Source organism: Sphingobacterium haloxyli (assembly GCF_002980525.1).
GTDB classification, from domain to species: Bacteria; Bacteroidota; Bacteroidia; order Sphingobacteriales; family Sphingobacteriaceae; genus Sphingobacterium; species Sphingobacterium haloxyli.
The window spans coordinates 286,388-344,058 of sequence record NZ_PVBQ01000003.1 but is presented as its reverse complement, the minus strand read 5'-3'; the positions used below and the strand labels follow the sequence as shown (position 1 = coordinate 344,058).

Sequence of the window (57,671 nt, the reverse complement as noted above, 5' to 3'; positions counted from 1 at the left end):
AACATTTAATAACTCGATAACCGGCAATGATTTCCTCTTCTTCCGGGTTCCAAGCTATAAGTTGGTCGTAACTATATTCGCCTGTATCGTTCTCATCAATATCCAGAGGCAGCCCTGTCCCTCCCCCTGCTCCGCGAAAAGTGACCTCCCGCAAGCGGCCTATTTCACGCATAATATTAGGAGCAGAGTGATAGTTGATTAAATAAACCTCATTATTTCCATTATTGGTATAGCGTATAAAAGCATCCTGTGTTAATTCCGCTTTAATTAACGCTCTATCCACCGGTGGTATAATCTCCTGCATATATTATTTTTTGTCTCCCATTCTATATACTATCTCTCTCACGTGATGAGCCCATTCATGTTCACTCTTCGATTGATCAAATTCCTGGTAAGGAATTCGTTTTCCTATGCGAATGGTTACCGTATGGTTTCGTTGCGAAAACATCTCATCCGGCAAATATAACATCTCTATGTTTACTTTTAATCCTATTTTTTGCCTTAGTCTAGCTAAATTATAGAAAAAATTAGAATTTTTACCATCAATGTAAACAGGTACGATGTCTCGTTCGTACTTTTTTGCTTTTGAAATAAAGCTTTTCTTCCAGTCTAAATCTGCGATTTCTCCCTTTATCTTCCGTGAAACCAAGCCAGCCGGAAAGACTAACAGCGCATTATTGGATGCGTAAGCCTGCTCAATTGCCATAATCCCGCTCTTTGCTTGTCCCCCTATCTTGTTGACCGGAACGAAAAGAGGCTCAAGATTTCGGATATTCATCAATATGTCGTTTACTAGAAATTTTACATCTCGCCGATACTGACCTATCGCGTGCATAATAGCAATACCATCCAATCCCCCTAACGGGTGATTAGAGGCAAATATCACACTGTCGGTAACAGGGATGTTCTGCGCGTCATCTAATACTACTTTTACGCCCAAATCTGCAATTAACGCATCAACGAAATCTAATCCGTATAGATCCCCGAATCTGGTCATAATATCATTAATCTCATCTTCATGGATAACACGTTCCAAATAACTTATTAAGGGACTCGGGATCCATTTGGCCAACTTCGGGCTCTTTTTTCGAATTACTTCACGAATTTGAATAAACTTTACCTGCTCTTCTTCTCTGGCCATTTGCTTTTTAGTACGTCCGTGTTTGCATAATTGTTGGCGTAAAAATAATAAATTTAAATTTTAATGTTGTAAAAAGTTATTTACATGAAAAGTGCATATGGTAAAGGTAATATTGTTAATTTAGCATATAATTAAACAGGAATACAGAAAACGGTTTCAAGTTTCCTTTGTTTAATTTTAAAACAGTTCATCATGTATATAGGTGAAATTCTAGCAAAGAACTATTTTGACGTCCGGTCTGACGATAGCATTGGGTTTGCATTAGATAAAATGAACGAGCTTCATACTTCGCAGCTTCCTATTGTCGACGAACGAGATCTACTTGGAATCCTCACGGAAGACCACTTACTTTCTGCGCATGATGACACACAAATCCTAAGTAGCTTGGCAGTCTCCTTACGTTTTGTGTATTTATACGAATATCAGCATGTTTATAATGCGCTTCAGTATATGGACGCGCATCGATTAGAAATCCTTCCGGTTTTAGATAAAGATAACGGCTATAGGGGCGTCGTGACATTAATTGATCTATTATCCGCTATCAACGAGACATTAGGCAATAAAGACCTCGGGGCTATCATTGTGTTGGAGCTTGGAAAAAATGATGTATCGTTTTCGCATATTGCTCATATCTTTGAATCGGAAAATGTACATATACTCAATACCGCCCTCCGCGATATTCCGGACACTACCAAAATGGAAATGACGATTAAGGTCGACAAACAAAATATCTCGAGCGTAATTGCTTCTTTATGGCGCTTTGATTATGTTGTTAAAGCTACCTTCAACGATGGCAGCCAAGATTCAGACATCAAAGAACGCTATGATATTTTAATGAATTACCTAAATTTATAAAACTCACCTTAATTTAGCATCTTTGCGTAAAGTTTCGACAAAAAATCGCTTTCTATGCAACAAAAACCCATCGCTATATATGGTAGAGCTTTCAATTCATCCGTTGTTCCTTACGTTGAACAACTGTTTTCTTACCTAAAAGAAAAAGATATCACGGTCTATATTTACTCCGATTTCTATGACTTCTTAAGAGAACAATTGGATTGTCCGGATACTTTTTTGCGTTATTATAATCATCATGATCTACCGCAAGATATTTCGTTTTTGCTGAGCCTTGGTGGAGATGGAACGATGCTGTCCGCAGTATCACAGGTTAGGGACTCGGGTATTCCGATTGCCGGGATTAATTTTGGACGGCTCGGCTTTTTGGCTTCGATTCACAAAACAAGAATAATCCAGGCACTTGATGATATTCTCGCGGGACATTATACCTTGCAAACGCGGGATTTGTTAGCGGTGAACAGTGATCAGCAACAGATTTTCGGGGATGCTAATTTCGCGTTAAACGACATCACGGTTTTTCGTCACGATACCTCTTCCATGATTACAATCAATGTAACCTTGAACGGAGAACTTTTGAACGCTTACTGGGCAGACGGTATTATCATTGCCACACCTACGGGATCCACAGCTTACTCCCTAAGTTGCGGAGGCCCTATTATCATGCCAGGAAGCGGTAATTTTGTGATTACACCTGTCGCTCCCCATAATTTGAATGTGCGGCCAATTGTTATTTCCGCAGATAGCGAGCTAGAATTGGAGATTGAAAGTAGAACAGATAAGTATATTCTGAGCTGCGACTCTCAAAATGAAACCTTAACGACCACCACCAAATTGCATATTAAGCGCGCACCGTTCCGTGTAAATCTTATCCGTTTAGCATCTGATAGTTTTTTCGGCACGTTGCGTGAAAAGTTACTATGGGGATTGGATGTTAGAAACTATTAACAAGATATTTTAACACAATTTAATACTCCCTTATTGTTCTAAAACGTCTATCTTTACACCAGAAAATCCCCTATGGGGAAGTCCGTTAAAAAAATGAGTTTCAAACAAAAGATAAATCCTAAAGCGTTACCACAACACGTCGCTGTCATTATGGACGGCAACGGTAGATGGGCAAAAGGCTTTGGAAAATTGCGTATCTTCGGTCATCAGAATGGTGTGACCGCTGTTCGGGAAGCACTGGAAGGATGTATAGAGATCGGCGTACCCTATTTGACACTATATGCTTTTTCATCTGAAAACTGGAACAGGCCAAAGATGGAAATCACCGCATTGATGGAGTTACTGGTCGACACATTAGCAAAAGAAACCAAAACCTTTATAGAGAATGACATTCGCTTAAACGCCATCGGGAATATCAGTGATTTGCCCCGAAACTGCCAAGCTAAATTGGAAGACACCATAACGTTGACAAAAAACAATAGTAGATGTGTACTTACACTTGCATTGAGTTATGGTTCGCGGACAGAGATTATTGATGCCGCTAAATCTATCGCTAGGCAGGTAGCAGAAGGCAAGTTACAAGTGGACGATATTGATGAGAAAGTGTTCCAAAAAAATCTATACACCGTTGGGATACCTGATCCGGATCTCATGATCAGGACAAGCGGTGAACAGCGAATTAGCAATTATCTTCTTTATCAAATGGCGTATACAGAGTTTTGCTTTTTGCAGAAGATGTGGCCGGAATTCACACGTGAAGACCTTTTCGAGGCAATTTACAATTACCAGCAAAGAGAAAGAAGATTCGGCAAAACAAGCGAACAGCTATAACATTATATTTATTACCTTTGCACCGTCGATTCAAAGCCCGATTTAAAAGGCTGGTTATTAATTATTTCTTTTAACAAAAATTAACAAGAGATTGGTGTACTTTAGCACCGAGAAAATAGAATAAATGAAGCGCTTACTATATTTAATAACATTTACACTAGTTTTCGGAGGGCAACCATTATTCGCTCAAATCCCAGGAAACAATCCAATTAACCTAAACGATCCTGATGACATCAGCTATTTAGACCCTAAAAACTACATCATTGGCGGCGTACGTGTCTCCGGCACCGAGTACCTGGACAATGACGTCCTAGTTACTATTTCTAAACTTGTAGTAGGTCAATATATCGAAATCCCTAGCGAGGAAACAGCAAATGTTATAAAAACCTTGATGGCGCAGAATTTATTCGACGATGTACAGTTATATGCGGAAAGATTCGAAGGGGACAATGTCTATCTGGAAATCCGTGTCAGGGAACGTCCGCGACTTACACGTATTGAAATTGAAGGACTGAAAAAGGGAGAGAAAGAGGAAGTTCAAAAACGCCTAAACACCAGTTCGGGCAAGATTGTCAACGAGAATCTGTTAAAAACAACACGATCCACAATACAGAAATTTCTTCGGGAAAAATCGTTCCTGTATCCGGAAATAGAAATTACCACGAAAAAGGACAGTGCAGAAGCGAATAATGAAATTGTTATCGCCAATGTAACCAAAAACAAAAAAATTAAAGTTCACCGCGTGTATTTTGATGGCAATAAGGAATTTTCAGATCGTCAGTTACGAAAATACTTAAAAGGGGTAAAACCTCGCCGTTGGTACCGTATTTTTGGGCCAGGCAAATTTAAAGACGATAAATACAAAGAGGCAAAAGAAAACTTGGTTGCCAAGATGCAAGACAAAGGGTATCGAGATGCCCAGATTCTTGTTGATAGTATTTCGCGTTATGACAACAATGAAGTGGATGTGCATATTAACCTTCATGAAGGGCCCCGTTATTACATGGGCAACATTCAATGGTCCGGAAACTCTAAATACACAGATTCTCTTTTGAATTTGTTGTTGGGAATCGAAAAAGGGGATGTATATAGTGAGGAGAAACTGCACACCAAGTTGATGGGACCAACGCGCGCCAGCGATGACATCCTTTCTTTATATCAAAACGACGGCTACCTTACTTTCAACGTGCAGCCTATTATAAAACGTGTTTATAACGACACGGTGGATGTGGACATCGTGATAAGTGAAGGAAAACAATTCACGATTAACAATGTTATCGTCAAGGGAAATGATGTAACTAATGACCGCGTCGTATTGCGTTCCATCTATTCCAAACCCGGACAAAAATATTCTCGCGAGCTGATTATGCGCAGCATCCGCGAAATTTCTCAACTAGGTATGTTTGATGAACAAAAGATTCAACCTGACATTCCACAATCATCCATGAACTACGAAGAAGGAACAACGGATATTGTGTTCAATGTTGCCGAAAAGCCGTCTGACCAGGTTGAACTTTCAGGAGGATATGGTGCCGGACAAGTAATCGGTACCTTAGGTTTAACATTCAACAACTTCTCAACAAGCAACTTTTTCAAGAAGGATGCCTGGAAACCCCTACCTCGTGGAGACGGGCAAAAACTGAGTGTTCGCGGTCAAACGTCCGGAAAAAGATACCAGTCGTACAGTTTCTCCTTCTCTGAACCTTGGTTAGGTGGTAAGAAACCCATTTATTTTGGTTTGAGTGCTTATACATCCAGTTCTGCTATGTTTGGGTTTGATCCGTGGACTGGTAGGCAAGTAGTTGCCGACAGTGATCTTAGTCGTATCTGGATGACCGGGGTAACAGCTACGTTAGGTAAACGTTTGCAATGGCCGGATAATTATTTTCAGGTAAATACATCTTTATCTTTCCAACGTTACAAATTACAGAATTACGCAGGCTACTTTTTATACGATAACGGCACGTCGTACAACATGAATATCACGCAGGAAATCAGCCGAAATTCAGTGGATGCCCCCATCTACCCTACTTCCGGTTCACATTTCAAATTTTCCGTACAATTGACACCTCCGTACTCTGCGTGGAACAACATCAATTACCAGACAGATCCTGACCATATCAGATACAAATGGACAGAATACCATAAATGGAAATTTGACAGCCAGTGGTATACCAGAATTGTCGGTAAACTGGTTTTGAAAAGCCAGGCCCAGTTCGGCTATCTGGGGAATTATACAAACAGAACAGAAACATCTACTTTCGAACGGTTTAAACTTGGTGGTGACGGTATGATGGGCTTTGACTTTTTGCAAGGTTCCGAAATTATCGCTATGCGAGGTTATGCTAATGGTACCATCATACCCGAATCGACAGGATCACAAAACGACGGTACACGTAGAGCCATCAACTCCGGTAGCCCTATTTATGCGAAATATCAGTTAGAGCTTCGCCATCCTGTTATGCTGAATGAACAGGCTACAGTATTTGTTTTAGCTTTTGCAGAGGCAGGTAATACTTGGAATAAATTCGATGAGGTCAATCCATTTAAAATGCGCCGTTCGGCCGGGATAGGTGCACGGATCTTCTTACCTATTTTTGGTATGTTGGGGATAGATTACGGTCATGCCTTTGATCCGATTCCAGGCTTACAGTCTAGCCAATGGAAACAGAATTTTACATTCAGTATATTACAAAACATGGGCGGCTTTTAAACTTTTTGGAACTATAGTTGTCCTAAAATTTAGAGAAATAGGTAGTGTAAAAATTTATAAAATGAAAAAAGTAATATTTGTCATCAGTTTGATTGTAGCTTCAGTAACCCTAGCTTCTGCTCAGCATTTGGCTTATGTGGATTCTGAATATATCTTAAAACATATCCCTGAATATACCACGGCTCAAAAGCAATTGGATGATCTTTCTACGAAATGGCAAGCTGAGGTCGATAAGCAGTATGAGGAGATTGAAAAGCTCTATCAAGCCTATCAAAATGACCAAGTCCTGCTAAATGATGATATGCGTCGCCGAAGAGAGGATGAAATTGTAAATAAGGAAAAACAAGTTAAGGATTTTCAGCGTCAAAAATTTGGCTTTGAGGGTGATCTTTACAAAGAAAGAATCCGTTTGATTCAGCCTATCCAAGATCGCGTCTCAAAGGCTATACAGGAAATAGCAAAGAGCGAAAATTTGGATTTGATATTGGACAAGGGAAGTGAAGTCGCCATCTTATTTGCAAACCCCAACTTGGATAAAAGTAATGACATCATTACAAAATTAGGTTTAAAACCAAATCCAAGCTTGGCTAATTAATTTTTTTATTATACTTGTGGCAGCAAATTACAATTAATTATTAACGTTATATTTTATAAAAACAAAAAGTGTATTGGTTGATAAAAGAGAACCAATCAAAATGATTAAAATGAGAAGAATGAAAAATTTATTTAGAAGTGTAGCTTTAGTAGCGGTGGTATTTTTAGGCGTGCAGCATGTAAATGCTCAACAAAAGATTGGTCATATCAATGCTGATGAAATTTTTCAGTTGACTCCTGAATTTAAGACAGCAAATGATCAGTTGAGAACACTCAACGATACGAAAACACAAGAATTACAGGGCATGTATGCGGAGTTTCAAAAGAAACAAACGGAGGCTAACGAAAAGTACAGAAGCCGTAGTGAAGCAAACAAAGAAACCATTGATGCAGAACTTCAGACGTTGGGACAAGAACTTCAGGACATTGAGCAACGTATACAGGAAGTACAACGTGTTGCACAAGAAGATTTACAGAAGAAGCAACAAGAGCTTTTGACTCCTATCCAAACAAAAGTAATGAACGCAATCAATTCTGTAGCGAAAGAAAAAGGATATGCTTACGTACTGGATACTTCGGCCGGAAACGTAGTTTACTTTCAAGGCGGAGATGACATATCAATGGATGTACGTTCGAAACTAGGTATTAGCGCTGATGCTCAGCCCGTGACACCAGCCGTACCTGCTGCAGGACAGCCTCAGCAGTAAGCGTAGCGTAAGAAGTAAAAAGTAGTACATAAACAAAGAAAGGAGACCTGAGCAGGTCTCCTTTCTTTGTTTATATCCGATTAACAAAACATGGGATATAAAAGGAAAACAAAAAGGAGCCCAAAGGCTCCTTCTTAATATCTAACAAATTGATAACGGGTTAAAAACTCTATTTTACGGTATCAACTACAGCTTTAAAAGCGTCAGGATTGTTCATTGCTAAATCAGCTAATACCTTACGGTTTAAGCCGATGTTTTTAGCATTTAACTTACCAATCAACTGTGAATAAGAAATCCCATGTTGACGAGCACCTGCATTGATACGCTGAATCCATAAAGCTCTGAACTCGCGCTTTTTAGTTTTACGGTCGCGGTAAGCGTACTGTAAACCTTTTTCTACTGTGTTTTTAGCAATAGTATAAACTTTGCTTCTTGAACCGAAATAGCCTTTGGCCATTTTCATGATTCTTTTTCGTCTTCTTCTCGAAGCTACTGCGTTAACCGAACGTGGCATATTATTTTAAATTTAGTTTGGTATAAGGCGTTACGTATTCCAGCAATCTTACTACCCAATACCCGGTTAAAAAAATTATTACTATAAAATCGAAATAAAACTTATTTACCGATACCAAGCATACGTTTTACGTTGCCCATATCTGCATCAGAAACATAACTTGTTTGTGTCAAATTACGTTTTTGCTTCGTTTCTTTCTTTGTCAAGATGTGGCTTTTATAAGCACTTTTTCTTGCAATTTTACCTGTCCCAGTCAATTTAAAGCGTTTTTTCGCGCTGGAATTGGTTTTTACTTTTGGCATAATGAATTAAATTTTATATCAATTGTTAGATTCTCGTGTTTATTTTTTCGGAGCCGTCTTCGGAGCCAGTGTTAAGAACATCCGCTTGCCTTCTAATTTAGGCAACAATTCTACCTTTCCGTAGTCTTCCAAAGCTTGAGCAAAACGCAATAATAAAATCTCACCTTGTTCTTTAAAAACAATAGCACGTCCTTTAAAGTGCACATAAGCGCGGACTTTCTCACCGTTCTCTAAAAACTTTATCGCATGTTTTAACTTAAACTCGAAATCGTGATCATTCGTGTTCGGACCAAAACGAATTTCCTTTACAACTGTTTGTTTAGCATTCGCTTTTATCTCCTTTTGCTTCTTCTTCTGTTCGTATACAAACTTGCTATAATCAATGACCCGACAAACAGGAGGACTGGCATTTGGCGAAATCTCCACTAAGTCAAGTTCCAGCTCGTCTGCGATTTCTAATGCCTTACGAGTAGGATAGATGCCTTGCTCAACATTATCACCCACCAAACGCACCTCGGGCACTCTGATGAATTCGTTAATGCGATGTTCTGGTTCTTTCTTTCTCATTGGTGGTCTAAAACCACCTGATCTTTTTAATGCCAAATGTTTAAATATTAAACGGTTACTTCTTTAATTAATAATTCCTTAAATGTCTGTGGACTCATAGAGCCTAAATCTATAGACCCATGTTTACGAACAGAAACTGTGCCATTTTCGGCCTCTTTCTCCCCTACAATCAACATATAAGGGATTTTTTTCAATTCCGCATCACGAATCTTACGACCGACTTTCTCGTCACGGAAGTCAATCAGTCCGCAAATATCGGAATTATTTAGCGTATCTAAAAGACTTTTTGCAGTTTCTTCGTACTTCTCCGAAACTGGCAAAATTATAAATTGCTCTGGTGCAAGCCATAATGGAAACTGCCCTCCGCAATGCTCTATAAGCACCGCGACAAATCGCTCTAATGAGCCGAATGGCGCGCGATGTATCATAACAGGGCGATGCTTTTGGTTATCACTTCCTGTGTACTCCAGTTCAAAACGCTCTGGCAAGTTGTAATCCACCTGAATCGTGCCCAGTTGCCATTTCCGACCTAGTGCATCCTTCACCATGAAGTCCAGTTTTGGACCGTAAAATGCGGCTTCCCCATGCTCTATAACTGTACGGAGCCCCTTTTCACTCGCCGCTTCAATAATAGCTGCTTCCGCTAGGTCCCAATTATCATCTGTACCGATGTATTTCGTCTTATTCTCCGGATCGCGTAAGGAAACCTGCGCGGTATAATCATTAAACCCGAGTGCTCCGAAAACGTATAACACGAGATCAATCACTTTCTTGAACTCTTCTTTAACCTGATCGGGTCGGCAGAATAAGTGTGCGTCATCCTGCGTAAAGCCACGTACCCGTGTCAATCCGTGTAGTTCTCCTGATTGTTCGTAGCGGTACACCGTCCCGAATTCTGCAAATCGAACAGGCAATTCCTTATACGAACGCGGTTTGGTCTTATAAATCTCGCAGTGATGCGGACAGTTCATTGGTTTTAAGTAGAACTCCTCGCCTTCAATCGGCGTATGGATGGGCTGAAATGCGTCGGCTCCATATTTCTCGTAATGTCCCGAAGTTACATATAGTTGTTTATGACCGATATGCGGTGTCACTACCGGCTCATAGCCTGCTTTTATTTGCGCTCGTTGCAAAAAATCTTGTAATTTTTGACGTAAAGTAGCGCCTTTTGGTAGCCAAAGTGGTAACCCAGCCCCTACTTTTTCAGAAAAAGCGAAAAGCTCCAATTCCTTTCCAAGTTTCCGGTGATCACGCTTCTTAGCTTCCTCAATAAACTTCAAATATTCTGTCAGCTCAGATGCCTTGGGAAAACTGACACCATATATACGGGTGAGTTGCTTACGCGTTTCGTCTCCACGCCAATATGCTCCAGCCACGTTTGTCAACTTAATGGCTTTGATAACGCCTGTGTGCGGAATATGCGGGCCACGACAGAGATCCGTAAAATTGCCTTGTGTATAGAATGTAATTTTGCCGTCCTCCAGGTCCTTAATCAAATCCAGCTTATACTCATCGCCTTTTGCTGTGAAATAAGCTAACGCATCCGCTTTGGAAACCGATTTACGTTCAAATATTTCCTTTTGCTTTGCGAGCTCCAACATCTTGTCTTCTATCTGCTTGAAGTCATCGGAAGAAAATTCACGGTCTCCGAAATCGACGTCATAATAGAATCCCGTCTCGATTGCAGGACCTATACCAAATTTTATTCCCGGATACAGCGCCTCCAATGCTTCAGCCAATAAATGGGCAGACGAATGCCAAAATGTCGATTTTCCTTTATCGTCGTTCCAGGTCAACAATTTAACAGAAGCATCCTCTTCTATCGCTCTGGATGCATCCCATACTTCACCATTTACTTCGGCTCCTAATACATTTCTAGCTAAACCTTCAGAAATGGACTGGGCTATCTGCATAGCAGTAGTCCCCTTTTCATACTGACGGACCGACCCGTCAGGCAATGTAATGTTAATCATCTACGAATATGATTTTAATTTATTAAAAAAATTGAATTTTAACTGTTTACAGACCGCCAGCATACTACGCTGTAAATTATCTGTAAAGTCTCGAACGCAAAGATATTCAATATCTGCAAGAAACGGAAGCCGTTTTTTATCGGTGAGCCTATACACTATTCACGTTATAGGACACGCACATTACTAGGCGTCTACGCCTTTTTTTCGTACCTTTGTCCTCTCAAAGGAAAAAAGCAATGTCAAATCAAGTTCCGGAAGACGGCACACTGCTTCCACTTATGGAAGAATTTTACACTATACAAGGCGAAGGATACCATACCGGAAAGGCGGCATACTTCATTCGTTTGGGGGGGTGCGATGTAGGTTGCCATTGGTGTGACGTCAAAGAAAGTTGGGATGCCGAGCTACATCCGTTGACGTCGGCAGAAGCAATCATCGAGAATGCAAAGAAATTCCCTGCAAAAACAGTCGTTATTACGGGAGGAGAACCTCTACTCTACAATTTAGACTATCTCACAAGAGGACTAAAGGAAGCGGGTATACAAACTTTCATAGAAACATCGGGCGCTTATCCGTTATCTGGTTATTGGGATTGGATATGTCTGTCTCCTAAAAAATTTAAAGGTCCACGTCCAGATGTACTGAATGCCGCAGGTGAATTAAAGGTCATTGTTTTTAACAAAAGCGATTTTCAATGGGCAGAAGAACACGCCAGATTCGTCAGCAAAAACTGTAAGTTATATCTGCAGCCCGAATGGTCTAAAAGTGCTGAAATGACACCGTTGATTATCGAATATGTAAAAGATAATCCGCAATGGGAAATTTCTATGCAAACACACAAGTATTTGAATATACCGTAAACACTACTCACAGCTTCACCATTCCGCCTGTTTTGACGGATTCATCACAAGCAAAAGCAATCCTCAAACTATTGATGGCGTCTTCCATAGATTTAGACAAATCTAAATCCTCTTGTATAGCACGCAAAAAATGTAGCTGTTCTCGATCACATAGTTCTTGATGGTTAGGCTCATCTGTTAAGTCTATCCATTCATCGGGTCTAACGAACTTATTACTTTCGTCTATATCCGCATAATGTACACGTAACGATTCTGTTTGGGTGTGCGCTTCGACAGCATCAGATTGACCACTCGCACCAGCATTATTAGCGACAATAGATACAGCACCTTTAGGGCCAATTACATCTTTGATAAAAAACGCGGTTTCACTAATCATGGGGCCCCAACCGGCTTCATACCACCCTACAGAGCCGTCATCAAAATGAATCTGCAGCTGTCCGTAATTATAGTTATCTAACGGTATCTCGTTTGTTAAACGGGCACCAACAGCGGAAACCTGAACGGGACGCGCTTCGGTCATCTGACACATTACATCGATATAATGTACCCCACAATCCACAATAGGACTTAAACTCTTCATCAAATTCCGGTGCACGTTCCACATGTATCCTTGGCTTTGTTGATTTAAATTCATGCGAAACACCAAAGGGTTGCCCAATGTCTTGCCTATTTCTATAAATTTGATCCAAGATGGGTGATAGCGAAGAATATAACCAACTACTAACTTCTTACCCGAGTCCTTAGCCGCTTGAACCACTCGTTCAGCCCCTGCCAAACTATCTGCCAACGGCTTTTCAATAAAAACATGTGCTCCGGCCGCAAATGCCTTCAACGCGTATTCTTCATGTGTATCGGGGTATGTCGCAATACATACTGCATCCGGTTCTGTTTGATGCAAAGCGTCATCATAATGATCAAATGTCGGGTAAACCGTCTCGAGCATCGTGTTAATTCGATGTTTACTGTCTCCTCGAGACACCAGCCCTACAATCTCAAACCCTGCTAATTTATGATAGGCGGCAGCATGCGACGCCCCCATATTACCACAACCTACAACCAATATCCTTATTTGTTCCATCGCTACGTAAACTTATAATGACCCGGCCTCGGGATTGTTAACTCGTCTATTTTCATGTCCCAGTGATAGTCCTCCACAGGCGGTCCTAAAACTTCTTCCGAATGGATCACCTCATCGTGGGACAGCGTTCTGCCTGAGTATGCCGACAGTCTACCCCAAATTGCCATTAGCGTAGATTGTACCATGAAATCCCCATCATTGATGACCTGCTTTTCTTTAATCGCTTTAAAGAGTTCGTCATGTTGCGTTTGATACATATTGTTAAGGCGTTCGGTATTACGCCAAGGCTGGTCTCCAAAAATCTCGTAATTAGTATTAATTCCCACGTTTATATATCCCTTTGTTCCCATGGCTTCCACAGTATTACGTGGCGTTGTACCATTCTGCTGGCGACCAAAATGGAAACTGCGGAATCCATTTCCGTATTCGTACTCTACTGTAAAATGATCGTAAACATTTCCATATTTATTCCACGGTCGGCTTTGGCGTCCGCCAGTAGCTGTTACTTTTTGTGGAAGTTCGTTATTTAATATCCACGACATATAATCTATACTATGTATCGTCTGTTCGACAATCATATCCCCCGAATATCGTTGATAATAATACCAATTTCGTAATTGATAAGTCAAATCGTTCCATTCAGGTTGCCTTTCTTTATAGCTCAACTCGCCGCCGTGGCGAAAAGAGGAAATGGCTTTAATATCTCCAATAGCACCATCATGCACCCGGGAAATAATCTCTCTGTTTGGCAAAGAGTAACGGAAACAAAATCCGCTCACCAAGCATAATTTCTTTTCCTTGGCTAACTTGATAGCTGCCTCCACCTCGTGCAGCCCCGGTATATCCACAGCAACGGGTTTTTCGCAAAACACATGTTTTCCTTCTTTTACCGCTAATGCCAGATGTGCAGGTCTAAAATTCGGCGGCGTGCATAATAACACGACATCTACTTTTGATTTAATTAGTTTTTCATACGCATCAAAACCGAGAAAGGAAGTCCTTTCCGTTACAGCGATACGGTCACCATATTTTTGCTTTAAAGCAGAAAGTGTATTGGTCAGGTTGTCTTCGAAAATATCTGCCAATGCCGTTACACGCACATCGGGATCTGCTGCCAAGGCTTGAAACACTGCTCCTGTTCCTCTCCCCCCACATCCGATCAATCCAACACGTAAGGTCTTTTTCTTTGTTTCTGCGACAGCCCGAAATATAGGCGTGCTTACAGCTGACGAGCCCATAACGAGCCCACTATTCTTGATAAAATCTCTACGATTAATCATCTTATATGTTACGAGTTCAAAAAAGTCTAACCATCATGATTTGTTCTAACCGCACACGGGTATGAATAAATACGATAGCTTTATTGCTAATAAAAAACAAACCGAGTGTAGCGAGTTCATTTATTCCGATGAAATCATACACGCATAAATAATTTATTCTAATGAAAATATTTATATAAATTCACAGGCAATTTAACAATTACCACAAAATATGCAAAATGCTATCAGAGAAGTTACACCGCTCATCACCGATCATGCCGCTGTGCTGGGTTTGTTAATGATTGTTTTAGGCGTCGTATTTTACACCGCAAGTCTTAAAAGCAAATACTTTGTCAAGTTTTACACGATCATTCCGCCGTTACTGCTCTGCTATTTCGTCCCTGGGCTATTGAACTCCGCTCATATTATTGACGGTGAAAATTCTCCACTTGCCACTATTGGCAGTCGATTTTTTCTTCCTTCCTGTTTGATTCTTTTCACTCTAAATTTAGATCTAAAAGAAATGTGGAATTTGCGTAAGCGAGCAGGCGTGATGTTTTTCACAGGCACAATTGGTATTATTATCGGCGGACCGATCGCCGTTTGGATCACGTCGCTGTTTGCCCCCGAAATAGTAGGCGGTGTCGGTCCTGACGAAGTATGGCGCGGGCTAGGAACGTTGGCAGGATCTTGGATTGGCGGAAGCGCTAATCAAGTGGCTCTCAAAGAAATACTACAACCCTCTCCCAGCTTATTCTCTTCTGTTATCGCCGTAGACGTATTTGTAGCATACATATGGATGGCGTTTTTGCTATACGGAGCCACTAAGCAACAAAAATTTGATCGCTTTTTCAACGCAGAAGCAGCAGATGTAAAGGCCCTGACTAAAAGAATGGACGAACAACAAAAAACGAGTAGCCGTATACCCGAAGCTAAGGATTTCATCCTGATGCTATCACTTGCTTTAGGCGGAACAGGGATTGCCTCGCTAGTTGCGGACCCAGTAGCTTCGTATATGGCGAATAACTTTCCAGAACTGGAAAAGTTTTCGCTGACTAACAGTTTCTTTTGGATAGTTCTCGTTGCTACGCTGATTGGCATTGCACTTTCCTTTACACCAGCTCGTAAATTCGAGCATGCGGGCGCTTCAAAATTAGGAACAGCCTTACTTTATATGTTAATTGTGACGATCGGTATGCAAATGGACATTGCTGCTATTTTGAAAAACCCGGGGTTATTTATAGTGGGAATAATATGGCTCAGCATACATGCTTTACTGTTGTTATTAGTTGGGAAATTGATCAAAGCCCCATTTTTCTATTTTGCAGTGGGCAGTATGTCTAATATTGGAGGAGTAGCATCCGCCACCGTTACATCAGCAGCTTTCCACCCGTCATTAGTCTCCGCGGGAGTGATTCTCGCGGTATTTAGCTACGCGATTGGCACGTATGCTGCTTGGTTAACAGCGATATTAATGCAATTGGCATCTCCAATCAATGTCATGTAACGAGGTTTAATAAATTTAGGACAAAAAATGAAACAAAACATCTATTTCGAAGGGCAGGTGCTCTGGTCTCAACTAGATCCCAACATGCATCTAAGACATTCAGCATATGCCGACTTCTGCGCACAGGCGCGAAGCAATATGATGACCAAGGTGGGGCTTTCGCTGGAAGAATTTGCAAAATATCATATCGGCCCTATCTTATTTAGAGAAGAGCTGATATATCACCGTGAAATCGGGCTTGACGAACGCATAACCGTGAGGGTAGAAATGACAAAGCTTAACCTTAAAAATTTTCGATTCTCGTTTCGTCACGAAATCTACAAAGAAAATGGTGTAAAGGCTGCAACGATCGACGTAGACGGCGCTTGGTTAGACCTTCAGAAGCGAAAGCTGACGACCATTCCAAACGAGTGGCATTCGATTCTTGACACGATACCCAAAGCACATGATTATTCAGCGATCACTGAATGACAAAATCGGGGAAGCCTCTTATTTTAGGAGGTTCACCCTATACAAGTCTTTTCTTCTATCCTTCAGTATTTTTACTGTACCATATTCGTGTAAATCCCGTAGAGCATATAAATCCACATCTGCAATCAGAACCATTTCGGTGTTCGGGGTGGCTTCTGCCTTTATACCGTTATTAGGGAAAGCAAAATCTGATGGTGTAAATACAGCAGATTGCGAATATTGGATATCCATGTTATTCACGCGTGGCAAATTACCGACACAACCAGCTATTGCCACATAGCATTCGTTTTCAATAGCTCGCGCTTGCGCACACGCTCTTACGCGCAAATAACCGTTTTGCGTGTCGGTCATGTATGGCACAAAAAGTATCTGCATGCCCTGATCAGCCATGATACGACTAACTTCCGGAAATTCCACATCATAACATATCAAAAGGCCAACCTTTCCACAGTCTGTGTCAAATACATTGATTTCATTCCCTCCTACCATCCCGTAATACTTAAACTCGTTGGGCGTAATATGAATCTTTTTATGCACGTCCACCTTCCCATTTCGATGACATAGATAGGATGCGTTATAGAGCTTTTTATATTCCATGATAGGCATGGATCCGGCGATAATATTGACATTGTACGATACTGCAAATTCCTGCAGCTTTTCGACAATTTCACTGGTCAACTCCGAAAGCTTCTCCATAGCAGCACGCTCAGGGAGCTCATTGTAAGGGCTCATTAACGGTGTATTAAAAAACTCGGGAAACATAACAAAGTCTGATCCATAGTCGCTGACAGCATCTACGAAAAATTCAACCTGATCGTAAAAGTCATTTATATCTTTAAACAACCGCATCTGCCATTGTACCAGCCCTAATCTAGTTGTTTGTTTGGATGCAGACGAGAATTTTGCATCGGGGTCATAATATATATTATCCCATTGCAATAGCGTCGCAAATTCATTCGACTCTTTATCTTCGGGAAGATAATTCTTCAGGATTTTGGAAACATGAAAATCATTTGACAGTTGAAACGTCAGTGTAGGATCAAAAATCTCTTTCCGCTTTACTTTTTCGATATAGGTCCGTGGCGTTATTTTATCTGCATAGGCATGATAATTTGGTATCCGCCCTCCTGCAAGAATCCCTCGAAGATTCATTTGCTCACACAACTCTTTCCGCGCGTCATACAAGCGCCTCCCCAAGCGCAGAGACCGAAAGTCAGGATGAACAAATACCTCTATTCCATAAAGGATGTCCCCCTCATAATCATGGGTAGAGAACTTTCCATTATCTATGATTTCATAGTATTTCTTGTAAATATTCGTCTTTTTCGAATCAATTATCAATGAAAGCGCGCAGGCTACCACCCGTCCATCTACTTCCACGCATAATTGTCCTTCGGGAAAGATCTCTATTAAATCTACTATGTTTTCACGTGTCCATACATCTCCCGTATCTCCACCGTAGGCCTTTTCCATGGAGCGCTTTAAATCCTTGTAATCCTCGATGGTTAAGTTCCTAACCTGTATATCCATTTAGTGCTATATAAATATTCGTTACTTCAGCGCTAAGCTTCGCCCTTCGGACCAAAATTTAATGGCAGCCCCGGCTCGCTTGCTTTTATTGTTCCATTGGCCGTTTCAAATCGGTTAACATTGTCTTGTAACGCCCCTAATAACCGTTTGGCGTGCTCTGGCGTCAAAACAATTCTGGACTTGACCTTTGCCTTGGGCACTCCGGGCATGATGCGGATAAAATCCAATACAAATTCGGAGCTTGAGTGCGTTATAATAGCTAAATTGCTATAAATACCTTCCGCGATCTCCTCGCTTAATTCTATGCTAAGCTCGTTATTCTCTATTTCATCGTTATTATTATTTTTCATCTATTTAATTTGTTTTTCAAGTTTCATAAAATTTAGGCTTTTATTTCCAAACCGGCATGCAACTGCTATTCGCTAAACGACCTAAAGTCCTGCCCCTCTTCTATCTTGAGCAATACCTCATAAATAAGTCTTACAACATTATCCAAATCTTCTTTGTGTACCATCTCTACAGTTGTATGCATATAACGCAGAGGCAACGAGATTAGGGCTGAAGGCACACCGCCATTTGAATACGCGAAAGCATCGGTATCCGTTCCGGTGAACCGAGAGGATGCCTGACGTTGAAATGGAATATCATTTTCTTTAGCCACATTGATCAAAAGCCTATTTAGATTAATCTGTACTGCAGGCGCATAAGACAACACCGGACCTTGACCACAGGCTAAGTCGCCCTGCGTAATTTTATTAATCATTGGCGTTTGTGTATCATGTGTTACATCCGTCACGATGGCAAGATTAGGCTTAATGTAATGGGTAATCATCTCCGCCCCACGTAATCCGATTTCCTCCTGTACTGCATTGACGATATACAGACCGAAAGGCAATTTTTTCTTATTTTGTTTTAACAAGCGCGCTACTTCCGCAATCATAAATCCTCCCGCCCGATTGTCCAGCGCTCGCCCTACATAATAACGATCGTTAAGTACGGTAAACTCATCTTCATAAGTAACAACACACCCCACATGGATTCCTAGCTCCTCCACTTCTTCCTTAGAAGTAGCACCACAATCCAAAAAAATATTCTTTAAGGTAGGGGCATCTTCTTTCTCACCGGAACGTGTATGGATAGCTGGCCACCCAAAGACCGCTTTAACCATACCGTTATCTGTATGAATGTTTACGCGTTTCGAAGGCGCGATCTGATGGTCGGAACCACCATTCCGGATAACGTATATAAGGCCCTCTTTAGTGATATAATTAACAAACCAAGATATTTCATCTGCATGCGCCTCAATGACAACTTTGTAGGACGCCTCGGGATTGATGATCCCTACTGCTGTGCCATAATTATCAATATACGTTTTGTCGACGTAAGGTTTGAGATAATCCAACCATAAGCGCTGGCCCTCCCATTCAAAACCTGTTGGCGAAGGATTATTAATGTATTTTTCAAAAAATTTCAACGATTTATCTGTTACCACGGATATGTGTTTCTTTTTCTCTTTCGCTCTTTTATTTGCCATATTTCATTTTTGCTATTCGGATAACAACTAGTAGATCTTTTCTCCTTTTTTATGCTTTGTCCTTATTCTCTCAAAGTTAGGAATTTCGACCAAATAGTATAAGAAATTTAATGCAATATTGATTTTATAAAGGATAACCTTATATTTCCTCCATCATATAGCCCTTGATGGCCGAGGAGAGCGAAATAGATTTATTTTATATGCACATGCTTATATTGCATATAAAAATAAATTTATTTAGGTTTACTGCACAATTGAAGACTTATGCACGCGATTTTGAATGTTATCCATTGGAATATAGACCCTGTCATTTTTGAAATAGGTTCTTTTGGTCTGCGTTATTACGCATTATGCTTTTTAGCTGCCTTTGTGGTATCCTATATCCTCATGTTGAAAATTTTCAAAAAAGAAGGGAAAACACAAGAGCTATTGGATCAGTTAAGTATCTATATCTTTCTGGGAACGTTGATCGGCGCACGCTTAGGTCATTGCCTATTCTATGAGTTTGACTATTATAGTAAACATCCCCTAGAAATGATTCTTCCTTTCCGTATGGTTAATGGAAGCTTTGAACTTACTGGATTCCAGGGACTTGCTAGCCACGGAGGAGCTATTGGCATCCTAATAGCGTTATGGCTGTTTTCGCGAAAAACCAAAACAGAATTTACGTGGATTGCCGACAGACTAGTTGTCGTTGTCCCATTAGCAGGAGCCTTTGTGCGGCTAGGTAATTTCTTTAACTCCGAGATTATCGGACTTCCGACCTCCATGCCATGGGGGGTGGTCTTTGAAAAGGTAGATAGCGTCGCCCGCCATCCGGCACAATTATATGAAGCTATTGCCTACGTCATAATCTTTGTCATCTTATGGACGATGTATCAAAAGAATGCAAAACCAAAAGCAGGCTATCTATTTGGTATATTCTTAGTTTTGCTCTTCGGTGCTCGATTTGCCTTGGAATTTTTCAAAGAAAACCAAGAAGCTTTCGAAGAGGGTATGCAGTTCAACATGGGGCAACTGCTCAGCATCCCTTTCATGATCGCTGGGTTGTATCTTATTTTTCGAAAACCGAAAACTGAAAATCGGCCTAAACGGTGATCTCTAAGATCGTTACCGTTCTAACAAGCTTTCCAACCCCAATCTATAACTAGTTAGGCCGAAACCACAAATCACGCCGATACAGTTTGGGGCAAGATAAGAATGGTGACGGAAGGTCTCACGCCTATATACATTTGAAATATGAACTTCTACCACAGGAGTTGTAATACCCGCGATGGCATCGCCAATAGCCGCCGAAGTGTGCGTATACGCCCCTGCATTGAGCACAACGCCGTCATAAGAAAAGCCTACCTCGTGCAGTTTGTCAATAATCTCCCCCTCGTGATTACTTTGGAAATAGAACAGCTCAACCGTCGAAAATTGTTGCTTTAATTCTTCAAAAAAGGATTGAAAGTCCTGACTCCCGTAAATATTTTTCTCCCGTACACCTAATAAATTTAGATTAGGGCCATTTATGATTATAATTCTCATCAGCCGATTTTTTTAATAGCAATTTCTAACAGATTCCATTTATGCAATTTTACTAAATATCTCCATAAAAATTGCGAAACGAAGATCGAAGCCCCAAACTTATAACACCAGATTTCTCTGTGGCGGCTCCTTCTATCCTATTGTAGCGTTGCGTATAACCCACTTCAAAACGCAAGTTGTATTTTGGGTTAAGCACATAGGCCGCTTTTATATCGCCGTAATAAAGATCATTTTTCACCCCCTGCCCTATGTAATTCCCGTATCTATTAGGAAAATTAGCATACGATTGAAAAATATCCCCTCCCATGTTCGTAGCTGCGTCCGGATCCGTTCCAAAGCGACTATACATACCTTGTACAGAAAAATCAAAACGGTTCCACGAATAGTTGAGCATACCCAAAAGCTCTCGCATGTTAGCCCCTCTTGGATGGGCAAGAGGTTCCCCATGATTACTATAATTAGATATCGATACGTAATGTTGATAAGTATAAGGTCGAACCACGTTATATTCGGCTAGAAAATTAAGATTTCGGACCTTAAATATATCGAAACCTTTTAGCCCCAGTTGCGCACCCCATTTATTGTGTATGTATCCATCTCCAGCAAAAAATTCTTTCGCTGTGAACTCGCCTAACAGAAATTGTCCATAAGCTGTAATATTATCCAGCATTTTGTATTTGGCATTCAATCCTAGAAACATTTTATCTGGAGACGTCGAGTTATTAGATTCCACCGGACGTAGGAAAATGATAGGACTAACGTAATTAAAATCAAAGCCACGATGCCCTGCTTCGTTGCGATTTGCCCAAATGACCGCTTGAAAGAAACCAACCGACAAGCGATTTGTTGCGTTGTAATCCAGGTATTGAAAAGCCCCCCATTTTTTGCCATCACCAAATTGGCTACCCGAATTGAGCGAGTCGATACGCGGATTTCTCGGATCATTCATATATGCCCATATTGATGTATACTGTACATTTCCTATCTTACCCGTGAATCTCAGATGTGCATAATTTGAAGAGAAGTCTGATAATAACAGGGAGCGGTAACCATCTCCAATATGATTCTTGTCATACGCCAGCGTTGTTTGAAAATAATCGTTGAAGTCATACGTCAAACTTGCCGTAGCGTACGCCCAGTCTTTCTTATTATTTGACAAGTGTTTCGCGCTTCCTTGACCGGGAATTACATCAGCTCTGTTAATATAATCGGTTAAATAATTTGGAAACACGCCTTGGTTTTTAAAAACGTTCGCATAAAAAGTAAACTTCTCCTTAATATTTAATCCCATTTGAAGTCCCTGCGTGCTCAACCACGTCGTTCTTTTATCCGCGCCGATGGTTTCTTTTCCGATGACAAAATCAGGCAGAAAATCCAGATAAAAGCTATGATCGTCCTTATGAATCTCTACCAAATGCTCATTGAATATCTTTCGCATAAAAATATTATCCGAGTCTGCATGGTTCAAACTCTGGATAGAATCATATTTGGCCAATAAATCGCCCTTAAAAAGAAAAGGTTTAGTAGCCGTGTGCATACGTGTTTGCGGCGAATAAAGGAGATTGTCGTATTTTTGATAGTGTTGATATGAATAGGGTTGATATTTAACCTGGGCTTGCAACGCCGATATAATCGTACACGACGCTAACGACGTAAAAAAAAGAAGGTAATGAAACTTCATAAATGAAAATATATTGTACGTGTTCTTCCTAACAATTATTATTCCTAGTTTTCTTTTTCTGAATTGTTTTATCCATCCAGCCCCCTCATACGTCACCTCAAACAATATGCTGAACTTGGAACTCCTGAAGGATTAAAGGCGAAGGTAACAATATTATCATCAGAATTTACTCCTCATTTTTTCCACACCTTGGAAAACTTATAAAGAAAAACCATCTTTGCTTAACAATAAGGAACGGGTGAAGATAAAAATGACAGAAATAGCAAAGCACGGCCCCATCGGCATATTTGATTCAGGTTTTGGAGGGTTAACCATTTTCCGGGAAATTAAGGACACGTTGCCTTTATACGATTATATCTATCTAGGCGATAACGCGCGCGTTCCTTATGGCACACGGCCGTTCGAAGAGGTCTATGATTTCACAAAAGAGTGCGTATTTAAGTTATTTGAGTTAGGATGTAATCTTGTTATCTTAGCTTGCAACACCGCTTCTGCAAAAGCGTTGCGAACCATCCAACAAAACGACCTTCCCTTTGGAAAAAAGGTACTTGGCGTCATTCGTCCTACGACGGAAGCCATTCATCATTATACAAAGACCAATGAAGTGGGTGTCCTTGCCACACAAGGAACGGTATTATCCGAATCCTACAAAATAGAAATCACGAAGTTTCATCCCGAAATAAAAGTACATCAACACGCTTGTCCCTTTTGGGTACCGCTTGTTGAAAGGTATGAAATAACAGGAGCGAACGCCAATGAAATTGTCCAGAAAGATATTCAGCATATACTCGGACAAAGCGCTCAGATTGACACCCTAATCCTGGCTTGCACACATTACCCCTTGTTATTACCGCTTATCCAACAATACACACCATCCCATGTACAGGTATTATCGCAAGGCGAACTGATTGCGAAAAGCCTGGCAGATTATTTCAACCGTCATCCAGAGGTAGAGGAAATCTGCTCAAAAAACGGCCGGACACAATTTTTGACAACAGATGATCCCCTGAATTTTGAAGAAAAAGCAGCAATATTTTTTGGAGAAAAAGTAGATGCGCAATACATTTCCGTATCTTAAGATCTCATCTGCAACGCGACAGCATACAATTTCATTTGCTTTACCATAGATAGCAAACCATTCGCACGCGTGGGCGAAAGATGTTCTTTTAATCCAATCTCATCAATAAAATAAAGGTCGGCTTGTGCGATCTCTTGAGGAGTATGTCCAGAAAGCACTTTTACCATTAGGCTTACCAAACCCTTAGTAATAATGGCGTCGCTATCCGCAGTAAAATACACCTTTTCATCTCGCAATTCCGGATATAACCAGACCTTTGACTGGCACCCTTTGATAATATAATCGTCTTTTTTATATTCCTCTTTTATTAACGGAACTTCTTTTCCCAACTGGATGATGTATTCGTATTTCTCCATCCAATCTTGATAAAAAGAAAAATCGTCAATGAGTTCGTCTTGTATTTCGTTTATAGTCATTTTCCTGATTAACTTTGATGGGCATTAGCTAGGCGTCTATACCGGCGTCGACATTTCCATTTCTCAGTCTCTGCGTTTATAATAACATGTTCAATGCTCTTTTCAATCCGTCGATTAACGCATCTATTTCTTCTTTAGTATTATACATGGCCAGTGAAACCCGTACCGTCCCCGGAATGCCAAAAGCATCCATAACAGGTTGTGCACAGTGATGTCCAGTCCTTACCGCTATACCCAATTTGTCTAATATGACGCCAATGTCATAAGGATGCACACCATCCACCACAAAAGAAATAACGGAGGATTTACGTGTAGCTGTGCCGATAAAGCGTATTCCTTCTATTTCCGACAAGCGCGATGTGGCGTAGGCCAAAAGCTCCTCTTCATAAGCTTTAATCGCATCCAAGCCGATGTCCTGAATATAGTCTATAGCATCACCCAGACAAATTCCTGCCTCGATATTAGGTGTTCCCGCTTCAAACTTAAAAGGGAGTTCATTATAAGTTGTTTTTTCAAAAGTCACATCCTTAATCATATCACCACCACCTTGATAGGGAGGCATACTATTTAACAGGTCTTCTTTTCCATACAATACACCAATGCCCGTCGGGCCGTACATCTTGTGTCCTGAAAAAACAAAGAAATCCACATCAAGTGCCTGTACATCCACTGCCACATGTTGTATAGCTTGCGCGCCATCGACCAGTACCGGTACATCATGTGCATGTGCAACATCAATCATTTCCTTTACAGGATTCACCGTGCCTAAAGCATTGGATACATAAGTGAAAGAAACAAGTTTTGTGCGCTCCGAAAACAAGGATCTGTAAGCTTCTATATCCAACTCTCCATTATCGTTCATCGGGATAACACGTAACTTACACCCTTTTTCGTCGCAAAGCATTTGCCAAGGCACGATATTCGAATGATGTTCCATCGCGGAAATAATAATTTCATCCCCAGCGGTTATAAAAGCACGTCCATAGCATGAAGCAACGATATTAATAGCTTCTGTCGTTCCTTTAGTTATGATAATTTCGTGTTCATGTTTTGCATGAATGAACGCTTGTACTTTACGACGTGTTACCTCAAAAGCATCCGTGGAAATCTGGCTCAGATAATGCACGCCACGATGCACATTACTATTCATATCGGCATAATAACGTATGATAGCATCAATGACCTGCTTCGGTTTGTGCGTAGTTGCACCATTATCAAAATAAACCAACGGTTTACCGTTCACCTCTCTGCTTAAAATCGGGAAGTCTGCCCGAACCGTATCTATGTCAAAAGTTTTCAATTTTACACTCCTTAAATATTCTACAAAGTTAGTGTATTAAGCACGAAAACTCGTCAACGCGATGTATTCTTTTTATTTCGAGATGCAAATCCATATTAAAATGATTTTACATCACAACCATTTTTGTATCGATACACACCTTTAATTTATTCTCAATTGGTTATCTTTGTACTAGATATGCAAGAATTACCATTAAATATCCCCGAGGGCTCAAGAAGAGAGGTCATGGCATATTTAGAGCCGTTCATGTTGAATGAAATGAGCGAGTATCTAAAGCCCGTAGAAGAAATGTGGCAACCAGCTGATTTCTTACCCGATGCCTCGCGTGATACTTTTTTTGAAGAAGTGAGGGATTTACAAGAAAGTGCAAAAGAACTTCCTTACGATTTAGTCGCAGTACTTATTGGTGATACAATTACCGAAGAAGCGCTTCCTACCTATGAGTCGTGGCTGACTATGGCGGAAGATGTCGAAAAAAACGAACAAGGCGGATGGATGAAGTGGGTAAGAGCTTGGACCGCGGAAGAAAACCGTCACGGCGATTTATTAAATAAATACCTATATCTATCCGGACGCATTGATATGCGGCAATTTGAAATATCAACTCAATACCTGATAAAAGACGGCTTTGATATCGGTACCGGTCCTGACCCCTATCGCAATTTTATCTATACCTCATTCCAGGAGTTAGCAACTAATGTCTCTCACCGACGGGTAGCCGGCATTTCAAAAAAGTCAGGCGATAAACTATTGGCTAAAATGTGCGGCGTCATTGCCGCCGACGAGGCTCGGCACGCCAAGGCCTACATGTCATTTATATCACACGCCTTGCAGGTCGATCCAAGCGAGGTTATGATAGCTTTCGAGGATATGATGCGTAAAAAGATTGTCATGCCTGCCCATTTTTTACGTGAATCTGGCGAGCCACAGGGAGAAGCGTTTGCACATTTCTCTGATGCGGCACAACGCATAGAAGTATACACAGCTTTGGATTATGTCGATATTCTTCGAGACCTTAACCGTGAATGGGCTATTGACAAAGTATCCAATTTGAACGAACAAGGAGAAAAAGCGCGAGACTACCTCATGAAATTGCCCGATCGCCTTACAAGGTTGGCAGAACGGATAAAAATCCCCGAGATTCAGTATAAGTTTAAATGGATTTATGGGTGACATTGAAAAAGGCTTGGACAAAATCCAGGCCTTTTTTTGTAGTACATTAATCTTTTCGTAATTTTACTTGTCATACTAATAATTGCTGTGCAATCAGCATGAATGACCATACAAAAAAGACATCAATCATTCATGCAGGCTTCATTGCATTTTAAAAGACAAGTCATCATAATGAAAAAAGAACAATATACACAATATTCTTTTCTACTGGATCGGACCGCCAGACGAGTTAAACAATACGCACAGACTGCTTTTTCACAAAAGTCGTTTGATATAACCATCGATCAATGGTCTATCTTGAAAGCCTTATATAATAAAGACCAGATGACACACAAGGAACTTGCCGAAAAAACAGGAAAAGACCAGCCTACCTTGACCCGCATCGTTGATATTATCATAAAAAAAGAATTGGTGGAACGCGTAGGGCACCCAGCGGATAGACGATGTCTACTTATACAACTTACAACTAACGGCAAAAAGAAAGTAAAAGAACTCTCTCCGGAGATTGCGCAAATTCGTATGAAGGCCTGGGAAAATCTTTCGGAGGAGGATTTCAAAAATTTCACTAGGATACTGAATACGATATATGACAATTTGAATATTCACGAAAAGCAAAAAGAAAACTATGATTGAAAAAGATATATGCATTATTGGCGCCGGCCCGGTTGGTTTATTCGCTGTATTCGAAGCCGGCCTATTAAAAATGAGGTGCCATGTAATAGACGTGCTGCCCCAAGTTGGCGGACAACTTTCAGAAATATACCCACATAAGCCAATTTACGATATTCCAGGGTATCCAAATATCAAAGCGCAAGAGCTTATCGACAAACAAATGGAACAAATTGCACCATTCAAACCCACATTTACACTCGGGGAGCGCGTAGAAGGTTTACAGAAACAAGATGACGGCTCTTTCCATGTCATCGGTTCCGATGGCACTGTAATCCATTGCCAGGTGGTCGTCATTGCAGGCGGACTAGGCTGTTTTGAACCGCGCAAGCCCGACTTGGTCAATTTAGAGCTTTATGAAAAATCGCATGTACACTATATGATCAAAGATCCAGAGCGGTTCCGCGATAAGCATATTGTTATTGCTGGCGGCGGAGATTCCGCCCTGGACTGGACAGTCTACCTCGCTAACGTCGCAAAAGAAGTGACCCTCGTACATCGAAATGATTCGTTTCGGGGTGCGCCTGATTCTGCTGAAAAGGTCCACCGACTCGCACAAGAAGGAAAAATAAACCTGCTTTTGTCTCATAACTTAGTTTCTCTCGGTGGAAATGGCCACTTGGAACACATTCACTTGATCAACAAACAGAAGGAAAATATTGTAGTGCCTGCCGAAGACTTTATTCCCTTATATGGATTAAGCCCTAAACTGGGCCCAATTGCCGAATGGGGACTGAATATTGATAAGAACGCAATACAGGTTGATACATATGATTACGCAACCAATGTAGAGCGTATCTATGCAATCGGCGATATCAACACCTATCCCGGAAAACTTAAACTAATCCTGTGTGGATATCACGAGGCTGCTTTGATGTGTCAAAGTGCGTTTAAGTATGTTTATCCGGACCAAAAGTTGAGTTTTAAATACACCACCGTGAATGGGGTTAATACATTTTAAATGGAAAACATCATCAACATTACCGTCGAAGACCGTGATGGAACAACGCAAACTATCGAAGTTCCTACAGACATTAATCTAAGTCTAATGGAAATACTGAGGGCGTCCGAATACGATATCCTTGCTACATGTGGCGGGATGGCGTTATGCGCAACCTGCCATATACATATATTAAACGGCGGCGACAGCTTGCCCGCAGCCTCAGATCAGGAACTCGATATGTTGGATACGCTACCGGATGCAGATATGGAAAGCAGACTCGCCTGTCAGTTGTACCTCACCAACGACCACGACGGATTACGACTTAAAATCAAAGGAACATTACAATAACAAATGGCACAAATTTTTACGCTATGTTTTTCGTACTTTTGCCCCAAAATAGAACAAAATTAGTTTATCATGTTATTAAATCGTTCTGAAAGAAGCTTTCCGAGAGTAATTATCATCGGAGGCGGTTTTGGTGGTGTCGAGGTCGCCAGAAGCTTAAAAGATAAAGAAGTTGAAGTATTATTGATCGACAGAAATAACTTCCACACTTTTCAGCCGCTGATGTACCAAGTAGCTACTGGAACATTAGCAGCGGATGCCATTTCTTTTCCTATCCGTAAAATGTTCAAATCGCAGCAGAACTTTCGATTTAGAATGGCTGACGTTACCGAAATCGATCATGCACAAAAGATTGTCAAAACATCGGTCGGCGACTATGATTACGATTATCTGGTTATTGCGACCGGCGCGACGTCCAATTTCTTCGGTAATAAGCAGGTCGAGAAATATGCATTGCCCATGAAGAGCATTCATGAAGCTTTAAATATCCGAAGCTATGTATTGCAAAATCTAGAGGAAGCCGTACTACGCAAAAACTACCACGACCGGGAGCGCTTTCTTAATTTTGTCGTCGTGGGAGGTGGCCCTACAGGTGTAGAACTTTCTGGAGCCATTGCAGAAATTCAACTCCACATGCTAAAAAAAGATTATCCAGAACTTTCCAAAAATGAGATGAAAGTATACCTTGTCGAAGGTACTGGAAAAATCTTAGCGGCGTTATCTGAAAAATCGTCACAGGACGCCGAACGCTACTTGCGAGATCTTGGTGTGAATGTATTACTCAACGCGCAGGTAACGGGTTACGATGGCAACACCATTACATTTTCCAATGGGGAAAGTATCCCAACCAAAACAGTGATTTGGGGAGCTGGTGTAATGGGGCAATTTCCGACAGGAATACGTCCAGAAATTATTCAGCGCGGGAACCGCATTCAAACAGATGGGCAATGTCGTGTCAGCGGGATGGAAAACGTCTATGCTATCGGCGACGTCGCGGCAATGATTACGGAAGACACCCCCAGAGGGCTTCCAGGTGTAGCGCCCGCCGCACAACAACAAGGTGCCTATGTAGCCAAACACATCCTAAAACAGATGAATAATGAACAAACCACTGATTTTAAATATTTCGACAAAGGTTCTATGGCGACCATTGGAAGAAATAAGGCCGTGGTCGATATGGGGCGCTTCCACATGAAAGGTTTTTTAGCTTGGCTCACTTGGATGTTTGTCCATCTCGTTTCCATTTTTGGATTTAGGAACAAATTAGTGACCTTTGTTAACTGGACGATTAAATTTTTTACCAAAAACAGCGGTATCCGCCTGATCATCAATAAATACAAACGACCAGACGTAGAAAAGGAAACAGAAGTCGAATATCACTCTTAAATAATTATGGAAAACAAGGCCATAGCCAAAATTTTTAAGTTATACAGTCAACTCATGGAGCTGTTCAACGAAAACCCGTTTCGAACAAAAGCTATGGCCTCTGCCTCGTTCAAGATTGATAAGTTGCCTTTTCCAGCGACGGGTGCCACGATAGACCAGCTCAGTACACAACCAGGTATTGGCAAAAGCACGGCGGAAAGAATTATGTTGATTCTAGAGTCGGGTTCATTCCCCGAACTGGACGACCTTATTGCACAGACCCCGCCAGGCGTTATGGCCATGCTCACAATAAAGGGTCTTGGGCCGAAAAAAATCCGGTCTATCTGGAAAGACCTTGGTATTGAATCGATTGGAGAGCTTCTTTATGCCTGCAACGAAAACCGATTAATGGAAGCCAAAGGGTTCGGCTTGAAAACGCAGGAAGAAATTCGCAAATCCATAGAGTTTTCCAACGCAAATCAAGGATTATTCTTGTATGCGAAAGTCGAGAAGATTGCGGCAATCCTGCTTGGAAATCTTGTCAGCCATTTTCCCGAGAAACAGCATGCTTTTACGGGAGAAATTAGACGAAAATGTGAAATCATTGCATCCGTCGATATATTGACAACCTGTAGCATTTCAGAAATACGGTCTTTTTTGGCAGAGACACCGGTATACACGACCGAAGAATACGAAGATACTGCTATTCAGTTAACCGATGAACTAGGTGTCCGCTACCGTATACAATCTACCCCCGAGGAACGTTTTGCTATCGATTTGTTGCTCACGACAGGAAGTGAAATACACATAAAAGAGCTGCAAGCCATCCAGGCAGACATACCCGAACTCGCGTCCGAGGAAGCCATTTACGAAGCGCTTGGATTATCCTATATCGAACCCGAACTAAGAGAAGGTTCAGGAGAAATCAATTGGGCGAAAAACGGCGAACTACCTGAGCTTATCACGTATGCCGACCTAAAAGGCACATTGCACAATCACTCAACCTATAGCGACGGTGTGCATTCGCTAGAACAGATGGCAACGTACTGCAAAGATGAACTTGGGCTGAGCTACTTCGGCATCTGTGACCATTCTAAGACAGCGGTTTATGCGAGTGGTCTTCCTATAGAACGCGTAAAAGAGCAATGGATAGAAATTGAACGGTTAAACCATAAATTAGCGCCCTTTCGAATTTTCAGGGGAATAGAATCGGATATTCTCTCCGACGGCAGTCTGGATTACCCAGACGATATCCTTGCAAAATTCGATTTCGTGGTCGCTTCTATCCATAGCAATTTGCGTATGGACGAAGAAAAAGCTACCCAACGTTTGATTACCGCGATTGAAAATCCGTATACCACTATTCTCGGGCACCCCACAGGTCGTTTGTTGCTCAGCCGACCCGGCTACCCGATCGATTACAAAAAGGTAATAGACGCCTGTGCGGCGAATCAAGTAGTTATTGAAATAAATGCTAATCCACTAAGGTTAGACTTAGACTGGCGTTGGCAAAGATATGCGCTGGAAAAAGGTGTATTGCTATCCATCAATCCTGATGCTCACCGTACCGAAGGTCTAACCGACATGCAATATGGCGTATACGTAGCAAGAAAGGGTGGACTATCTCCAAGGCGCTGTCTTAATGCGTTTACTCTTGAAGAGATTGAACAGTATTTCGTTCAGAGGAAGAAAAGATAAAAAAGAAAAGGCCCGCAGGCCTTTTCTTTTTTATCTTTTGTAATATTGCATCGCTTGTGGGATCAGCTTCTGAATATCAGCGACCCGTCTAGCGTCACTAGGGTGTGTACTCAAAAATTCCGGTTGCGCATTGGCTTTAGATTTCGCATTAGCCATACGTTCCCAAAAAGATACCGCATGTTGTGGGTTATACCCTGCCATCGCCATAAACATCAAACCGAGCTGATCCGCTTCCGATTCGTTACTACGCGAATATTTCAGTAATGCCAGTTGGCCTCCGATACCATAAGCGTTGTTGACCAAGCCCTGTACAATAGAGCTCTTTCCCGAAGTCGCAACGCCTAGCACCTGTGCGCCAACCTGCAAGGCGTATTGGTTAGACATCTGCTCCATCGAGTGACGAGCAATCGCATGTGCAATCTCATGTCCCATTACTGTCGCTAAACCATCTTCATTTGCTGTAAATGGTAAAATCCCTGTATATATAGCCACTTTACCTCCCGGCATACACCATGCGTTCACGTCAGAACTCTGCACCAAATTAAACTCCCAATTAAAGTTAAATTGATTTGACAGGCCTTCAGCTTGAAGATACTGATTTACAGCAGAAGCAATCCTATTACCGACTTTTTTCACCAACGTCGCGTTCGAGGTCCCAGTCACTACTTTTGTATTGGGATTGCCCAGAAACTCCTTATAGGCTACGGCAGCTTGTTGCTGTATCTGATCATCACTAACAAGTGACAACTGCTTCCTACCCGACAACGGCACAGTAGAGCACGCTGCCATAATCGCCACCATCGCGATCAGAAAGGTATGTTTAATAATCGTTTTCATAATAATTCAAGTTTGTCTACAAACGTAACAGATAAATATAAAGTGATACAAATCTTATGCCTAAAAGCTTAACAACCCTACATCTTCTTTTTCCTAAACAGATAAATCTTGGACTCGTGGCCTTTCAATAGTCTTTCAATATTCTTTTGATGCGTAACCAATATCAAGGCACAGATAGCTATACCGTATAATAACACGGCTGGAACCGATGTATGGAAAATAAATGCGATACTAAATGGAAAGGTAAACCCTGCCAATATGGAACTAAGCGACACATAATGTGTGATAATCAACGTCAACAAAAAGACACTTACGCAACATAACGCCGCTTCTGGATGAATAGCAATAACCATCCCGAATAGAGTTGCGACTCCTTTGCCACCTCGAAAACCAGCGAAAATGGGAAAAAGATGTCCCAGCACGGCAATAACCCCCAGTGCCAATTGGAAATTAACGAACTGTACAGAGCTTGGTATACCAACAACCGTGGAATCTAAGAGATAAGGTAAATTGGTAGCGGTCCAACCTTTAAAGATATCGACAAACATGACAATCGACCCTGCCCTTTTACCCAGCACCCGAAAGGTGTTTGTTGCTCCGGCATTTCCACTTCCATATTCCCGCACGTCTACTCCATAGAAAGCCTCACCAAACCATACCGCCGATGGAATGGAACCAAACAGATAAGCTAAGATAACTATGCCTATTAGATAAATCGAAATCATATATTAATTTAAGCTTCCTAAAGATAATTATACAATTTTAGCTTTTAAGCTTAAATCCAAACTTTTTACAGAGTGCGTTAATGCACCCACCGAAATATAATCTACTCCAGCCAGCGCATAATCGCGAATCGTTTCTAATGTAATACCGCCAGATGCTTCCGTCACCAACCGGCCATTCACTAGCTGTACGGCCTTCTCTACCTCCTCCGGTGTAAAATTATCAAACATTACGCGGTCTACATGTTCATTAGCCAATACCTCTTCGAGTTCTTGAAAACTCCGAACTTCTATTTCGATAGGGATAGACAATCCTTTGGTGGTTAGATAAGTTTGAGCTCGCGTCAACGCATTGGAAATACCCCCAGCATAATCAACATGGTTATCCTTGATGAGAATCATATCATACAGCCCAAAGCGATGGTTGGCGCCACCTCCAATACGCACGGCTTCCTTTTCTAAAAAACGTAATAGTGGTGTTGTTTTTCGTGTATCCAATACCTTACATTTTGTTCCAGCCAACTGTTTAGCATAGTGATTGGTCCGTGTAGCGATTCCGGACATGCGTTGCATCACATTCAGCACCAACCGTTCCGCTTTTAAGATACTGTGTACATTACCCTGAACAAAAAAAGCTATATCTCCCACCTTTATTTCCACACCGTCGTCCAACGTCACATCAATCTTTAAATTCGGATCTATAATATGAAAGATATCCTTTGCCACCGCGACTCCCGCAAGAATACCGGTATCTTTTACAAGCAGTTTTGCTTCTCCCAATACATTTTCTTGAATAGTGGATAAAGAAGTATAGTCGCCATTCCCTACATCTTCCTGCAGTGCTAACGCCACAAACTGCTCCAGTTTACTCAACTCAACTGCCATTTATTCGAATTAAATTAATAAGCGAAGATGACAAAAATATATTTTATTATAAAATCCTAGATCAATTTTTAAGCTTATCTTTACTCAATTCGAACCTCAGCGACCTTAAACTCCTTATTGTTAGACTGTACAAACTTTATAAATACCCGATAGTTTTTTGAGTTCGTTTTCAATGAAAAAACAGCGAACGCGGCTGTTGAATTATTAGCACGCTGTACTTCTTTCAATCCATCCACTTTATTCGTTCGGAAAAAATCATGCAGTAGTAACTCTGCCTGAAATTTAGTAAAGGCTCCCTCATCTCGTTTAACGGAAAGATGGACACTGTTGTCAAAGATTTTCGCCAACTTCTTTGCGTCACCCGCCTTCAGAGCCATTGATGCGCTTTTGACCGCCTCGTCAAAGGAGGTAGTCATTGCTAATACCGATACACCGATCAGACAGCAGAACGCCAGAAAAGCGCATCTTCGCATCACTTTATATATCATATATCCTGATTTATATTTCTGATCGAGAATATGCTAAAACTATGCCAATTCGTGATGATGATTTTTTATAGCAAGGTATTGGCGAATGCAAAGCATTTTATATAAGTTTGTATGTGGGTAATTTAAAAAACAAAAGAGTAGCACTACTAATCTTAGATGGTTTAGGCTACGGAAAAGACGATAATTCAAATGCTGTACGTGCAGCCAAAACTCCATTTTTAGATCATTTATTAGCGACTTATCCAACTTCACGATTAGAAGCTTCTGGCGAAGCCGTCGGGCTTCCAGAAGGACAAATGGGAAACTCGGAAGTAGGTCATATGAATCTCGGCGGTGGTCGTACTGTATATCAAGAACTTGGCCGTATAAATAAGGCTGCAAAAGACGGAGAGTTCAACGCTAACCCTGCCATCCAAGAGGCTTTTGAGTATGCCAAAGCACACCAGAAAAAGGTTCATTTTATTGGACTGTTATCCGATGGTGGTGTGCACGCCCATACTGAACATTTGAAAGCACTTTGTGACGCCGCACAGCAGACCGGACTTCAACAAGACCAAGTATTTATCCATGCTTTTATGGACGGCCGTGATACCGATCCCAATGGCGGACTCGGTTATATCGAAGATTTACAGAATCACCTAGCTCATTCAACAGGAACTATTGCAAGCGCGATAGGACGCTATTATGCCATGGACAGAGATAACCGATGGGAACGGGTCAAGGAAACTTACGATTTGTTAACAAAAGGAACGGGCAAACCTACCACGAATATAAAACAAGCAGTAAAGCAATCTTACGACGATGGAATTACCGATGAGTTCATCAAACCCATTGTGGTGACAGATGCGGACGGACGGCCCGTAGCGACTATTCAGGAAGGCGATGTTGTATTTTGTTATAATTTCCGTACTGACCGAGGTCGTGAGATTACCATAGCTTTGACGCAGGAAGCTTTTCCAAAATACGACATGCATCCCCTGTCATTATATTATGTAACCATGACTTCCTACGACGAGACATTCAAAAATGTACACGTTGTGTTCCAGAAAGAGAATTTAACGAATACACTCGGAGAGGTATTAAGCCGTCAAAACAAGACCCAGGTTCGTATCGCTGAAACAGAGAAGTATCCACACGTCACTTTTTTCTTTTCGGGGGGACGTGAAGAAGAATTTCCCGGCGAACGCCGATTGCTCATCCCTTCGCCAAAAGTGGCGACCTATGATCTCCAACCAGAAATGAGTGCTGAAGGTATTACCACCGCAATTTGCAATGATATAGCAGAAAATCAACCGGATTTCATATGTTTAAATTTTGCTAACCCTGACATGGTGGGACATACAGGCGTTTTTAATGCTGTCGTAAAGGCGGTCGAAACCGTAGATTCCTGCACTAAAAAAGTCGTGGAAACGGGATTAGAACACGGCTATTCCTTCATTATATTGGCCGATCATGGGAACGCTGAGTTTATGGTCAATAAAGACGGCTCAGTAAATACAGCACATACCACCAACCTTGTACCTTGTATCCTGATAGACAAAGACTTCCAGAAAATAAAAGATGGAAAACTGGGCGACATAGCTCCTACAGTGTTAAAACTATTAAGCCTTGACATCCCAGCAGATATGAGTGGTAATGTATTGGTATAAAACAAAAAACACATGGTGCAGCGCAATAACGGCGGTAGTCGTTAGTGCGCTGTACATATCGTGCAACTCCAGTCCAAAAGACAAAAAAATAACAAGAGAAACGTATTTCGATATTCCCGGATATTTTAAGACGGAAATAGCACAATTGACCCAAGAGAAACCTTTTTTAGAAAAAACGGTTGTTAAGGACAGCTTATCCGAAACCAAAGAAATACAAATCACGGATTGGGCAAATGAGCTGTCTAGTTTTGCCTCAATTGATTTAAACAAGCCTGCTTATGCCGGCATGTTAAAAAAAGATAGCACAGCTAACAGCGTAAAAATAATTTCCTCAGATCCAAAAGTTGATATCGTTTTTGTTGAAATAATTTATGGAGACAATGGAGAACCTGCTACATTTCGTATACAACGAAATATTCAAAATTCGTTATACGACACACGCGAAACACTTCACTATACCAAGAATAAAGGATACAGCTTGGAAAAGCATCAATCCGTTTTAATCCTTGGAGATAAATACTATTACATCGAGGGGATATTTAAGCATCAAACCGAGCTAGAGAAATTATCCGGTCACTGAAGCGTGTTAAACGCCCTTCGCTCTGAAGGAAGTCCAAACTAATGATAAACGCGTACCCAATGATATCTGCTCCCAGTTTTTCCAATAGTTTGGAAGCCGCCACGACCGTTCCACCTGTAGCGAGCAAATCGTCATGAATCAACACCTTACTTCCCGGGGCAAGCGCATCTTCATGCACTTCAATAGTCGCTTGTCCATATTCTAATTTATAAGATTCCGATATCGTGTTAAAAGGCAACTTGCCCTGTTTCCGGATAGGAATAAAAGGGACATCTAATCTGTTGGCCAAGAGCATACCAAACAAGAAACCGCGGCTCTCTACTCCGGCGATAGCGTCAATTTCAATTCCTTGCAGATAGTTGACCAACTGGTCGACAATCTCTCCACAGAGCTGTTGATCCTTTAAAATCGGCGTAATATCTTTGAATACAATTCCTGGTTTCGGAAAATCGGGAATATCCCGAATCACGGATTTAAGGCGTTCTTCTAGCATGCTCGTTAATTAAATTCCAAATAAGGTGCAATTTTACGTAAAAAATCGTCATTTAAAGCATACATCTTTTCTAAATCATCCAACGACGCAAAAGCACCGTGCTGCTCGCGGTACCGTACAATATGCGTAGCCTCTTTGCGAGAGATATAAGGATGTTGCGTCAATCTCTCTACAGACAAGTGATTTATGGCCCACTTGCTAATAGGGTTATCTCCCAACGTCAAAGAAGATTCCATCTTCACGAATTGCTCTTCAGAAATACCATATACCTCTTTTACCTGGTCAATACTATGAAAACCACCCAATGCATCACGAAATTTTACAATACGCGCAGCGAGTACCGAACCAATACCATGAATCTTCTTCAACGCAGTGGTGTCCGCTATCGATAAGTCAAGCACTATTTTCGCGTTCGAAGGTTTGGTCCTTCCATTGGGTGAAGAAGCTACCTTCGGCGGTGGCGTAGAAACTGTCTCGGGCAAGGTAATATACGGCGCTATCCGCCTAAAGTCTTCTTCGGAAATGACATAAATTTTAGCGACATCCGCTTTTGTTCGGAATCGCCCACCTTTAGCTTCATAATTTTTAATAACTTTTATTTGCTTTTCGGTAAATCCTAACATTTTCCATTTTTCCGCAGCTAAGTTATTAGGATTGAAAGGAAAAGGCGGTTTCTCTGCTTCCGTAAGAGGTCCGCGGTTTCCTTCCTCATTCGCCCCAAGCATATTTCGCTCTTCCTCCACTAGGGAAGAAAGCAGGAAAATATCGTCCCTCGTATTGCTAACATAAAAACTATATATAAAAGGGGTAGCCGCCATCAGCACAATAAGAATCGACAGCACAAGAAAACCTCTGCGTTCGTTCTCGCTCATCCCGAAAAAGAGAGCCAATTTCTTCATTCTATCTTTAGTTCAGGGCGCTCGCCTCGACCTCCTTCACTCGTGTACCATCCTGCAAAATCTTGGAAATCGCATTGAAAGGCCTAGACACCACCTTGTCGCCAGCTTTTAGTCCCGATTTAACAATAATGTTATTATCATCTTGGATACCAGTCGTCACCTCCTTCATATCTACCACGTCTCCATTCAGTACAAATACATATTCCTTTATGCCAGCATTGTCTGTAGAATCCGCGTCATTGATATTTTCTCGCACCGTCACTGCCTGAATGGGTACAACGAGACCTTTGTCCGATTTTGTATGAACCTGCACCGTTGCAGATAATCCGGGCTTAAAAGGAGAGGCGTTTTTATTATCTTCATCTATCAAGTCTTCATAAGAAGCGGCCTCAATACGTACTTTCACACTGAAATTCGTTACTTGTTCGGCAGTCGCTGCTACCGTTTCAGAACCCGCAGAAGTAGAAGAACTTGAAATTTCGGTTACCACCCCCTTAAACTTACGTCCTTGGAAAGCGTCTACTTCTATCGTAGCGTCGTTACCCACCCTTACTCGGTTAATATCATTTTCGTTTACTTCCACATTCACTTCCATGGTGGACATATTGGCGATACGCATAATTTCCGTCCCTGCCATCTGCGCTGTACCCACCACGCGCTCGCCGAGTTCTATTGACAACAAAGAAACCACACCATCCGCTGGTGCATATATTGTTGTCCGGGACAAGCTATTCCCTGCTTCCTGCAATTGCGCCTGCGATTGATTCACCCCGAATCTGGAGGCTTCCACCTGCTGACGTTGAGATTCCACAGTAGCGCGTGCGACCTCATAGTCGGCCCTTGCTTTGTCCATCTCCGACGCAGATATCACTTTTTTGTTGAAAAGCTCTAAACTTCGGTTATAGATGGCTTCCGCGTTGATCAAGCTCGCTTCTTGTTGCTTTAACATCTGCTGTGCAGCAGCAAGGTTGGCCTTTTGTTGGCTAACCATCGCCACAACTTGATCGTAGCTGGATTGTAACAAGTCCGGTTTTACACGGCATAATACATCTCCTTTTTTTACAACCTGCCCTTCTCGGACATTCAGTTCTATTATCTCGCCCGAAACCTCCGAGCTCAATTTTACTTCGAATTCCGGTTGCACCTTCCCACTCGCCGAAACAAGTTCCGAGATGGTTTTCTCTCCCACCTCATCTACTGCAACCTGTTGCACTCCCCCATCACCAAACCAGCCGAACTTACTTCCTATTACAACCAGTATCAAAATTACTACTGCAGAGATGACCAATATTTTAGGTAGGTTGCTCTTTTTCTTTGCCATGAAGATATAGTTAAAAAGTTATAGGGTTTCCGATATAATAGTCAATGACCTTTCCGCGAAATACCATTTCGTATTTGCGACGAATCATTTCAAATTCTGCACTATTCATATTTGTCTGAGCAGTGAACATTTCCATGGAATTAGCCATGCCCACGTCATAACGTTCCTTAATCGTTTCAAAAGCGACTTTAGATGTATTAAAAGCTACCTGAGACGCGAAATATTGCCGGTTGGCAGATCTCAAATCTAAAATAGCCTGCGCAATAGTTTTTTCCAGATTCCGGCGCGCCAGTGCCTCCTCATTCTCTGCTTGCAAATAGCCTATCTTTGCTTTATTTACGGCCACCTTAGTCCTGTTGTTGTTAAAAATAGGGATCTGTAATGAAAGGCCGCCGCGAAACGATTTATTCTCATTAACTTGATCGAAAAATCGAATTTGTTCCTGCGTGATCATATCATAAGCCCGAGATGAATAATTTGTTCCATATCCCGCGGATAGATTTAATGTAGGGTAATAAGCACCTTTGGCAATGTCAATATTTTTTAAAGCCAACTCCTTATAATAACTCGCCTGTTCGATCGCCGGCTGAGACAACAACGCTTTTCTAAACACATCATCGAAAGAAGTAACCGCATACTCTGCCATAATATCCGCTATACTAGGTTTTTCTAAACCAAACGTCGTATCCGGAGATAGTTCCATGAGCTGTTTTAAATTGAGTAACGAAAGTTCATAAGCATTCTCCGACGACATAATATTCAATTCGTCTGTCGCCACCTGGTTTTCTGCCTGTGCCAAATCTGCCAACGTTTTGTTTCCCACCTGAAATTGTATGCTGTCCTGTCGTAGTTGCTCCCGCGAAAGCCTAACTTGCTGCTGAGCTGCCTCATACAGCTCCCCGTTTGTAATGGCCTCCAAATAGTTTGTTACCACAGATAGGACCAAATCGTTTTTGACTTTTTCAACTTCTGTCGCATCGATAGTAAGCTGAATTTTATTCGCTTTGATTTGATTGATTTTTTGAAAACCTTGAAATATAGCGATACTCGAGGATAACTGCGCCCCAGCATTTGTTGTCCAAAAATTTCCACGAATCAGCTGACCAGAGGTCTGATCAAACGTCAGACCATAATTATAAGCATTATCAGCACCGACACTTAAATTTGGATACAATTCCGATTTCGATTGATAAAGGTCCTGCTCGCTTATTTGATACCCGAATTCTGCTTGCTTAATTTGTAGATTGCGTTCGAGCGTCGTCTCAATAGCCTCTTGTAATGTTACTTGCGCATATCCGCCGGGAGCCCCTATAATGAACAATATGAAAAATAATACAATATAATAGGATATTTTTTTTGTCATTTGATTAATTAAGCATAAAATGATTTTTAAAATTGGGACAAATTTCTGATATTATCAACATGTATTTTGTAACCGCACCTTTTTTTTTAAGATGGTACTATCCAAAAGTAACATTCAATAAGTCGCGAAAAGAACAGAAGGTCTATTTGACATTCGATGACGGGCCAATTCCCGAGGTTACACCTTTTATATTGGATACACTCGCTGCACACCACATCAAAGCCACTTTTTTTTGCGTAGGCGATAATATTGAGAAAAACAGGTTAATTTACGAACGCATCCTCGCAGACGGGCACCAAATCGGCAATCATACCTACAATCATTTACGGGGTTGGGATACCGAGGACAACATATACTTAGATAATATCGAAAAATGCCAACAATTAACAGGAACAACCTTATTTCGTCCGCCTTATGCCAGAGCAAAAAAGTCGCAGCTAAATGTATTGCACAAAAAATACGAAGTGGTCTTTTGGGATGTCCTCTCCGGAGATTTCGATGAGCAGCTAAGTCCCCAAAAGTGCTATCAGAATGTAATTCGCCACGTGAAAAATGGTTCCATTATCGTTTTTCACGACAATATCAAAGCATTACCCCGCCTATCATATGCACTGCCTAAAGTAATCACCTATCTTCAAGAAAAAGGTTATGGTTTTGGCATATTGTAGTTCGTCTTACCAAAAATGCATATGCAATTTGATAAAAACGGATATGCATTTTAGCAGAAATGCATATGCAATTTTTAAACACAGCGGTAACTTACCGCAACATGCTATCATCAAGACCATCCCAATCGAAATTCATATCCATAATTTGCAATTGAAATTCTTGCGCTGAGGCCACAGAAAAATAACCCAAGGCATTATTAGAAATATTAGACGTCGGGTTCCCCGGGGCTGCGGAACCGGGATTCGTACTTTGATATTCATTCCAATAATCAAAGACCTTTTCGTCTATGCAATAGCGTCTCACCGTAATAACATCCCCCGGTTTCAATTCCGTATCCAAATCAGAAACCTGGTGGGTAACGTACAACCCATCATTGAATTTATCTTGAAACACGGAAGAGAAACGGAAGCCAATATCATTAATGGAAACGTCATAACGATAATAGTTCCGCTCATTAGGGGGGTCGTTAAACTTAAATGTTGCGAAATAATAACTATCTCCAAAAATACTTTCCTCAATAATACCCGTGGAATCTACTGCTACCGCGGGCGGCATATAGCAAGAAGATAGAAAGCGTTCCCCATCGACTTCCACGTATAAACCATAAACTTGCTCCGGTACCGGTGTGAAATTCATCGCGACATAGCTCCCCCCCTCTTCATGCTGGAAATCATGATGATTTCCTTTACTGTCTACCACAAGTACATGCGCATTCGTTACGCCCAGCGAGTTAACCGGGTCATTAAAAGCAACGGTTTTAGACACCCTTATACGTTGGGTAGATTGTAAATCAGAGAGATTCGCTTCGATTACTACCCGCGGATCCGCATCATTCAAGTTAATATCAATTTTTTCTTCGCATGCCACGAAAAACAAAAAGATCCATACGATATAAATATAACGTCTAGCACTCATAATAATCAGAATTTGAAATTCCATGTTACCGATGGAATGATACCGAACAGCGCTATTTTATAAGCCTCTGTTATATTCGTATTGCTTTCGTTCTCCCGAAAGTCGATGATGTATGCATTCCGCCGATTATACGCGTTATATACACCAAATGTCCAACTGGATTGGAAACGCTTCTTTGAAGGTAGCGGTTCATACGTCGCCGAAAAATCCAATCGATGATAATTGGGCATCCTGTAACCATTTCTTTCTGTATAATAGAACATCGTTTTGCCATCAACCTCATATTTTCCACTTGGAAAAGTCACTGCGTTACCCGTCTGGTAGACGAAGGTCGCTCCAAGCGTCCATTTTTTCGACAGCTCATACATTCCTACCACAGAAACGTCATGCGTTCGATCCTGACGGGCTCTAAACCACTGCCCACCATCAATCTCATCAAACTTTCGTTCGCTTTTTGCCAGCGTATAACTTACCCAACCATTCAGCCGCCCCGTGTTCTTTCGAAGATATGCTTCCAAACCATAAGCTCGTCCAACGCCGTACAATAGATCTCCTTCTAAATACTGGTTTGCCTGTAAATCTGCTCCGTTCCGGAAATCTATCTGGTTGTCCATATGCTTATAATAGGTTTCTAAGGAGAATTCGTAACGGTTGTTCCTGAAATTTCGGAAGTACCCGATCGCGATCTGGTCAGCGATTTGGGGTTTGATATTCAGACTGCTTACCACGTATTGATCCGTCGGCAAACTCGACGTCGTATTCGTTAACTGATGTAGGTTCTGCGCTATACGATTATACGATGCTTTGATACTATGCCGCTCACTTAGCAAAAAACTGGCTGAAAAACGAGGTTCGATATTTAAGTAATGCTTAGCCACAGCACCCTTTCCATAATACTGTTCTCCTAGAGGCTCGCCGTCTTCGTCATAAGCGTAAAAAGTTCCCGGCCCCATTACCATAAAATCCGTAAGACGCACACCATACAGCAAAGATAGCCAATCAGCCGGCTTCCAGGTGTGCGAAACGTAGGCTGCCAGCTCTATTCCTTGGCGGTTATCTACATTCACATCATTAACCGATGTATTTTCTCCCGCTGTTATACTCGCCGGATAAATGGACTGTTGCAAGACGTGCGCACCAAAACGCCAAGTGCTTACTGGATTTTGATAGTATGAAAAGTCCTGTTTTAAATTCCAGTTACGAATTTTCGATGCAATGCCAAAATCAGTATCATCGCTCGACACCTGCACACGATAGTTAAAATCACTGTAAATCAACGACGTGTTACTAAACAATTTATCACTAAAAATACGGTTCCATCGCACCGTCGCCGTCGCATTACCCCAATCAAAATTAAAAAGATCAGAATACCCTAAGTCATCTTTGCCAAAATATCCAGATAGATAAAGTGTATTTTTATCGTTAAAACGGAAATTGAGTTTTGCGTTTAGATCATAAAAGTAAAGCTTGCTTTTATTGACATCTTCATCGTTCGAAAGCTTTAAAAACATATCCGCGTAAGTGCGGCGTCCGCTGATCATAAACGAACTCTTGTCCTTAACCAAAGGCCCTTCCACTTTTAGACGAGAAGCGATCAAACCTACTCCTCCCTCAGTTACAAACTTCTTTTGGTTGCCATCCATCATAGCGATGTCTAAAACAGACGAAATGCGGCCGCCAAACTGCGCCGGAATCCCTCCTTTATATAATTGCACATCCTTAATGGCATCAGAATTGAATGTCGAGAAAAAGCCCAGCAAATGAGAAGCGTTGTAAACAGTAGCCTCGTCGAGCAAAATAAGATTTTGATCACCACCACCACCACGAACATAAAAATTAGAAGACCCTTCGCCCCCGCTTTGTACGCCGGGTAATAATTGTATAGTCTTCAACAAGTCCTTTTCGCCAAAAACAACCGGTACATTCTTCACCTCTTCCATGGTGAAGTTGAGTACCCCCATCTGCGGATTCGTTACGTTATCGTCTTTCCTTTTTGCCGATACCACTACCTCCTCGAGTTCATTTTCCGTTTTGCGGAGATTTGTGTGCAATCTCCTATTGGCGTCAAGTTCGATCTCTTCGACATAAGTCTGGTATCCTACGTAGCTAAAGATCACCCGATGCCTTCCTGCTGGTAGTGTCAAGGAGTAAAATCCATAAGCATTGGTACTAACGGCTTGTTGACCGGTATTAGTGTCAATTGCTACGACAGCTCCTATTAGCGTTTCGCCCGATTCACCATCCCGTACTGTTCCACTTAGCACAACCTGCTGCGCAAATACCGGAACACAACCTAGTAACAAGAAAATGGTCACCCACACATTGTTCATCTATACGCTTAGTTAAGAGTGACCTTTTGAAAACATTGCGCAAAAAATGCCATCTGAAAATCAATCGATCGCACCCAATACTCTCCGTTATGTTTACCTGGCATCGTAAGATAGTGATGCGCTATATTCATATAAGTAAGCTTTTCATGCAATTTATTATTCACCTCGAAAAAGAAATCTTCTGTTCCGCAATCTATGAATAATTCAAGGGATTTCGGTTTAACCAGATGGGTTAATTCGATAACTGTATGCGCATCCCAGATTTCCGGTTCTTGATGATATTCGCCTAAATGCGTCTTCATCCCCCAATTATCGGGAAAAGGACGGATATCTACACCGCCTGATGTGCTGCCCGCAAAACCAAAAAGATCCTGATTGCGGAACGCCAAATACAATGCTCCATGCCCCCCCATACTGAGTCCTGTTATTGCCCGATTAGTCCGGTCGCTTCCTACCTGATATTGCTGTTCGATAAAAGGTATTAGTTCTTTCGTAATATAGCTCTCGTACAGGTAATCATTCTTGGGTGTATCCCAATACCAGCTATTGAAACCGCCATCAGGACAAACCACCAGATATCCATAAGTATCGACAAGTTGCTCGATATGAGGCGCAGTTTTGATCCAACTAGCATAATTTCCCGAATATCCATGCAGCAAATAAAGGGTAGACGTGGCCTTTTTATTTTCGGGAGAAATAACAACAGCCTTGATGTCTTTGTTCATCAGTACACTTCGTACGTTGACCGTATCGACAGTTGCGGCATGCAACGGTAGCATACCAGCGATTGTCGCTAGTAAAAGAAAAATGTATTTCATATCTCCCTTCTACAAACCACTTGTAAATGCCGACAATATCCGCGGGTATTGCTCTCCATCTTTCGCCCACATTTTGAATGAGCGGTTATACAAATTCAATTCTGCAAACACTTCGGCTTCTTCGCCAGCACTGTTGGCAAAAAACAGCTTAAATGCATACGTTCCATTTCCGGATAAATCCACTACAGTCTTGTTGGAGGAAAATACAAGCGGTGCTAATATAGCGTCCGTCATCGCGCTATCAATTGGTTGTTTATAGAGCGTCGCCACAGCCTTCACAAATCTGTCAGACTCATCTCCGATCGAACTGAATTTGATAGCCCCTTCATGAAAGGCTTTCTCTTCGTTTACGTTTCCATCCTCAAAAACTCCTGCCGGAATATTTTTAGTTATTTCGATTTGAAGTCCAATCGTATCTTTATCATTTAAGGACTTTCCAACATATACCACAGCGGAATCCGTCTCTGTCGATTTTACTAAGGACAAGAAGATGGCTGGATTATCCGTCGTGGACGTTGCTACATACTGCCTAAGGTTCGCCGTCAGGGCATCTTCGGTTGCATTTTCGTTACCCTTTTGGTTATTTCCACAGCTTATTAATGTTGAGGCCAACATCATAACCGCTGTCGCTTGTAAAATTGTACTTTTCATATTCCAAACGTATTATTTATTGAATAAATACAAACCTAAATAAAATGCTTAGCATTCACGAATCCAATGTTAAATGAGTTTCATGCTTGCCGATGCGTAACTCTTCTGTAAAGTTACTGTATTAAAGCATCATATAATATTTCTACGGGATGATAAGATCTTCGTCCCGTTCCGTCCTTGATTTGATGACGGCAAGACGTTCCTGCAGCAGCAATCAGCGTGTCTTCATCTGTTGCACGCACTGTCGGCAAAAGTACAAGTTCCCCTACTTTCATGGACACCTCATAGTGCTCCTCCTCATACCCAAATGACCCGGCCATTCCACAACAGCCCGAAGGTATAATTTCCACACCGTAATTTTGGGGAAACGACAATAGTCTCTCCGTATAACCAACCAAATGAAAGGCTTTTTGATAACAATGTCCGTGCAGCTTGACCTTCTTCGCCACCTTCGTAAACTGCTCCTGATGAATCCTACCGGCGTCTATCTCCCTAACAAGAAACTCATCAATCATCCATGTCCGATCGGCTAACTTGCGCGCCGCTTCATACATATGCGGACCAACTAACTCGACGTACTCGTCTCTAAAAGTGATAATAGCAGAAGGTTCTATCCCCAGAAGGGGCGCCTCTTCTGTAATCAAATCTTTTAAGAGCTCTACGTTTCTTTCAGCTATCTTTTTAGCTTCCTTTACAAAACCCTTAGACAGGTATGTACGTCCGCTTTCCACGTGTTTTGGTATAATAACTTCATACCCCAACGATGTCAGTAATTTATAAGCTGTTATACCAATAGCCGTATCGTTATATTCCGTAAACTCATCGCTGAACAAATACACCTTTCGCTTGTGGCTTTTGACAGGTTGCTTCCGAACCCATTTAGATAACGTCGTAAAATTAACGGTTGGCAACGAACGTTTAGGAGCAAAACCTACCACAGATTTTACCATATTCGCAAGAACCGGTGTTTTGACTATCAAGTTATACAGCGGTGCAACATAAGACCCTAAACGCTGGCTTTTGGTAAAATTGGCGATGACTGAAGAGCGGAATGGCACGCCATGTGCATGATAATAATGTTGCAAAAACTCCGCTTTCATCTTAGCGACATCTACCCGCGATGGGCATTCGCTTTTACAAGCTTTGCAACTCAAACACAAATCCATCACCTCCTTTATTTCCTCGTGGTCAAACCGATTTGCTTTTGTCGAATTTGTCAGAAATTGACGAAGCATATTTGCCCTTGCCCTCGTAGTATCTTTTTCGTTCCGGGTCGCCATAAATGATGGACACATCGTGCCTCCAGTGATTTCTGTTTTCCGGCAATCACCCGAACCGGAACATTTTTCTGCTAGACGTAGAATACCCTCGTCTTTTGTAAAATCAAAATAGGTTTTTATCTGCTTGCCATCCACTACCTTATCATAGCGCAAAGAAGTATCCATCGGCGGGGTATTAACAATCTTATTCGCATTAAACACGCCGCGAGGATCGAAAATTGCCTTTGTCTCCTGCAACAATTGGTACACCTGTTCACCCAACACCTTCCCGATAAATTCACCTCGCAAACGCCCATCACCATGTTCGCCGCTCAAAGAACCATTGTACTTCAAAACCAAATCCGTGGTACGTTCCAAGATTGATCGGAATTTATGACGCCCTTGTGTCGTTTTGAGATTAATAAATGGCTCAATATGCAACTCTCCCGCTCCTGCATGCGCATAATAAGAAGCATGCACATTTTCCTCCTCCAGCAAGACCTGGATATCTTTTACGTATGCCGGTAGATCTTCAGGTGAAACAGCACAGTCTTCAATGAGATTAACCGGTTGTTCATCACCTGGAAGATTCCGTATCAAGCCCAGTCCTGCTTTACGCACATCCCAGACCAAATTTGTTTCCTGGACGCCAACAACAAAAGGATAGGCATAGCCCAATCCCTTGTCGACTAGATCTTTTTTCAATGCATCTGCTTTTCGATAAAGCGTAGCCTCATCATCCGCTCGAAACTCGATAATCAGCAGTGCTTGCGGATCACCTTCAATGAAAAAGCGATTATATTGATATGTCGGGTGCCCCACTGTAAAATCCAATATGTATTTATCAACCAACTCCGAAGCTTCGGGATGGTGAGACAGCGCAACGATATTACCCTCCATACATTCCACCATGTCAGCAAAATGCACGCATAATAAACCAATTTCCTTGGGCGGAAGTGGCATTAAGCGTAATTTCGCTTCGGTCACAATGCCAATAGTCCCCTCCGATCCTGCCAACAACTCACATAAGTTGAACGACTTCTCGTCATCCACCAAAAAATCCAACGCATATCCCGTATTTCGCCGGGTCAAGGTCTTTTTAGGATATCCCGATACTATTGCCTCCTTATTTTCCGGAAGCGATAACAATGCATTCAGTTTTCGGTAAATTTCGCCCTCCCGCGTCTGAGAAGCCAATTTCTCGAAAAGAGCAGCCCCGTCCAACGCCTCAAAAACAACCTCTGACGTATCATCGAGCAACACCTTAGCCTCTAATAAGCACTTGCGCGTATCTCCCCAAACGATGGAATGTAAGCCGGAGGAATTATTACCAATCATACCACCGATCATCGCACGACTTGCTGTAGAAGTTTCTGGACCAAACATTAATCCATGCGCCCGAAGATAGTTATTCAGATCATCACGGATTACACCGGGCTGTACACGCACCCAACGCTCACTCACGTTCAGCTCCAATATCTGATTAAAACAGTGCGATACATCGACGACTATGCCGCTCCCTACTACCTGGCCTGCCAGTGAGGTGCCGGCTGTCCGTGGAATAAGTGTCAAACGCTGTTCACCCGCGAATAAAATAAGGTTTTTTAAATCTTCCTTGCCTTGTGGAATCGCCACTGCCAGGGGGACTTCCTGATATACAGAAGCATCGGTGGCGTAAGCCAACCGCATCGTCTGATGCTGTGGATTTTCGGGCAAATAAAACAGCTCTCCCATTAGCAGGGAAGAAAGTCGGTTTAGTTCTTGTATAATCTGCACGTTTGTTTTATAGTTTGACAAAAAACAAATTTATGTTCTTTTTTCCGTAAAAAGAACCAAAACCTCGTCCTTCGAATGTTTTACATAAGGGATCGTACTAAGGATGAGTTTGTACAATTGTAAAACATTCGGATGGACATTTTAATGTTAAGGAGGGGTCATGCAATTGTATTGTCCCATCCTTAACCTCTAAACGCCACATGTAAAATTTTGATAACTGTAGAGATATTATCTTTGTACTATCCCATCCTATCAAAATTTTAAAGTGGCGACTTTTTTTGTTTCCTTTTTTTGAGAGAAAAAAAGGAAAAGCCAGTCGCGGCTCGAGCGACAAAGAAGCTATCGAAAGAAACCCTTTCTTCAAATCATTAATTTTAAAAAAAATAAACAATAATCATTAATATGCAATTTTAAAAGAATATTATTCTGCATACATTGTTATGTTTTGAATATTATCCACAAACACTTATCTTTGCAGCATGGCAACAAAACTGGAATTCAGCTTAGATCAGATTGATTATCAGATTCTTCGAATCATGCAAGAAAACGCACGCACGAACAATGCAGATATCGCGCGAGAGCTGGGAATGGCACCCTCCGCTATCCTAGAGCGGGTCAAGAAATTGGAGCAAAAACAAGTTATTCTTCAGTATAATGCGAAAATCAATCCAGATGCCCTCGACCAAAAGCTATTGTCCTTTATTTTCATTAAGGCACAAGATCCAATAGGAACGCAGAAAGTCGGCTTGCTCTTAGCGAAAATCCCCGAAGTGCAAGAAGTACATGATATTGCAGGAGACGACGGATATCTAGTTAAGGTACGTACAAATGATGCGGCCGGCTTAGTAGATTTGATGCGCAATTCACTGGGAAAAATAGAGGAGATTATTTCCACACGCACCACTATTGTGTTAGAAACGGTAAAAGAAGAACAAAAACTTGTTATTCCGACAGAAGATTAATATGACAAAAGGAAATCAACGTATGCCTACTACAGGCAGTATTATTTTTGCTTACCTCGTGGTATACATTGTATGGGGCTCTACCTTTTTCTTTATCGAAAAAGCGTTGCGGAGCTTTAGTCCCTTTGTATTAGGCTCTATTCGCTTTATAATAGCCGGCTCGCTGTTAATGGGATTTTGCTATTTTAAAGGATACAAACTCTTTGCAAAAACAGCTGTCAAAGATGCTCTGTTTGTTGGTTTTCTCTTGCTATTCGTTGACATGGCTGCAATTATTTGGGCTGAGCAGTATATTTCGAGCGCCATTGTCACTATTATCGCCGCAGCGACAGCTATATGGTTTGTAGTTTTTGACAAGCCGAAATGGAAAGAGAATTTCTCTAGCTTACCTACCGTGCTAGGGTTGATTTTTGGTTTTTTGGGTGTTTTTATGTTGTTTGCTGAACAACTTTTCGCACAGGAGGATACCTCGGGGGATAAAAACATAAAAATTACAGCCATGTTCGTACTGGTGTTCGGAACTATTGCTTGGACGGTAGGATCTCTTATATCAAAATATAGCAAAGAAAAAAGAACACGACAGATGCAGGAACGTGGAGAAGAAGATGTGCACATCATGGTAAAAACGGCTTGGCAAATGGTCTGTGCTGGCATCGCCTTTACCGTAGTCGCCAGCATAAATGGTGAATATCGCCGTTTTCAAATACAGGACGTACTCCCGGAAGACTGGGGCGGAATTATCTACCTAGCTACTATGGGTTCGATTTTGGCTTTCGGTAGTTATATATGGTTATTACAGCACAGACCTGCAACGGAAGTCAGTACACACGCATATATAAATCCCATCGTTGCCTTGGTGCTTGCACACTATTTCACCGACCACCATGTCACCTCATTGCAGATTATAGGATTATTTATCGTATTAGGCAGCGTTTTGCTAATGAACTGGAATCTGTACAAAAACAATAAAAAAGTTAAAGTCTACAAACGTGCGAAACGGATAAAGAAACTACGAGAATTAGCGTCACATAGTAGTATCCCTCGCATTATGGCGCTTTCTAACTTTAATCAAAAACACGAAAAGAAAAAAGAACGTCTATAATTCATTATCCATCCAACGAATATATATGTGATAAAATTTTTTTTAGCTGTAGCATTTTCTTGCCCGTACCCGTATTAATTCCAAAATATATCGAGCAAATACAATGAAAAAGTTATCTCTACAATTTTGTTTGTTGTTACTTATCAGCGTCTTCACATTTAGCAGTTGCCTGAAAGATAATGATGATGGTCCATGGAATGACATGCCCGCAGCTGGTGTCATGTATTTCGTAAATAGTTTCCCTGATGCAACTTCCGGCCTAACGTACCGTTTAGACGGCAATGTCATTAGCAACCCGCTAAACGGTGTGCCGATGATATTAGAATATCAAAAATTTTCTGGCGCACAGCTGTTACGCCCTGGTAATCGTAAATTAACAATAGCAAGCTATAACGCTAATCAAAGCGCTTTGGTAGACACGACGCTGACCATTAAGATAGACAGCGGCTATACTTCTTTTGTATATGGCACAGCAGAACAGCCAATATTTGCCATGGCGCAGGATAAAGTCGTCGAAAACTTAGGTGAGAATGAATCCGGTATACGGTTCATGAACATGGCAGACGGCGTAGGCGCTGTCAATTTACTTATTGAAGGGGAAGATGAGCCATTGTACAGTAATCGACCCATTGAAACAGGATCTTCGGTGGTAGAACATCAAGCCTTCCAAGCACAAACAAGCGGTACTTATACGCTTAAAGTCACTGATGCAAGTGGCAACGTGCTAGCAACAAGAGAAAGAAGGGAATTAAAGAAAAGCGAATTAATCAGTGGTCAACGGTATCACTCTTACTACACCATTATGTTGACCGGCAAAGCCGGTGACGAGAATACACCATTATACATCGGCGTAGTGGAACACCGTTAATTACCATCCCATATGCGGTAGAGATGCAAACCCAAAGGGAGCCCCTGCATCTCTACCTTAATACAATTAGGATTATAAATACACAAAAAAACAGATTGTTTTTTTATCTTTAAAAACAAATAATCCTATTCATATGAACAAAGTAAAATTTTTCACCTGTTTTTATTTCCTATTGGCATGGTTAGGTTTGTCTGCACAGCAGAATCCCGTCTTTCCAGGATGGTATGCTGATCCTGAAGGTATCATATACGACAATACCTATTGGATTTTTCCGACCTACTCCGCACCTTACGAAGAACAAGTGTTTTTCGATGCTTTTTCATCTAAAGATTTAGTCAACTGGCAAAAACATCATCGAATAATTGATACATCGGAAGTGAAATGGGCAAATAAAGCTATGTGGGCGCCGGGTATTATAGAAAAGGGTGGTAAATATTATTTTTTCTTTAGCGCGAACGATGTCCACGAAGGGGAAATCGGCGGTATAGGCGTGTCTGTTGCTGACAAGCCAGAAGGTCCATACAAAGACCTATTAGGCAAGCCTTTAATTAATGATATTGTTAACGGAGCACAGCCTATTGATCAATTTGTATTTAAAGATAAAGACGGTCAGTATTACATGTACTATGGTGGATGGAAACATTGTAATGTCGTAAAGCTCAGCGATGACTTCAGAAGCTTAGTACCTTTTGACGACGGCACCATTTATAAAGAAGTAACGCCCGAGAATTATGTAGAGGGACCTTTCATGTTTATCCGAAACAACAAATACTATTTCATGTGGTCAGAAGGTGGTTGGGGCGGCCCTGATTATAAAGTTGCCTACGCTATAGCAGACAATCCCTTCGGTCCGTTTGAGCGCATCGGCACCATTCTCGAACAAGATAAAGATATTGCGACGGGCGCTGGGCATCATTCCGTTATCAAAATCCCGAACGAAGACACCTATTATATCGTTTACCATCGCAGACCTTTAGATAAAACTGGAGCCAACGAACGGGAAACCTCTATTGACCGTATGACTTTCGACGAACAAGGCTACATCAATCCTGTGAAAATGACGTTTGAAGGGGTTAAGCATCCTTTATAGGAGCACCCCTAATCTAATTTAACAATTCCATTTTTGATGGCATACATAGCTAGACCGGTCCGGGTTTTCAGCTGTAGTTTTTCGCACACAGCATTCCTGTAGCCCTCTACCGTACGGACGCTGACACACATTTCGTCGGCAATTTCTGCGTAACTCTTTTCGGAGCAGATCTGCCTGAGAAATTCCGTCTCGCGATCCGTGAGCTTGACAAACGTTCGAAAGTCTCCGTCCCCAGTCAAGGACTGAATGGAAAGCAGTACCTTGCGCGTAATCAGTTCGTTAAAGAAATAGCCTATCGTCAGCACCTCTTCAAATGCCCGTTTGAGCTCACTGGGCTCGGCATCTTTAAGCACATAGCCTTTGGCGCCATGCCGGATCATTTTGATGATAGCGGATTCGGCATCCATGGTGCTGAGTGCAAGTATTTTGACAGCCGGGTGGTTGATCCGTAACCATTCAGCCGTCGCATAGCCGTCCATTTCAGGCATGCTGATATCGAGCAGGACAATATCGGGCAATTGCTCCCGTTGTAATCGATGAATGAGATCGCGTCCGTTCGAAGCCTCCAAGATGACTTTGTAGCCTAGAAAGCAATTGATGAGCCCTGCCAGCCCCTTGCGGAAAAGAGCATGATCATCCACGATGGCGATATATTTGATATTAGTCATAAGGAACATGTAATATAATAGTTGTACCTTCTCCCGAGGCGCTATTGATATCAACGAGACCACCCATAAGCGCCGCCCGGGTTTTGATGTTTTGTAGGCCGAGGCCTCCTGTCGCGGCTTTTTCGGTATCGAAACCGAGACCGTTATCATGGATATGAATGCGCAACCCGCTGTCGCGAAAGTCGAACAAGACGTCTATTTCAGTAGCCTGCGCGTGTTTCAAGATATTCTGTAGACTTTCCTGCACGATGCGAAAAGCGATGGTCTTACTTTGCTCAGGAAGAGGATGCTCCTCGCCTACCGTACGTAGGTGGCATTGCATCAAACCGTTGCGCCCAATACGCTGCAGTTCCTGGCTAACAGCCTGCGTTAGCGGTATCCATTGCAACCGTTCACTGCTCAGGCTTTTGGCGATGTCGCGCAGATCTGTCATGGCCTGCCCTACGTTGGACTTGATATCTTCGAGCAGATCCTTGTCGGCGGTGGCACTTTGCCCGGCAATGTTCAGCTGTACCTTGGCTAAGCTCAGCAGTTGCCCCACGTTATCGTGTATCTCTCGACTGATGGAATCAAAGGTCTCCTCTTGCATTTCCAGTCGCGATTCCAACAATTGCTTCTGGTAGGCTTCGGACATCGCCTTTTTCTCTTCCCGGTAACGGAATTTTCGGCGTTGATGGTTGAACATGATCAACACCATCACGCACAGCAAAGCCATAAACAGCAAGACAACCGTGATAATAACGGCTAAGATTTCTTGATAATGGTCAACTGGCATATAAAAGCATAGGTGAACAGCGAATACATCACGATATTGGAGATTTGTAAGGGTATTTTCAGAATATAGGCCAAATCAACATGAAGATTAGCCAAAAAATTGAACATGCCCATATAAGGCACACTACATACATAAAAGAAAACCAAACCAATGGCAATCCAGAACTCGCTATTATAACGTAATATAACAGGCTCATCTGCTGCCAGTAGTTCGTAACAATAGATAACCGCCCACAGAATCGTGCACACACCCCCTACTACAAATACATAACTATTCCATTCGTTAAATTCAAAGACAAAGAACACTAACAGATACCAAAATACTGGGTACAGATACAGAAAGACCTGAATCACTTTTCGAACCTTGCACGATTGAATAATCTGCTGAAAATAATAAGCAAACGCTAGATATTGCACAAGGTGAAAGAAGTTGTACATCTGCACGTTTGTTTTATCCGGCATAAATTCCATTTTATAGAAAACACTCCACTCCACTAAGCCTGTGTATAGCACCACTAAAGCGATTACAGCAATAGAAGAATGTAACCCTCGCTTTAGGCTAACGATAGCCGTCAATACAGCCAGGGTTAGAACTCCTAAGTAGATATAATACGTGATATTCATCAAATATAAAGGCTACTATATCTCCCCTCGAGGTGGCGGTGGAGGAATAGGATTGCCACTATTCAAACCACTGACACCCTGGCTCTTCGCAGCAACCAATCCTTTGACAATGCCTTGGTTTTGGATCGCAATGGTACCGAGATATCGCTCGCGATCAATTGTCTCGAAATCAGTTTCCTGGTTGCTTTTGTCAACATAGGTGAAGAGGATCGTGAGGCGCTGTAGAATTCTGTCTTTTTTATCCCGAGCAATGCGTTCTTCGGTCTCTTCATCGCCTAACGACAGGATTTTGGTGGTGATGCCGGTAACGGTACCGCGTGCGGCCTGGTAAGCAATTTCCCGCCTTATTTCACTAATTGTCTCCTTATTGAAATGAACAAGCTCCGTTTCTCCGTATGTAGCATCCGTGGTTTTGTCCAAAACTGTCTTTATACCCTTTTTATAATTGTTTTTCAACTCCTCTACGTCGATACGGTTAGCTATTTTAGCGAACGAGCCATCCGGATTCAATTGATAGTAATCCCCCACATCCTTAAAATTCTCGTCGGCCCGAACAAACAGCAACCGCAACGCGGCTTCATCCTGTTTTTCCGCGGCGAAATGAACATTGATACCCGAATCTTTGGAGAGGTTTTCGATAACCTCAAGGAAGCGCTTTACAGGCGTATTGGTGAACTGCTCGGTTATATTGGGGTAGCCCGCTTTAGATAGAGCCTCTTTTTTGTGTATAGAGAACCAATCGGCTCGCATTTCAACATAGGTTTTTTGAATGAAGACGTTTGAAGGGAGGGGTTGATAATTTTCAGCTAGTTTTGTTTCAGCTATGCTAGTGCTGATATCCGGCAAAATTGAAAAATTCTCCGAATGACAACTAATTAAGCTAGTCAAAAAAAAGCAACCTAATGATAGTTTGATGAAGTGACACATGGTTTTTGTTATTAATGTTTAAAAATGTTGTTAGTTAAATGTAGTCCCAAGTTACCATAATATTTTATGTTTTACAATAGGTATTCAAAATGGCATAAACAGCTTACCCTATTTACAAGAAAGAATAACTCTTCTGCCATCTTAAAAAACATTTTCTTGATTTCTATAACTTTGCTTTATTAAATACCGAGATAGCAACATGTGCAAGTATCACATAGCTACCAAAATTCAAAATTGCTTGACGTTCTGGATTTTCATCCCGATAGTCGACTAGAAGAGATACTAAATTTGTCTAAACTACTCATAAGCATTACGCTTTTTAATTCTGCCTAAAAAACTGTATTTTCGCCTGTTTATTTTTTTGAGAAATAAGGCATAACATATGCAGTTAGTAAAATTAGAGATTAAAGGATTTAAGAGCTTCGGGGATAAGATTACCATTAACTTTAACGAAGGTGTCACCGCTATTGTTGGACCCAACGGATGTGGCAAATCGAACGTTGTGGATGCTATTCGGTGGGTTTTAGGTGAACAGAGTACACGAATGTTGCGTTCGGAAAAGATGGAAAACATCATCTTTAACGGAACCGCAAACCGGAAGCCCGCAAACTTGGCCGAAGTATCCTTAACCTTTGAGAACGATAACAAACTGCTCCCGACCGAATTTTCGACCGTTACCATTACCCGTAAACTTTATCGAAATGGCGATAGCGAATACCGTTTGAACGATGTGAAATGCCGCTTAAAAGATATTACCGACCTCTTTTTAGACACCGGTTTAGGCGCAGACACCTACTCGATTATTGAACTGAAGATGATTGATGAAATCATCAACAATAAAGACAACTCTCGCCGAAATCTGTTTGAGGAAGCATCCGGTATTTCCAAATACAAGGTACGGAAAAAGCAGACCTTGTCCAAACTCAAGGACACGGAAGCCGATTTGGACCGAGTCGATGATCTTCTTTATGAGATCAACAAGAATTTAAAACAACTCGAAACGCAGGCCAAGAAAGCCGATAAATATTTTCAACTTAAAGAGGAATACCGCGAAGCCAGCGTTGGACTAGCGTATTACCGTTTGGACGGGTTCAGCACGGATTTGGAACGCATCGCCGAACAAGAACATGCGCAGCAAGAACGTATCAAGCAAACATCGGCCAAGATTGAAAGTCACGAAAACCAGCTACGCACCTTACGCGAAGATATTCTCGCCAAAGAAAAAAACCTAGCGACACAACAAAAGAGCACAAACGAGTATGTCAACAAAATTCGTTCTTACGAATCGGATAAAAAGATAAAAAATGAACGTATCATTCATTTGCAGGAAAAAGAGACCCGAATCACAGCTGAACTTAACAACGACAAAAAGCAACTAGAGCACGTTCAATATACACTAAAAAGACTGAATGAAGAGCT

The 57,671-nt window shown here is 41.6% G+C and carries 57 protein-coding genes (2 of these 57 running past the window's edge); 25 read left to right on the top strand and 32 right to left on the bottom strand.

Features of this window, described 5'->3' with window-relative positions; translation table 11 throughout:
• On the bottom strand, positions 1-304 hold the 5' portion of the coding sequence (locus C5745_RS05355) for a GNAT family N-acetyltransferase (RefSeq protein ID WP_105715945.1). 659 nt of this gene lie to the left of the window's left edge; the window shows 304 of its 963 coding nt (coding positions 1-304); its start codon is at positions 302-304; its stop codon lies off the left edge, out of view.
• Positions 305-307: 3 nt separating this feature from the next.
• Complete coding sequence (locus C5745_RS05350) at positions 308-1,141, bottom strand: 1-acyl-sn-glycerol-3-phosphate acyltransferase (RefSeq protein ID WP_105715944.1); 834 nt, start codon at positions 1,139-1,141, stop codon at positions 308-310.
• A 192-nt stretch (positions 1,142-1,333) separates the two neighbouring features.
• On the opposite strand from C5745_RS05350, the gene C5745_RS05345 reads away from it, so the two are divergent.
• The 6 genes from C5745_RS05345 to C5745_RS05320 all read left to right on the top strand — a co-directional run bounded on the left by C5745_RS05345 (position 1,334) and on the right by C5745_RS05320 (position 7,789).
• Positions 1,334-1,996, top strand: coding sequence for a CBS domain-containing protein (locus C5745_RS05345; RefSeq protein WP_105715943.1), 663 nt, complete (start codon positions 1,334-1,336; stop codon positions 1,994-1,996).
• A 54-nt stretch (positions 1,997-2,050) separates the two neighbouring features.
• Positions 2,051-2,944, top strand: a complete 894-nt coding sequence (locus tag C5745_RS05340) for an NAD kinase (protein WP_105715942.1) — start codon at positions 2,051-2,053, stop codon at positions 2,942-2,944.
• A 93-nt stretch (positions 2,945-3,037) separates the two neighbouring features.
• On the top strand, positions 3,038-3,775 hold the full coding sequence (locus C5745_RS05335; RefSeq protein ID WP_105716037.1) for an isoprenyl transferase: 738 nt from the start codon (positions 3,038-3,040) through the stop codon (positions 3,773-3,775).
• A 124-nt stretch (positions 3,776-3,899) separates the two neighbouring features.
• The gene (gene bamA, locus C5745_RS05330; RefSeq protein ID WP_105715941.1) at positions 3,900-6,488 is read left to right on the top strand and encodes an outer membrane protein assembly factor BamA; all 2,589 of its coding nucleotides are present in this window, start codon (positions 3,900-3,902) and stop codon (positions 6,486-6,488) included.
• Positions 6,489-6,549: 61 nt separating this feature from the next.
• Entirely contained in the window at positions 6,550-7,083 is a 534-nt protein-coding gene (locus C5745_RS05325; RefSeq protein ID WP_105715940.1) for an OmpH family outer membrane protein, read from the top strand.
• A 118-nt stretch (positions 7,084-7,201) separates the two neighbouring features.
• Positions 7,202-7,789, top strand: a complete 588-nt coding sequence (locus tag C5745_RS05320) for an OmpH family outer membrane protein (protein ID WP_105716036.1) — start codon at positions 7,202-7,204, stop codon at positions 7,787-7,789.
• Positions 7,790-7,958: 169 nt separating this feature from the next.
• Here C5745_RS05320 and rplT read toward each other — a convergent pair whose 3' ends face one another.
• The 4 genes from rplT to thrS form a co-directional block, all read right to left on the bottom strand.
• Positions 7,959-8,303, bottom strand: coding sequence for a 50S ribosomal protein L20 (gene rplT, locus C5745_RS05315; protein ID WP_105715939.1), 345 nt, complete (start codon positions 8,301-8,303; stop codon positions 7,959-7,961).
• A gap of 101 nt (positions 8,304-8,404) precedes the next feature.
• Positions 8,405-8,605 carry a 50S ribosomal protein L35 gene (gene rpmI / locus C5745_RS05310; protein WP_105715938.1) on the bottom strand — a complete coding sequence of 67 codons (201 nt, stop codon included), beginning with the start codon at positions 8,603-8,605 and terminating at the stop codon, positions 8,405-8,407.
• 39 nt (positions 8,606-8,644) lie between these two features.
• Positions 8,645-9,172 (bottom strand): translation initiation factor IF-3, encoded by a 528-nt coding sequence (infC, locus tag C5745_RS05305; RefSeq protein WP_394342060.1) that lies wholly within the window; start codon positions 9,170-9,172, stop codon positions 8,645-8,647.
• Between the two features lie 47 nt (positions 9,173-9,219).
• On the bottom strand, positions 9,220-11,145 hold the full coding sequence (gene thrS / locus C5745_RS05300; protein ID WP_105715936.1) for a threonine--tRNA ligase: 1,926 nt from the start codon (positions 11,143-11,145) through the stop codon (positions 9,220-9,222).
• Positions 11,146-11,381: 236 nt separating this feature from the next.
• Here thrS and C5745_RS05295 point away from each other — a divergent pair, with 236 nt between their 5' ends.
• Positions 11,382-12,005 (top strand): 7-carboxy-7-deazaguanine synthase QueE, encoded by a 624-nt coding sequence (locus C5745_RS05295; protein WP_105715935.1) that lies wholly within the window; start codon positions 11,382-11,384, stop codon positions 12,003-12,005.
• A 7-nt stretch (positions 12,006-12,012) separates the two neighbouring features.
• Here C5745_RS05295 and C5745_RS05290 read toward each other — a convergent pair whose 3' ends face one another.
• Positions 12,013-13,083, bottom strand: a complete 1,071-nt coding sequence (locus C5745_RS05290) for a Gfo/Idh/MocA family protein (RefSeq protein WP_105715934.1) — start codon at positions 13,081-13,083, stop codon at positions 12,013-12,015.
• 2 nt (positions 13,084-13,085) lie between these two features.
• Positions 13,086-14,363, bottom strand: a complete 1,278-nt coding sequence (locus C5745_RS05285; RefSeq protein ID WP_105715933.1) for a Gfo/Idh/MocA family protein — start codon at positions 14,361-14,363, stop codon at positions 13,086-13,088.
• 211 nt (positions 14,364-14,574) lie between these two features.
• Here C5745_RS05285 and C5745_RS05280 point away from each other — a divergent pair, with 211 nt between their 5' ends.
• A complete protein-coding gene (locus C5745_RS05280; RefSeq protein WP_105715932.1) occupies positions 14,575-15,849 on the top strand; it encodes a DUF819 family protein in 1,275 nt (424 codons plus the stop codon).
• Between the two features lie 27 nt (positions 15,850-15,876).
• Positions 15,877-16,320 carry an acyl-CoA thioesterase gene (locus C5745_RS05275; protein WP_105715931.1) on the top strand — a complete coding sequence of 148 codons (444 nt, stop codon included), beginning with the start codon at positions 15,877-15,879 and terminating at the stop codon, positions 16,318-16,320.
• Between the two features lie 18 nt (positions 16,321-16,338).
• Here C5745_RS05275 and C5745_RS05270 read toward each other — a convergent pair whose 3' ends face one another.
• From C5745_RS05270 to C5745_RS05260, 3 genes are all read right to left on the bottom strand, one after another.
• The gene (locus C5745_RS05270) at positions 16,339-17,850 is read right to left on the bottom strand and encodes a bifunctional GNAT family N-acetyltransferase/carbon-nitrogen hydrolase family protein (protein WP_105715930.1); all 1,512 of its coding nucleotides are present in this window, start codon (positions 17,848-17,850) and stop codon (positions 16,339-16,341) included.
• Between the two features lie 32 nt (positions 17,851-17,882).
• A complete protein-coding gene (locus C5745_RS05265; RefSeq protein WP_105715929.1) occupies positions 17,883-18,200 on the bottom strand; it encodes a DUF3467 domain-containing protein in 318 nt (105 codons plus the stop codon).
• Positions 18,201-18,265: 65 nt separating this feature from the next.
• Positions 18,266-19,384: a M42 family metallopeptidase gene (locus tag C5745_RS05260; RefSeq protein WP_105715928.1), complete on the bottom strand. Its 1,119-nt coding sequence runs from the start codon at positions 19,382-19,384 to the stop codon at positions 18,266-18,268.
• 264 nt (positions 19,385-19,648) lie between these two features.
• Between C5745_RS05260 and lgt the strand changes: the two genes are divergently transcribed.
• A complete protein-coding gene (gene lgt, locus C5745_RS05255) occupies positions 19,649-20,482 on the top strand; it encodes a prolipoprotein diacylglyceryl transferase (RefSeq protein WP_105715927.1) in 834 nt (277 codons plus the stop codon).
• 12 nt (positions 20,483-20,494) lie between these two features.
• On the opposite strand, the gene aroQ is transcribed toward lgt, so the two are convergent.
• Both aroQ and C5745_RS05245 read right to left on the bottom strand, forming a co-directional pair.
• On the bottom strand, positions 20,495-20,914 hold the full coding sequence (aroQ, locus tag C5745_RS05250; protein ID WP_105715926.1) for a type II 3-dehydroquinate dehydratase: 420 nt from the start codon (positions 20,912-20,914) through the stop codon (positions 20,495-20,497).
• 52 nt (positions 20,915-20,966) lie between these two features.
• Positions 20,967-22,595 carry a gliding motility protein RemB gene (locus tag C5745_RS05245; protein ID WP_243403253.1) on the bottom strand — a complete coding sequence of 543 codons (1,629 nt, stop codon included), beginning with the start codon at positions 22,593-22,595 and terminating at the stop codon, positions 20,967-20,969.
• 250 nt (positions 22,596-22,845) lie between these two features.
• Between C5745_RS05245 and murI the strand changes: the two genes are divergently transcribed.
• The gene (gene murI, locus C5745_RS05240; RefSeq protein WP_105715925.1) at positions 22,846-23,673 is read left to right on the top strand and encodes a glutamate racemase; all 828 of its coding nucleotides are present in this window, start codon (positions 22,846-22,848) and stop codon (positions 23,671-23,673) included.
• Here the strand turns inward: murI and C5745_RS05235 are convergent.
• Positions 23,670-24,089: a SufE family protein gene (locus tag C5745_RS05235; protein WP_105715924.1), complete on the bottom strand. Its 420-nt coding sequence runs from the start codon at positions 24,087-24,089 to the stop codon at positions 23,670-23,672. The genes murI and C5745_RS05235 overlap by 4 nt on opposite strands.
• Positions 24,090-24,165: 76 nt before the next feature.
• Positions 24,166-25,389 (bottom strand): cysteine desulfurase, encoded by a 1,224-nt coding sequence (locus tag C5745_RS05230; RefSeq protein ID WP_105715923.1) that lies wholly within the window; start codon positions 25,387-25,389, stop codon positions 24,166-24,168.
• A 177-nt stretch (positions 25,390-25,566) separates the two neighbouring features.
• Between C5745_RS05230 and C5745_RS05225 the strand changes: the two genes are divergently transcribed.
• The 6 genes from C5745_RS05225 (at position 25,567) to C5745_RS05200 (ending at position 31,582) form a co-directional block, all read left to right on the top strand.
• The gene (locus C5745_RS05225) at positions 25,567-26,562 is read left to right on the top strand and encodes an acyl-ACP desaturase (RefSeq protein WP_105715922.1); all 996 of its coding nucleotides are present in this window, start codon (positions 25,567-25,569) and stop codon (positions 26,560-26,562) included.
• A gap of 171 nt (positions 26,563-26,733) precedes the next feature.
• Positions 26,734-27,195, top strand: a complete 462-nt coding sequence (locus C5745_RS05220) for a MarR family winged helix-turn-helix transcriptional regulator (protein WP_105715921.1) — start codon at positions 26,734-26,736, stop codon at positions 27,193-27,195.
• The gene (locus C5745_RS05215; RefSeq protein ID WP_105715920.1) at positions 27,188-28,192 is read left to right on the top strand and encodes an NAD(P)/FAD-dependent oxidoreductase; all 1,005 of its coding nucleotides are present in this window, start codon (positions 27,188-27,190) and stop codon (positions 28,190-28,192) included. The genes C5745_RS05220 and C5745_RS05215 overlap by 8 nt, the downstream gene beginning before the upstream one ends.
• Entirely contained in the window at positions 28,193-28,522 is a 330-nt protein-coding gene (locus C5745_RS05210) for a 2Fe-2S iron-sulfur cluster-binding protein (protein WP_105715919.1), read from the top strand. It abuts the gene before it with no gap.
• Positions 28,523-28,591: 69 nt separating this feature from the next.
• Positions 28,592-29,905, top strand: coding sequence for an NAD(P)/FAD-dependent oxidoreductase (locus tag C5745_RS05205; protein ID WP_105715918.1), 1,314 nt, complete (start codon positions 28,592-28,594; stop codon positions 29,903-29,905).
• Positions 29,906-29,911: 6 nt separating this feature from the next.
• Complete coding sequence (locus C5745_RS05200) at positions 29,912-31,582, top strand: DNA polymerase/3'-5' exonuclease PolX (protein WP_105715917.1); 1,671 nt, start codon at positions 29,912-29,914, stop codon at positions 31,580-31,582.
• 30 nt (positions 31,583-31,612) lie between these two features.
• Here the strand turns inward: C5745_RS05200 and C5745_RS05195 are convergent, their stop codons facing one another.
• From C5745_RS05195 to C5745_RS05180, 4 genes are all read right to left on the bottom strand, one after another.
• On the bottom strand, positions 31,613-32,419 hold the full coding sequence (locus C5745_RS05195) for a M48 family metallopeptidase (RefSeq protein ID WP_105715916.1): 807 nt from the start codon (positions 32,417-32,419) through the stop codon (positions 31,613-31,615).
• A gap of 77 nt (positions 32,420-32,496) precedes the next feature.
• Complete coding sequence (gene plsY, locus C5745_RS05190; RefSeq protein ID WP_105715915.1) at positions 32,497-33,144, bottom strand: glycerol-3-phosphate 1-O-acyltransferase PlsY; 648 nt, start codon at positions 33,142-33,144, stop codon at positions 32,497-32,499.
• A 27-nt stretch (positions 33,145-33,171) separates the two neighbouring features.
• Positions 33,172-34,026, bottom strand: a complete 855-nt coding sequence (nadC, locus tag C5745_RS05185; protein WP_105715914.1) for a carboxylating nicotinate-nucleotide diphosphorylase — start codon at positions 34,024-34,026, stop codon at positions 33,172-33,174.
• An 80-nt stretch (positions 34,027-34,106) separates the two neighbouring features.
• The gene (locus C5745_RS05180) at positions 34,107-34,514 is read right to left on the bottom strand and encodes a DUF4783 domain-containing protein (RefSeq protein WP_105715913.1); all 408 of its coding nucleotides are present in this window, start codon (positions 34,512-34,514) and stop codon (positions 34,107-34,109) included.
• Positions 34,515-34,627: 113 nt separating this feature from the next.
• On the opposite strand from C5745_RS05180, the gene gpmI reads away from it, so the two are divergent.
• Both gpmI and C5745_RS05170 read left to right on the top strand, forming a co-directional pair.
• Positions 34,628-36,163: a 2,3-bisphosphoglycerate-independent phosphoglycerate mutase gene (gene gpmI / locus C5745_RS05175; protein ID WP_243403252.1), complete on the top strand. Its 1,536-nt coding sequence runs from the start codon at positions 34,628-34,630 to the stop codon at positions 36,161-36,163.
• A complete protein-coding gene (locus C5745_RS05170; protein WP_105715911.1) occupies positions 36,150-36,743 on the top strand; it encodes a hypothetical protein in 594 nt (197 codons plus the stop codon). Before gpmI ends, C5745_RS05170 begins: the two co-directional genes overlap by 14 nt.
• On the opposite strand, the gene C5745_RS05165 is transcribed toward C5745_RS05170, so the two are convergent.
• The 4 genes from C5745_RS05165 to C5745_RS05150 are packed head-to-tail and all read right to left on the bottom strand — an operon-like array spanning position 36,703 to position 40,819.
• A complete protein-coding gene (locus C5745_RS05165; RefSeq protein WP_105715910.1) occupies positions 36,703-37,236 on the bottom strand; it encodes an adenine phosphoribosyltransferase in 534 nt (177 codons plus the stop codon). The two genes, C5745_RS05170 and C5745_RS05165, sit on opposite strands and share 41 nt — an antisense overlap.
• Before the next feature lie 5 nt (positions 37,237-37,241).
• Positions 37,242-38,135, bottom strand: coding sequence for a ComEA family DNA-binding protein (locus C5745_RS05160; RefSeq protein WP_105715909.1), 894 nt, complete (start codon positions 38,133-38,135; stop codon positions 37,242-37,244).
• A gap of 7 nt (positions 38,136-38,142) precedes the next feature.
• The gene (locus C5745_RS05155; RefSeq protein ID WP_105715908.1) at positions 38,143-39,456 is read right to left on the bottom strand and encodes an efflux RND transporter periplasmic adaptor subunit; all 1,314 of its coding nucleotides are present in this window, start codon (positions 39,454-39,456) and stop codon (positions 38,143-38,145) included.
• 10 nt (positions 39,457-39,466) lie between these two features.
• Positions 39,467-40,819, bottom strand: coding sequence for a TolC family protein (locus C5745_RS05150; RefSeq protein ID WP_105715907.1), 1,353 nt, complete (start codon positions 40,817-40,819; stop codon positions 39,467-39,469).
• 59 nt (positions 40,820-40,878) lie between these two features.
• Here C5745_RS05150 and C5745_RS05145 point away from each other — a divergent pair, with 59 nt between their 5' ends.
• Entirely contained in the window at positions 40,879-41,487 is a 609-nt protein-coding gene (locus C5745_RS05145) for a polysaccharide deacetylase family protein (RefSeq protein ID WP_105715906.1), read from the top strand.
• Positions 41,488-41,578: 91 nt separating this feature from the next.
• Here the strand turns inward: C5745_RS05145 and C5745_RS05140 are convergent, their stop codons facing one another.
• The 5 genes from C5745_RS05140 to C5745_RS05120 all read right to left on the bottom strand — a co-directional run bounded on the left by C5745_RS05140 (position 41,579) and on the right by C5745_RS05120 (position 49,258).
• Positions 41,579-42,403, bottom strand: a complete 825-nt coding sequence (locus C5745_RS05140; protein ID WP_165793021.1) for a DUF4249 domain-containing protein — start codon at positions 42,401-42,403, stop codon at positions 41,579-41,581.
• Positions 42,404-42,408: 5 nt separating this feature from the next.
• Positions 42,409-44,733, bottom strand: a complete 2,325-nt coding sequence (locus tag C5745_RS05135) for a TonB-dependent receptor (RefSeq protein WP_105715904.1) — start codon at positions 44,731-44,733, stop codon at positions 42,409-42,411.
• Positions 44,734-44,741: 8 nt separating this feature from the next.
• Complete coding sequence (locus tag C5745_RS05130) at positions 44,742-45,551, bottom strand: alpha/beta hydrolase (RefSeq protein ID WP_105715903.1); 810 nt, start codon at positions 45,549-45,551, stop codon at positions 44,742-44,744.
• Positions 45,552-45,560: 9 nt separating this feature from the next.
• Positions 45,561-46,202 (bottom strand): hypothetical protein, encoded by a 642-nt coding sequence (locus C5745_RS05125; protein WP_105715902.1) that lies wholly within the window; start codon positions 46,200-46,202, stop codon positions 45,561-45,563.
• 113 nt (positions 46,203-46,315) lie between these two features.
• Positions 46,316-49,258: an FAD-binding and (Fe-S)-binding domain-containing protein gene (locus tag C5745_RS05120; protein ID WP_317046834.1), complete on the bottom strand. Its 2,943-nt coding sequence runs from the start codon at positions 49,256-49,258 to the stop codon at positions 46,316-46,318.
• 458 nt (positions 49,259-49,716) lie between these two features.
• On the opposite strand from C5745_RS05120, the gene C5745_RS05115 reads away from it, so the two are divergent.
• The 4 genes from C5745_RS05115 to C5745_RS05100 all read left to right on the top strand — a co-directional run bounded on the left by C5745_RS05115 (position 49,717) and on the right by C5745_RS05100 (position 53,259).
• Positions 49,717-50,199, top strand: coding sequence for an Lrp/AsnC family transcriptional regulator (locus tag C5745_RS05115; RefSeq protein ID WP_105715901.1), 483 nt, complete (start codon positions 49,717-49,719; stop codon positions 50,197-50,199).
• A 1-nt stretch (position 50,200) separates the two neighbouring features.
• A complete protein-coding gene (locus tag C5745_RS05110) occupies positions 50,201-51,301 on the top strand; it encodes an EamA family transporter (RefSeq protein WP_105715900.1) in 1,101 nt (366 codons plus the stop codon).
• A gap of 103 nt (positions 51,302-51,404) precedes the next feature.
• Positions 51,405-52,169, top strand: coding sequence for a DUF4397 domain-containing protein (locus C5745_RS05105; protein WP_105715899.1), 765 nt, complete (start codon positions 51,405-51,407; stop codon positions 52,167-52,169).
• A 133-nt stretch (positions 52,170-52,302) separates the two neighbouring features.
• Positions 52,303-53,259, top strand: coding sequence for a glycoside hydrolase family 43 protein (locus tag C5745_RS05100; protein ID WP_105715898.1), 957 nt, complete (start codon positions 52,303-52,305; stop codon positions 53,257-53,259).
• A gap of 8 nt (positions 53,260-53,267) precedes the next feature.
• Here the strand turns inward: C5745_RS05100 and C5745_RS05095 are convergent, their stop codons facing one another.
• Genes C5745_RS05095 through C5745_RS05080 form a run of 4 tightly spaced genes read right to left on the bottom strand, consistent with a single transcriptional unit; the run spans position 53,268 to position 56,075 of the window.
• Entirely contained in the window at positions 53,268-53,927 is a 660-nt protein-coding gene (locus tag C5745_RS05095) for a response regulator transcription factor (RefSeq protein ID WP_105715897.1), read from the bottom strand.
• Positions 53,920-54,702: a sensor histidine kinase gene (locus C5745_RS05090; protein WP_105715896.1), complete on the bottom strand. Its 783-nt coding sequence runs from the start codon at positions 54,700-54,702 to the stop codon at positions 53,920-53,922. Before C5745_RS05090 ends, C5745_RS05095 begins: the two co-directional genes overlap by 8 nt.
• On the bottom strand, positions 54,672-55,325 hold the full coding sequence (locus C5745_RS05085) for a hypothetical protein (RefSeq protein ID WP_105715895.1): 654 nt from the start codon (positions 55,323-55,325) through the stop codon (positions 54,672-54,674). The genes C5745_RS05090 and C5745_RS05085 overlap by 31 nt, the downstream gene beginning before the upstream one ends.
• 15 nt (positions 55,326-55,340) lie before the next feature.
• Positions 55,341-56,075, bottom strand: coding sequence for a hypothetical protein (locus C5745_RS05080; protein WP_133166294.1), 735 nt, complete (start codon positions 56,073-56,075; stop codon positions 55,341-55,343).
• Positions 56,076-56,634: 559 nt separating this feature from the next.
• Here C5745_RS05080 and smc point away from each other — a divergent pair.
• Positions 56,635-57,671: the 5' portion of a chromosome segregation protein SMC gene (gene smc / locus C5745_RS05075; RefSeq protein ID WP_105715893.1), read on the top strand. Its footprint extends 2,500 nt past the window's final position; only the first 1,037 of its 3,537 coding nucleotides appear in the window; the start codon lies at positions 56,635-56,637; its stop codon lies off the right edge, out of view.

Bases quoted from the DNA above. Each gene is read 5' to 3' on its own strand.
- C5745_RS05350 (WP_105715944.1), bottom strand. From the start codon at position 1,141: ATGGCCAGAGAAGAAGAGCAGGTAAAGTTTATTCAAATTCGTGAAGTA.
- C5745_RS05345 (WP_105715943.1), top strand. From the start codon at position 1,334: ATGTATATAGGTGAAATTCTAGCAAAGAACTATTTTGACGTCCGGTCT.
- C5745_RS05340 (WP_105715942.1), top strand. From the start codon at position 2,051: ATGCAACAAAAACCCATCGCTATATATGGTAGAGCTTTCAATTCATCC.
- C5745_RS05335 (WP_105716037.1), top strand. From the start codon at position 3,038: ATGAGTTTCAAACAAAAGATAAATCCTAAAGCGTTACCACAACACGTC.
- bamA (WP_105715941.1), top strand. From the start codon at position 3,900: ATGAAGCGCTTACTATATTTAATAACATTTACACTAGTTTTCGGAGGG.
- C5745_RS05325 (WP_105715940.1), top strand. From the start codon at position 6,550: ATGAAAAAAGTAATATTTGTCATCAGTTTGATTGTAGCTTCAGTAACC.
- C5745_RS05320 (WP_105716036.1), top strand. From the start codon at position 7,202: ATGAAAAATTTATTTAGAAGTGTAGCTTTAGTAGCGGTGGTATTTTTA.
- rplT (WP_105715939.1), bottom strand. From the start codon at position 8,303: ATGCCACGTTCGGTTAACGCAGTAGCTTCGAGAAGAAGACGAAAAAGA.
- rpmI (WP_105715938.1), bottom strand. From the start codon at position 8,605: ATGCCAAAAGTAAAAACCAATTCCAGCGCGAAAAAACGCTTTAAATTG.
- infC (WP_394342060.1), bottom strand. From the start codon at position 9,172: ATGAGAAAGAAAGAACCAGAACATCGCATTAACGAATTCATCAGAGTG.
- thrS (WP_105715936.1), bottom strand. From the start codon at position 11,145: ATGATTAACATTACATTGCCTGACGGGTCGGTCCGTCAGTATGAAAAG.
- C5745_RS05295 (WP_105715935.1), top strand. From the start codon at position 11,382: ATGTCAAATCAAGTTCCGGAAGACGGCACACTGCTTCCACTTATGGAA.
- C5745_RS05290 (WP_105715934.1), bottom strand. From the start codon at position 13,083: ATGGAACAAATAAGGATATTGGTTGTAGGTTGTGGTAATATGGGGGCG.
- C5745_RS05285 (WP_105715933.1), bottom strand. From the start codon at position 14,363: ATGATTAATCGTAGAGATTTTATCAAGAATAGTGGGCTCGTTATGGGC.
- C5745_RS05280 (WP_105715932.1), top strand. From the start codon at position 14,575: ATGCAAAATGCTATCAGAGAAGTTACACCGCTCATCACCGATCATGCC.
- C5745_RS05275 (WP_105715931.1), top strand. From the start codon at position 15,877: ATGAAACAAAACATCTATTTCGAAGGGCAGGTGCTCTGGTCTCAACTA.
- C5745_RS05270 (WP_105715930.1), bottom strand. From the start codon at position 17,850: ATGGATATACAGGTTAGGAACTTAACCATCGAGGATTACAAGGATTTA.
- C5745_RS05265 (WP_105715929.1), bottom strand. From the start codon at position 18,200: ATGAAAAATAATAATAACGATGAAATAGAGAATAACGAGCTTAGCATA.
- C5745_RS05260 (WP_105715928.1), bottom strand. From the start codon at position 19,384: ATGGCAAATAAAAGAGCGAAAGAGAAAAAGAAACACATATCCGTGGTA.
- lgt (WP_105715927.1), top strand. From the start codon at position 19,649: ATGCACGCGATTTTGAATGTTATCCATTGGAATATAGACCCTGTCATT.
- aroQ (WP_105715926.1), bottom strand. From the start codon at position 20,914: ATGAGAATTATAATCATAAATGGCCCTAATCTAAATTTATTAGGTGTA.
- C5745_RS05245 (WP_243403253.1), bottom strand. From the start codon at position 22,595: ATGAAGTTTCATTACCTTCTTTTTTTTACGTCGTTAGCGTCGTGTACG.
- murI (WP_105715925.1), top strand. From the start codon at position 22,846: ATGACAGAAATAGCAAAGCACGGCCCCATCGGCATATTTGATTCAGGT.
- C5745_RS05235 (WP_105715924.1), bottom strand. From the start codon at position 24,089: ATGACTATAAACGAAATACAAGACGAACTCATTGACGATTTTTCTTTT.
- C5745_RS05225 (WP_105715922.1), top strand. From the start codon at position 25,567: ATGCAAGAATTACCATTAAATATCCCCGAGGGCTCAAGAAGAGAGGTC.
- C5745_RS05220 (WP_105715921.1), top strand. From the start codon at position 26,734: ATGAAAAAAGAACAATATACACAATATTCTTTTCTACTGGATCGGACC.
- C5745_RS05215 (WP_105715920.1), top strand. From the start codon at position 27,188: ATGATTGAAAAAGATATATGCATTATTGGCGCCGGCCCGGTTGGTTTA.
- C5745_RS05210 (WP_105715919.1), top strand. From the start codon at position 28,193: ATGGAAAACATCATCAACATTACCGTCGAAGACCGTGATGGAACAACG.
- C5745_RS05205 (WP_105715918.1), top strand. From the start codon at position 28,592: ATGTTATTAAATCGTTCTGAAAGAAGCTTTCCGAGAGTAATTATCATC.
- C5745_RS05200 (WP_105715917.1), top strand. From the start codon at position 29,912: ATGGAAAACAAGGCCATAGCCAAAATTTTTAAGTTATACAGTCAACTC.
- C5745_RS05195 (WP_105715916.1), bottom strand. From the start codon at position 32,419: ATGAAAACGATTATTAAACATACCTTTCTGATCGCGATGGTGGCGATT.
- plsY (WP_105715915.1), bottom strand. From the start codon at position 33,144: ATGATTTCGATTTATCTAATAGGCATAGTTATCTTAGCTTATCTGTTT.
- nadC (WP_105715914.1), bottom strand. From the start codon at position 34,026: ATGGCAGTTGAGTTGAGTAAACTGGAGCAGTTTGTGGCGTTAGCACTG.
- C5745_RS05180 (WP_105715913.1), bottom strand. From the start codon at position 34,514: ATGATATATAAAGTGATGCGAAGATGCGCTTTTCTGGCGTTCTGCTGT.
- C5745_RS05170 (WP_105715911.1), top strand. From the start codon at position 36,150: ATGTATTGGTATAAAACAAAAAACACATGGTGCAGCGCAATAACGGCG.
- C5745_RS05165 (WP_105715910.1), bottom strand. From the start codon at position 37,236: ATGCTAGAAGAACGCCTTAAATCCGTGATTCGGGATATTCCCGATTTT.
- C5745_RS05160 (WP_105715909.1), bottom strand. From the start codon at position 38,135: ATGAAGAAATTGGCTCTCTTTTTCGGGATGAGCGAGAACGAACGCAGA.
- C5745_RS05155 (WP_105715908.1), bottom strand. From the start codon at position 39,456: ATGGCAAAGAAAAAGAGCAACCTACCTAAAATATTGGTCATCTCTGCA.
- C5745_RS05150 (WP_105715907.1), bottom strand. From the start codon at position 40,819: ATGACAAAAAAAATATCCTATTATATTGTATTATTTTTCATATTGTTC.
- C5745_RS05145 (WP_105715906.1), top strand. From the start codon at position 40,879: ATGTATTTTGTAACCGCACCTTTTTTTTTAAGATGGTACTATCCAAAA.
- C5745_RS05140 (WP_165793021.1), bottom strand. From the start codon at position 42,403: ATGAGTGCTAGACGTTATATTTATATCGTATGGATCTTTTTGTTTTTC.
- C5745_RS05135 (WP_105715904.1), bottom strand. From the start codon at position 44,733: ATGAACAATGTGTGGGTGACCATTTTCTTGTTACTAGGTTGTGTTCCG.
- C5745_RS05130 (WP_105715903.1), bottom strand. From the start codon at position 45,551: ATGAAATACATTTTTCTTTTACTAGCGACAATCGCTGGTATGCTACCG.
- C5745_RS05125 (WP_105715902.1), bottom strand. From the start codon at position 46,202: ATGAAAAGTACAATTTTACAAGCGACAGCGGTTATGATGTTGGCCTCA.
- C5745_RS05115 (WP_105715901.1), top strand. From the start codon at position 49,717: ATGGCAACAAAACTGGAATTCAGCTTAGATCAGATTGATTATCAGATT.
- C5745_RS05110 (WP_105715900.1), top strand. From the start codon at position 50,201: ATGACAAAAGGAAATCAACGTATGCCTACTACAGGCAGTATTATTTTT.
- C5745_RS05105 (WP_105715899.1), top strand. From the start codon at position 51,405: ATGAAAAAGTTATCTCTACAATTTTGTTTGTTGTTACTTATCAGCGTC.
- C5745_RS05100 (WP_105715898.1), top strand. From the start codon at position 52,303: ATGAACAAAGTAAAATTTTTCACCTGTTTTTATTTCCTATTGGCATGG.
- C5745_RS05095 (WP_105715897.1), bottom strand. From the start codon at position 53,927: ATGACTAATATCAAATATATCGCCATCGTGGATGATCATGCTCTTTTC.
- C5745_RS05090 (WP_105715896.1), bottom strand. From the start codon at position 54,702: ATGCCAGTTGACCATTATCAAGAAATCTTAGCCGTTATTATCACGGTT.
- C5745_RS05085 (WP_105715895.1), bottom strand. From the start codon at position 55,325: ATGAATATCACGTATTATATCTACTTAGGAGTTCTAACCCTGGCTGTA.
- C5745_RS05080 (WP_133166294.1), bottom strand. From the start codon at position 56,075: ATGCGAGCCGATTGGTTCTCTATACACAAAAAAGAGGCTCTATCTAAA.